Here is a 57,671-nt window from a genome sequence, read left to right as displayed (position 1 = left end):
CGGGTGCCCAGCCGGCGCTCGCCGTCGGCCGGATCGGCAGCGCGCCGTGCACGTCGAGCAGCGTGACCCGCTCGAGCGTCGCGCGCAGCAGGTCGCGCACGACGGCGTCGGGCCGTGGCACCAGCACGACGACCGCGCCCGCCGCGGGTGAGCCGACGTCGGACTCGGCGGGGAAGGCAGCCCGCACCTCGTCTTCGAGCCGCTCCGACAGGGTCGCGAAGGCGGCCGCGCCCGCGGTCTGCCGGATGTCGGCCGCGTCGTCGAGCCCGAGGTAGATGACCGACCACGGCTCGGAGGTCCGCTGCGCCCGCAGCAGCCGGTCGCCGGCGGTCCGCTCGAACTGCTGCCAGGCCGTCGAGACGCCCGCGGTGCGCCCCAGCCCGCTGTCCCGCGCGGTGGTGCCGACCACGGCGATCAGCGCGCAGGCCACGTACACCAGCATCCCGACCGATGAGATCAGCCGGACGAGCTCGAAGTCGTCGCCGCCCGACGGCGGGAAGACGAAGCCCGCGATCAACGTGCCCAGGCCCGTGACGAAGAACGCGATCGACACGATCACGAGCGGCAGCAGCAGGCGGTCGCTCCGGCGCGCCGCGGCTCGCGCCCAGTCGAGCACGAACAGACCCGCGAACACGGATGCCGCGAAGAAGACCGTGCGGTACGCCACCGTGAACCACACCATGTCGTCGACGATCGCCAGCGACAGCGCCGATCCGGCGGCCAGGAGCGCACCCGCCCAGACGTGCGGTCGCAGCCCCCACGCGGCGCGGAATCCCGACCACAGGAACGCGGGGGCGCCCATCAGCGCGCCGAGCGAGGCGCGGCGGAGCGGCTCGATGCCGGCGATGTCGGCCGCGACGACGCCGTACGTCGCCAGCATCGCGAGGGTGAAGGCGATGCTCCAGGAGAGCGTGTGGAGCCCGGGCCGCACGAGGAACGCGATGCCGATGGTGAGCATCGTCGCGAGCGTGGTGATCACCGCCTGCGCGATGCCGAGGTCGACGCCGGATCCGGCGATGAGGTCGGTCATGCTCGCCCTTCTGTGTCGCGCCGGTTCCCCGGCTGCGGTCCCGAGCGTGCCTCCGGCCGCGCAGCCGGGTCCCCGCCCAGGTCGCCGGCCAGCGGGAGGCGGATCGTGACGGTCGTGCCCTCGCCGGCCGCACTGTCGATCGAGAGCGTGCCGCCGTGGGCGAGCACGATGTCGTTGCTGATGCCGAGCCCGAGGCCGGTGCCGCCTGACTTCTGCTTGGCCTCCTCGGTGCGGAAGTACGGCGTGAGGATGTGGGGCAGGTCGTCCGCCGCGATGCCGATGCCGGTGTCGGCGACGGACAGCACGACGCCGCCGTGCTCCACGACGCCGGTGATGCGTACCCGCCCGTCGCGCGGCGTGTACTTGATGGCGTTGCTCACGACGTTGTCGACGACCTGCCGCAGCCGGAACCCGTCGGCGGTGATCGGCAGCGACTCGTCCGCCCGGACGTCGACCGAGATGTCGGCCGCCGCAGCCGTCGAGCGGAACGAGGCGACCGACTCGAGCAGGATCTGGCGCAGGTCGATGTCGTCGACCTCGTCGCGACCGGAGAATCCGCGCCGGGAGGTCGTGACCAGGCTCTCGGTCATCGTGAGCATGCGGTCGCTCGCCGCCACGATCGACTCGAACCGCTCGCGCGTGCGCGGAGTGAGCTCGTCGAGCTCGAGGGCGAGCTCGGCGTTTCCGATCATCACCGTGAGCGGGTGCTTGAGCTCGTGCGACGCCATCGCGGTGAACCGCTCCCGCTCGCGCTGCGCGTACGTGAGCGCGGTCACGTCATGGACGAGGAGAAGGATGCTGCCTCCTTCGTCTCCGCCGGCCGCGAGGCGCTTGGCGGTCACCGAGAGGGCGCGCCACTCGCCCTCCGACGTGAACAGCCACACCGAGGCATCCGTGAAGGTCTCGCCGCGTGCGGCACGCGCGAAGGGGCGTTCGGAGTACGGCACCGGCATGCCGCGCAGCCCGGTGTACTCGACGGAGCGGGCGGGCAGTGTCGGGTCGAGCGGGTCGAGACCGTACAGCCGCGAGTACGCGTCGTTGACGGCCAGGACGCTGCCGTCGTCCGAGATGCGGGCGATGCCGGTGTCGACGCCGTTGAGGATCTCGCTGGTGCGGCGCTCCTGGTCGGCGCGGCGCGTGTACGTCGCGGTGAGGCGATCCGCCTGCCGCTTGAGCAGGCGGCGCAGCGACCGGGTACGGCGAAGCGCCAGGTGCGCGGTGATCCCGATGAAGGTCAGCGACAGCAGCACGACGAAGGCGCGCAGCGCGGCGATGGTGCCCGTCGAGATCGCCGATTCGAACAGGAGGATCAGCCCGATGGTCGCGAGCAGGGCAGCGAGCGCGGTCGCCCGGAAGTGCATCGCGACCCACATCACGGGGAAGCCCCACAGGTAGCCGAGGCGCAGCTCCATGCCGCTCGACATCAGGCCGATGGCGAGCGCGTCGGCGAAGGGGATCACGAGGACCGCCGCCGCGGGCAGGCGTGCCCACGGCAGGGCCAGGGTCGCGAGCGTGAGCACGACCACCGCGAGCGTGCCGAGCAGGAAGTTCCCGCGGCCGAAGATTTCGGGTTGCAGCGTCATCACGAGGATCGCGGTGATCAGCACGCTCGCCGCCAGCACGAGCTGCGTCAGCCAGATCGAACGGGTGCGGCCGTCGGGGGCGCCCACGACGAACGTGGATCGTGCAGCCCCGGTAGCCATACGCCGATTCTATTGACCAGGCCATCCGGCATTTCGGCGCCGAGCCGACGGCCGGCGAACGCCCTCTTGCGGATGCCTTGCGCAAACCTTGCGGTTGCGCTCTGAATCTCTCGGAGGGGCCTTGCGGTCGGTGGGAGAAGCTCTTCCTGTGCCGGAGACGCCGGCCGCGAGAATCCGAAAGGCGACGAACGTGACCGACATCGTCCCCCTCACCCGCAGCCGTCGGGCGCACCACAGCGACGCGACCGCTGCGCTGGAGGACGTCGCGACCGTCGCCTCTCACGGCCTCGCCGACGACTTCGAGGCGGTCCTCGACGACACGTCGGTCCATCGCTCGACGATCGGCTGCGTCATCCCGGCGTACAACGAGGAGGAGTCGATCGCCCAGGTGATCGAAGGGCTGCTCGCGCAGACCCGCGTGCCGGACGTCATCCACGTCGTCGTCAACAACACCTCCGATGCCACGGTCAAGCTCGCGTCGCAGTACGCCGGCCCGCACGAGATCGTCACGGAGCTCGGCGAGCAGTTCACCGAGGTGTTCGTCCACGACATCGGCAGGAACCCCGACAAGAAGGTCGGTGCGCTGAACTACGGCTACACGCTCGTCGAGGGCTACGACTTCCTGCTCGGCGTCGACGGCGACACGGTCGCCGACACCAAGGCCGTGGAGTACCTGGAATCCGAGGCGACCTCCGACTCCCGCATCGGCGGCATCTCGGCGATCTACTCGATCGACGAGAAGCCGATCAAGGGCGCGATCGCGAAGTTCCTCATCACGGGGCAGCGCGCCCAGTTCGCGGCGTTCAACATGCACAACCTGCTCCGAGGCCGCAACATGGCCGTGCTGGGCGGGCAGTTCTCCATCTTCTCGACGCAGGCTCTGCGCGATGTTATGAAGGAGAACCACCAGTCGACGCCGTGGGTCAAGGACTCCGAGGTCGAGGACTCGCTTCTGTCTCTCCAGATCAAGAGCGCCGGCTACCTGACGAAGATCAGCCCGTTCGCCCGGGCCGATGTCGGCGGCATGACGACCCTCCGGGCGCTGGACGCGCAGCAGGTGAAGTGGACGTACGGCGCCATCGAGCTGATGTGGCCGGGTCAGCGCGGCGACACCAAGGGGCAGCCGTTCCACCCGAACCTGCGGGTGCGCTGGCTCGAGAACTTCGGCATGCTGACGAACCTGTTCGTGCGTGTGGCGTTCGTCGCCCTGCTCGCCGGCTCGCTGTCGCTGGGCGCGTTCGTGTTCTCGCCGTGGTGGCTGCTGCCGCCGGTCGTCGCGATCGCGCTGAACACGCGCATGGCGCTGACGATGCAGGACCGCACGGCACGCGACCTCCTCTTCGCGGTGACGCTCGTTCCCGCCGAGGTCTACATGTGGCTGCGCCTCAGCTACTTCGCCCGTTCGTGGACGCGCTTCCTGTCGCGCAAGAAGGTCGACAACTGGGCGATGCAGGCCAAAGCCGAGCGCGGCGGCGGCTTCGGCCACTGGACGCCGCTGATCGTCGTGATCGCCGTGGTGGTCACGATGGCGGTGATCTGGTCGATGCTCGGCCCGATGGTGCAGTCCACGATCCTCTGGATCGGCTGGCCGATCGTCGGCGTCGTGACGGTGCTGCAGACGCTGTCCATGTTCTTCAAGCTCATCCGTCGACAGCACGGATACAAGGTCTGACCCGTCACCCGAAGTCGAGTCAGAACTGGGGAAAGCGCCGGACGCTGGGGAGCACGGCGCGGGGGAGGAGGTGAGAGGGCCCGCCAGGGGAGAGGCGGGCTCCCTCACCGAGTGCCGCGGAGGCATCCGCTCTGCCTGGGGCAGAGGGATGCCTCCGCCGCCGTCATGAGGCGAGCCGGAGCTCAGCCCTCGGAGGTCAGGCGATACCCGACGCCCCGCACGGTCTCGATGTAGCGCGGGTTGGCCGCGCTGTCGCCCAGTTTGCGCCTGAGGTTCGTCATGTGCGCCTCGACCGCGCGCTTGTCGGCATCGCCGACGAAGTAGCTCGTGACGTACGACTCGCCGCGCAGCACGAGCGTGAGGTCGGCCTTGCTGCGCACGCGACGCTTGGACTCGAGCAGCGTCGCGAGCAGATCGAACTCGGTGCGGGTGAGGTCGAGCTCGTCGCCCCCGATGAGCACGATGCGGTTCTCGGGGTGCAGTCGCAGGTCGCGATGTGCGAGCCACTCGCCGTCGCCGCCGCCGTCGGCGTCGCCGTACGCGGAGACGGATGCTGCGCCCGCGGGCAGGATGACGGTCGCGGGCGTGGCGAGGTCGCGGTCTTCGATCGCCGGCGCGGTCGGCACGGCGGTGGTCGTCGGCCGCACGCCGGGGAACGACGGCCCCACGCTGCCCTGCGACGGCGCGGCGACCGGCGGTGCGACCCGTTCGGCGTCGGCGCTGCGACGGCGAAGGAGCGCCTCGACGCGGGCGCGCAGCTCGCGGGGGCGGAAGGGCTTGACGAGGTAGTCGTCGGCGCCGGCCCCGAGGCCCGCGATCACGTCGGCCTCGTCGGTGAGGCCGGTGAGCATGATGATGAAGGTGTCGGACTGGGCGCGGATGCGCTTGGCCGCCTCGATGCCGTCGATGCCGGGCATGTGGACGTCGATCGTCGTGAGGACCGGCTTGTAGGTGAGCACCGCCCGCACGCCGTCGATCCCGTTGCCCACCGACACGGTCGAGAATCCCGACGACTCGAGCACCTCGGCCAGGACGTGGCGGATCTCCGCATCGTCTTCGATGATGACCGCTGTCTTCAGCTCGTCGGCAGGGGTGCTCATGCGTGCGTTCTCTCTCGGACGGTGGAACCGGTCGGTCATGCGCGGAACACCGACCCCAGCCGCGGCCCCCGACGCATGCGCAAAGTACTCCCGATGCTACACAACCGCGGGAATGCCTGGTCGGGTGTCAATCCGGGACGACATCCCGTGTCAGTTCCACCGCGGCCTCCGGCCACCAGCGTCCGGCGGCCGGCCCGCCGTTGCATTCGCCGTCGCTCTCGCCGGGAGGCTTGATCCACAGGTTCGTGTCGACGACCTCGTCGCCGATCGTGCCGCCCGCCTCGCCGATGAGTCGGTTCCGCGGGTTGCACCACTCGCCGTTCGCGCCCGCGCCGTTGCGGCCGGTGTCGATGATCGCGTGGAGCCCCTCGAGCCGCGCGGCGACGTCGTGGGCGTAGGCGACCTCGTCGTCGGTGGCCTGGAAGTTCGACACGTTGGTGACGAATCCACGGATGCTGCCGCCGCCGTCCTGCCTCGCCGCACGGTCGACCTGGTCGATGAGGTCGGCCATCTCGTCGGCCGGCAGCCAGCGCGAGTGCCCGCCGTCGACGTAGATCCACGTGCCGTCGGCGGAGAGCGCGGTGACCGCGGCGCTCAGCTGCTCGACGCGCTCGGCGACGTTCCCGCACTCGGGGGCGAGGGCGAGGCTGTCGGGTTCGAGGATCACGATGGGCGCGGTGTCGGCGGCATCCCGCAGCGCGGCGCCGAGCGCGTTCGTCCACTCGACGTACGCGTCGGCGTCGAGTCCGCCCGCGGAGTGGCCGCCGCAGTCGCGTCCGGGCAGGCCGTAGACGACCACCGCGATCCGTGCGGACTGTTCGCGCGCCTCCGCGGCCAGATGCGCGATGCGCTCGCCGACGACGTCGAGCGGATCGCCCTCCGGCGTGAGCCAGACGGCGGTCGGCTGTGCGCTCAGATACCTCGCCGCGGCCTGCTCGGGGCTCCCGTCGGGCGCGCGGGCGGCAGCATCCGTCGCCTTCGAGAGATCGGAGGCGACCACCTTCGTGCCGCGGCCGGGAGGCTCGGGAGCCTGCCCGCGCAGGAGCACGACGGCCGCGACCACCGCGATGACGGCGACGGCACCCGTGACGGCCATGATCGAGATGGTCCGTCGCGAGAGGGGCACGAAGGCGACTCTACGAGACCGGCGCCGGGATGCGGGCACCCCGGCGTGTCGCGTCAGGCCGTGCGGGGGCGCGGGCTGCGCACGCGCGGGGCGGGCGCGGTGCGGCCCGACGTGAGGGCGCCGCGGCGGGCGGTGGTGCCGCGCTTCGAGCCGACGAGCTGCAGCAGGGCGGCTGCGAGCGGGCTCGCCGAGGTCGCCTCGGCCTCGAAGGCGCCGGCGACGACGGATGCTGCGCGCTCGAACTCCTGCGCCTTCTCGACGGCGGTGCGGCGCTCGGCGACGACGCGGTCGGCGGCGGCGTACTCGGCGCGCAGGCGGGCGCGCTCGGACTCGTCGAGTCCGGGCCGCCGCGCGGTGCGCTCCAGGGCCTCGGCCGCACGGGAGCGGAGGGCGACGCTGCGGTGCAGCTCGCGCTCGGCCTCCTCGCGGGCGGCACGGCTCGCGTCGAGGGCGCCGGCGAGTTCGGCGCGGACGGCGGCGGCGGTGGTGGTGGATGCAGCGGGCATGGGGTCCTCCAGGATCGGGGTGCGGGTTCACGCTCGGATGCCGTGAACCGGCACACCACTCCAGAGGCGCGGCATCCCGTTTTCGTACATTCGGACTTCCTGTCAAGGCCATCCGCTCGCCATGTCGGCGGCATAGGCTGTGGACGTCATGAAGGTCATCTCGTACAACCTGCGCAAGCATCGGGCAGCGGGGGAGCTCGCCCACCTGGTGGAGCGCCATGGCGCCGACGTGCTGTGCCTGCAGGAGGCAGACACATCCGACATCCCCGACGAGATCTCGGGGCTGCGGCTCGCCGACTCGACGCAGCGCAACCGGCTCGGCCTCGCCGTCTACTACCGCGAGAACACGTACCGCGCCGTGGAGGTGCGGGCGCTCGCGCTCAAGAAGTCGCTGCACGACCGCGTGCTCAAGCCGGCCGAGGAGCGTCTGCTCGGCGTCCGGCTGCACGACATCGACGAGAACACCGACCTCATCGTGGCCTCGTTCCACGCCGCGCCGCTCACGGCGCTCAACTCGCTGCGGCGGCACCAGATCCGCACTGCGCTCGGCGAGCTGCAGCAGCTGGGCGAAGGGGTGCCGGCGCTCATGGTGGGCGACTACAACTATCCGGTGTTCAAGGAGCGGCTCGGGCAGCACATCCGCGAGCAGGGGTACGAGCTGAACCTGTCGGACTCCCGCACGTACACGCGGTATCGCTTCTTCCGGGGGCACTACGACTTCGCGACGTCGATCGGGTTCGAGATCGACCGCGTGCGCACGCTGCCGCAGGGCCTGAGCGACCACCTGCCGATCCTCGTGACCGCCCACCCCGCACCGGGCGTTCGGCGCGTGGTCGAGATCGCCGATCCCGAGGCCGTCGCCGCCGGGAAGACCGGCGCCGCCTGAGCTCGTCCCTCTCGCTTCACCCCTGACATCCGGGGGTGCGAAGAGTACGATGGGCCCCGTGGCGAGGGGGATCGTCACGCGCTCCGAACCCGAGGGTGCGCAAACCGGGGCCGTTCTCGATGTCGAGGCGACGCCTGTTCCGACGCGCCGCCGGCGCGTGTGGCCGTGGATCGTGGTCGCGCTGCTCACCGTGCTGCTGGTGGGCGGTGTCGTCGTCGGCGCCTTCGCCCTGCAGTTCTGGTCCGAGGCGCAACGCGCCCGCGCGGCGGTCGAGCGCGCGGCCGCCGGCATCGAGGAGCTCAAAGGCGGCCTGGCCTCCGCCGACACGGCGGAGGTGCGCGCCACGACCGACGAGATCCAGGCGAACGTCACGCTCGCGGTGCGGACGGTCGAAGGACCCCTCTGGGAGATCGCGTCCAACGTGCCGTTCATCGGGCAGAACGTCGACGCGGTCCGGCGCGTGACGCGTGCGGTCGACGTGCTCGTCGAGCGCGCGCTGCCGGCAGGACTGCAGTTCATGGCCGGCACCGACTTCGACCGGCTCGCCGTCGAGGGTGGCGGGATCGACCTCGAGCCGTTCCGGCAGGTGCAGAGCTCGATCCCCGAGATCGCAGCGGCCTTCGCGGACGCGCAGGCGATCGTGGCGCCGATCGACACGTCGACGCTGCTCCCCGAGGTCAGTTCGTCGATCTCCGACATCCTCGACTTCCTCGACGTCGCGACCCCGGCCTTCGCCGTGGCGGAGAAGTACCTGCCGACCCTGCTCGACATGGCGGGGTCGAGCGGTCCCCGGACGTACCTGCTGATCTTCCAGAACAACGCCGAGATCCGTGCCACGGGCGGCAATCCGGCCGCCAGCATGATCGTCACGCTCACCGACGGCAAGCTCGGCTACGTCGATCAGGGCAGCTCGCAGACGTTCTACGAGGCGGGGACCCAGGGCGACGAATATGTTCCGCTCCCCGGCGAGACCGCTCGCCTGTACCTGCCCACGTTGACCAGGCATTCGCAGGACTTCACCTTCACCCCCGACTTCCCGACGACCGCGCAGCTGTTCCAGGCGCTGTGGAGCCACACGACCGGCGCGACATTCGACGGCGTCGTCTCGATCGATCCGGTGGTGCTCTCGTACATGCTCGCGGTGTCGGGCCCGGTGACGCTCGGCACCGGAGAGCAGCTCACCGCCGACAACGCGGTGAAGGTCCTGCTCAGCGACGCGTACGAGCGCTATCCCGACGGCGACGACTCCGACGCGTTCTTCGCGGATGCTGCACGGCAGGTCTTCGACCATCTCACGACCTCGTCGTGGGATCCGCTCCAGATGCTCGCGGCCCTCGAGCGCTCCGCCGACGAGCAGCGCGTCCACCTCGCGTTCGTCGATCCCGCCGCGCAGGCGCTCGCGGTGGAGTTCGGACTCGACGGCGCGCTCGCCGGCGACACCGCGATGCAGACACAGGTGGGGATCTACCTCAACGACTCCTCCGTCGGCAAGCTCGAATACCACCTGGCCGCGTCGGTCGCCGCGACGTGCGACGCGGCGATGCGGACGATCACGACCACGATGACCCTGCACAACGGCATCGGCGACGACATCCGGAGCCCGTTCACGCTGGGCTTCCGCAACAAGCGGTTCGGGTTGCCGCGCACGACGATGATCCTCGACGTGCTGTTCTTCGCGCCTCCCGGCGCGCAGATCACGCAGGTCCTCCCGGTACGCGGCGACGTGCCGCGCTGGGAGCGCACCGGCGTCGAGAAGGGCAACACGGCGGTGAGCAAGACGGTGTTCGTCGGCAAGGGCGACACCGAGACCGTCTCGTTCACGGTCGCGCTGCCCGCCGGCGACCTCGGCCCGCTGCGGCTGCGTCACACGCCGACGGCGACCACGACCCCCGTCACGATCGACCAGAGCTGCACCGCCCTCTTCCCTCCGGCTCCGGCCGGTGAAGGGAGCGGGTGAGAGACCAGGCGAAACGCCCTCGTGCCCTCCCGAACCTCGGGGGCGTTTCGTCTTCCGACGCCGACGCGCCATTGCCGCCGGTCGCTGAGCGAGCGGGGCCCGAGCGAGACGTGACGCCTGCACCCGGCGCACACCTCAGCCCGCGATGATCGAGGGGTCGGGATCGCTCCACTTCTCGATGCCCTGCACGACCCAGAACGCGAGGAAGAGCGCGAGCGCGATCGCCTCGACGATGAGCACGATGGGAACCCCCGAGGTGCTCGACTGCGGCAGCAGCACGATGTAGGCGACCAGGGCCAGCGCGAGCCCCACCGCGATCGCCGTGTACAGCACGCGGAACACCGGCGCTGGGGGTGGCCCCTGCCGTGGGAACGCGTTGCGCACGGCCACCGCGGCGAAGAGCGCGAAGAAGGCCGTCGTCGCGATGAAGTGCGCCTGCTGCAGGAACGCGTCGCGTGCGAAAGCCCACGTCAGCGCGGTGATCGCGAGCACCACCACGGCGATGAGCAGCGACGGCCACACGGCGCGGAGCGACACCTGACCGAGAGCGCCGAGCAGCAGCGCGACCAGGAACACGAGAGCGCCCAGCACGAGGTACACGATGACGCCGTTGGCGACATCCGCCTCATACGCGGGCGGGAAGCACCGGCCCGTGCACGGCACCTCGACGCCTGGCACCGCCCCGGGGGCGAGCGTGGTCGGCACGAGCGCGATGAGCGGCGCGAACAGCGCAGCCGCGTCCAGCAGCGCGCGCTCGGCGCCGCGCCCGGAGAGGGCGAAGAGGGCGAGGGAGACGGCGATCAGAGCCCCGACGAACACATCACGCGCCGGCGTGTAGAAGTAGTCGCTGACTGACGTGAGCCAGCCGTACGTCGTCGCCGCCTGAGCGATCGCCACGAAGATCGCGACCACCGTGCCGGCGATCCCGATCCGCAGGTAGCGGTAGGTGCGCTCGAGCGACGTGGAGGGCGCGGCGGTGGCCATGTCGCTCACGATAGCGCGTGCTGCGGCGCGAGGATTTGTCCCCCAAAAGGTGGACATACACAGGAGATACGCTTGAGGCATACTGGAGAAACCCTGAACATCCCAAGTGCTCGGGACAACGGCGCGGCCCCCGGTCCTCTCCCCGAATGCCCCGGGGGCCCGCTCCTGTCCAGGGTCAGCGCGAGTCGCGCGAGCGCCGAACCGCGGCGACGACCGCGAGTGCGGCACCGGCGAGCAGCAGTGCGCCTCCGCCGATCCAGAGGCCGATCGTCTGACCCTGGTCGAGGCCGGTCGCCGGCAGGCCGTCGGCGCCGGTGATGGTGACGGCCGCCGTGCCGCCGGCGGAGGTCGACGACACCGCGGCGATGTTGTACGTGCCCGTGGCGTTGGACGGCAGCGTGATGTCGATCGCCGCGAGCGAGCCGTCGGCGCTCGACGGGGCGGTGGTGCTCGCCGTCGTGATCGCGAACTTCACCATGCCGATCCGGGCGGCGGTGCCGTTCTCACCGGTGACCGTGATGGTGACGGTCTCGTCGGGCGAGAAGGTCTCCGCGGCGCACTCGAACGAGACGGTGCCGCCGGCTTGGGTCGTCGCGGGGGTCGTGGTGCACGAGCCGGAGGGCGGGTAGATGGTCGACGCGCTCGCGGCCTGGGGGACGGCGAGTATCGCCGCGACGGCGAGGGTGGCGGCGAAAGCGGCTCGGGGGAGGAACCGGGGCGTAGTCGTTCTGGCGATGTGGGGCATCGGGAGCAGTCTACGAATCGCCGCACACCGCGGCAACCGCGGTCGGCGGGGTGAGCGTGGGGGTGGACACGGCCTCGAGCGTCGATGCGACCGGCGAACTCGCCCGTGCGGTGAGCGTCGCCGTCGCCGATCCGCCTGGCGGCAGGTCGATCGCGAAGCTGACGACGCGGCGCCCGTCGTGCGTTCCGCCGCCGAAACCCGAGCCGTCGGACATGGTCGCGTCGACCAGCTCGAAGCCCTTCGGAAGGTAGAGGTAGCCGATGGTGCGGGTGATGCCCGCCGGCACCCCGAATGCGCTGTCGCCGGTGATGTAGGCGGGGAGGGACGCAGCATCCGCCGGTGCCGTGTTGCCGATCGTGACCGTCAGCACCGCATCGCCCGTCGCGGTCCCCGCCGCGTCGAGGGTGCAGCTCGACCACTCGAGGGCCGTGGTCGCGCTCTGGTAGAAGTCCATCTTCGAGCCGGTGCCGTCGTTGACGTAGACGCCGAAGCGCGAGGCGTCGTCGTCCGACACGGGCAGTCCGCCCGAGAGGGTCGTGTCGGCGAGCAGGCTCTGCTCCTCCTCGTGACTGCTCCACAGCAGCAGGCGGTCCTCGTCGCCGGCGCGCGTGAGCGCGGCGACGAGCGCGGCCGGGTCGACCTCGCCGCTCGAGAGCTTCGCGAACACGGCGGCCGCCGCCAGCGCGAAGAAGGCGTCCTGGTCGGGCGGGCGGGTGTAGCGCGCGTACACGTCGTTGAGCAGCAGCGGCACGGCGCTCTCGGGCGTGAGCACGTCGCCGGTGGGCAGCGTGATGGGCCCTGTCGCCTCGAGCAGGTACGACAGTGCGACCGGGTCGAGCGAGATCACGCCGTCGACCTGCTGTCCGCCGTGCTCCCGTGCCCACATCTCGCGGGCGAGCGCGCCGCTGACCGCGAAGTCGGGCACCTGCGTGACGTTCTGGATCCATCGCCCCGGTCGGTCGCCGTAGATCGCGGTGACCTCGTCGCCGAGCGGCAGCACCGACTCGTCGTACCGCGGATAGTCGCCCGAGGACTCCTGCGCCGCGAGGCTGAGCGCGCCGCCCTCGGTGTGGATGAGCGCCATCGCGCCGGGGATCCCGCCCAGCGAACGCCACTCCGCGTTGTTCTGGAACAGCACGAGGTAGTCGCGGGGCGCGTCCGCACCGAGCATCGAGGGCAGCAGCTGCGTGGCACGGGCGAGGGCGTCGGTGGCGATGCCGGCCTCGGTGAGCAGACCGTCGACCTGGTCGACGGCCTCGCCGACGGGCGCGACGAGCGCGGTGCGATCGATGGACGAGACGGATGCTGCGGCCGCCGCCACCCCGTCGGTCGCGGTCTGCGCCGCGCCACTGATCTGCTGCAGCGGGGCGAGGTCGAGGCGTCCGCCCTGGGGGCGCAGCGCGTCGACGCTGAACGAGCCGGCGACTTCTGAGAGCGGACCGAGGGCGGTGCTCGCGACGCCGTCGAGCGATGCCGCCACCGTCCCGACGGCCGCGAGCTGCGGGCCGATCCAGGGCAGGCCCTCGGCGAGCGTCCAGACGGGGTCGGAGGTCAGCGAGTGGGCCGCGCCCGTGTCGGCGGCAAGGTCGGCGATCGCGGTGCTCGCGGAGGCCGGGTCGGCGAGGTTCTCCCGCAGGGCGGCCGCGGTCTGCTGTGCGTCGCGGAGGTGGCCGTAGGCGAGGGCGCCGCGCACACCGATCCACACGGTGCCGACGACGGCGAGCACGAGCAGCCCGCCGAGCACGGAGGCGAAGACGACGCCCCCGAGGCGCGCGGCGCGGGGCAGGGGCGAGTCGGTCACCGGTCCACCCTACGGGGCTGTCCCGGGCATCCGCTCCTCGTCAGCGGTTGTCGGCGCCGGCGTACTCGCCCTGGTACTGGTAGCCGTAGTACGCGCCGTTCTTGCGGGGCACGCGGTTCAGCACCACGCCGAGCACGCGCGCGTTGGCCTTGCCCAGGTTCTCGAGGGCCTTGTGCAGCACGTCGTACGTCGTCTTCCCGGCGCTGACCACGACGAGGGCCCCGTCGGCGGCGGTGGTGAGGACCGCAGCATCCGTCACCGGAAGGAGGGGCGGGGAGTCGATGATGACGAGGGCGTGCTCGGTGAGGCTGTGCACCAGCGCCTGCATGCGGTTGGAGCCGAGCACCTCGCTGGGGTTCGGGGGGACGCGGCCGGCCGTGATGACGGCGAGGTTGCGGCTCGTGCCGACGTTGTGCACGACGTCGTTGAGCTCGGCGCGTCCGGCAAGGACGTCGGTGAGGCCGGCGCCGTCGGGGAGTCCGAACACGGACGCGACCATCGGGCGGCGGAGGTCGGCGTCGAGCAGCACGACGTGGCGGCCCGCGGCGGCGAGGCTCACGGCGAGGTTGGCGGCCATCGTGGACTTGCCGTCGCCGGGCAGCGGGCTCGTGACGACGATCGCGCGGGGCGGGTTGTCGACGTCCATGAACTGCAGGTTCGTGCGCAGCTCGCGCATGGCCTCGGCGAGCGGCGCCGAGGCGGAGTGCTGGCTGTCGAAGTCGGCGATGCCGCGCTCGACGCTCAGCTCCTTGTCGATGGGGAGCGTGCCGACGACAGGGACTCCGGTCTCGCGCTCGATGTCGCGCGGGTCGCGCAGGCGCCGGTCGAGCACGTGGCGCACGACCGCGTACCCGATGCCGAGGGCGAGGCCGACGAGCGCGCCGAGCGCGAGTGACAGGCGCACGTTCGGCGACGACGGCGCCGTCGGCAGGCGGGCCGAGTCCCCCGTGACGAGGGTGACGGCGGCGGTGCCGGTCTCGTCGGTGCCCTCGACGGCGTTGATCTGCTGCACCATGCAGCCGAGCCACGACTCGGCCAGGTCGCGGGCCTCTTCGGGACTCGACGCGGTCGCGGTGACCCGCACGATGACCGTGTCGAGCGGGTTCGAGACGTCGACGCGGGTGACGAGCGCCTCGGGAGTCGTGCTCAGGCCGAGCTCGTCGATCGCGCACTCGGCGACCGCGCGCCACGACCCGATCTCGACGTACGAGGTGACCTTGCTGCGCGCGAGCTGGTCGCCGACGAGCGACGACCCGGTGTCGGATCCGGCGTTCGTCGCGGTGACGATGCCGCTGGCCTCGGCCGTGTAGACCTTGGGCTGCAGGGCGGTCCAGCCCCACGCCACGGCGACGCCCAGGAGGGTGAGGAGCACGATGGCGAGCCAATGCGCGCGCAGGATGCGCAGATAGTCCCGCAGCTCCATGGGCCCCCTCCCAGTCCCCCGTACACTACCGCGTGTGACCGGCAACCTCGTGATCGCTGCCCTCGGGGTGCGGGTGCGCATCGTGTGCGACGGGCTCGGCGATTCCGTGGCGGCTGCGGCCCACGAGGCCTGGCAGGATGCGCGGACGGATGCTGCGGCCCTCGGCCCTGCCGACGTCGAGGTGGTCGCGGGCGGGGGTGGCAGCATCCGTTCTCTGCTGTCGTCGCTGTCGCAGCGCGTGACGCTCGCGGCGATCGAGGCGCAGCGCGGACACGCGTGGATGCTGCACGCCGCCGGTGTGGCGCTCCCCGACGGCCGGGTCGTGGCGCTCGTCGGTCCGAGCGGTCGCGGCAAGACGACGGCCGCGCGCGTGCTCGGGCGGGCGTACGCCTACGTCTCGGACGAGACGGTGGCGATCGACTCCTCGGGTGGCGTGCACGCGTTCCGCAAGCCGCTGTCGATCATCGAGCCCGGCGAGCCCGACAAGGCGCAGCGCTCGCCGTCGGCACTGGGACTGGGTGAGCTGCCCGAGCCCGAGCTGCGGCTCGCGGGGGTCGTGCTGCTCGATCGGCGTGACGGGGTCTCGGGTGCGGCGGTCTCGGGTGCCGTGGTCTCGGAGGTCGACCTGGGCGACGCGCTCGAGGATCTGGTCGCGCAGTCGAGCTACCTCGCGGATCTGCCGGCGCCGCTGCGCACGATCGCCGCGCACGTCGCGTCGGTCGGCGGCGTGCGCCGGGTGACGTACACGGATGCTGCGGACCTGGTGCGGGTGATTCCCGAGGTCGCGGCGGGGTCGCCGTCGGCGCCGCGCGTGCCGGCTCCTTCGGTGCACGCCGCCGTGTCTGCGGATGCGGCGGGAGAGCAGGCGTTCCGACGTGTCGCGGCCCTCGATGAGCTGGCGCTCGACGATCCGGACCGGGTGGCCCTCCTCCACGTCGACGACGAGGGCGTCGGCACGGTGCGTGTGCTGGCCGGCATCGCTCCGGCGCTGTGGCGTGCGGCCGACGGTGTCGGGCTCGAGGCGCTGGCCGCGGCGGCGGTGTCGGAGTACGGCGCTCCGGAGGGGACGGATGCCGCCACCGCCGTCGCGGCTGCCGTCGAGGATCTCGTGGCGTCCGGTGTGCTGAGGGAGTCGTCGGGTTCGTCGGGCGTGGTGGATGCTCCGATCTGGCGCATCAACGACGACATCGCGTGGACGGGTGAGGTCCCGCGGATCGTGGTGCTGGCGCTCGCCGATCCCGCCGCATCGCCGCTTGCGCTTGAAGGCTCGGCTGCGCTGATCTGGTCGGCGCTCGCCGAAGGCCCCGGCCGCGCTCACGACATCGTTCGCCGCGTCGCCGAGGCGGCGGAGGTCGACGGCGACGTGATCCGCGACGACGTCGAGTCGTTCCTCGGAACGCTCCGCGATCAGGACCTCGTCTTCACCGGGTGAGTGGGGCGTTCAGAGTCCCGACCAGCGGCTGATCGGCCACAGGATCACGGCGGCCTTTCCGACGATCCCGTCGCGCGTCGCCCACCGCCAGCACGCGGCAGCCGGGTTCTCCGTGCGGCATTGCGCCGCGGAGTCCGAGGAGCTCCCACGGTTGTCGCCGAGCACGAGATACGAGTCCGCCGGAACGAGGATCGGATCGAAGCAGCGCGGCGAGCGGGGTGTCGTGTCGCAGTCGATCCTGCCCGGTTCGTAGGCGAGGTCGTTCGTCACGTACGGCTCGTCGAGCGGTTCGCCGTCGACGACCACGCGCCCGTCTGCGCTGCAGCATTCCACGGTCTGCCCGGCAGCGCCGATGACGCGCTTGACGAGCGTGTGCGGGCCGGACGGACCGAAGCCCGTCACCTCGCCTGCCCAGCGCAGAGGATTCGCGGAGGCGGCGGAGGGCACGCCCCATGCGGCGCCGGCATCGAAGACGACCACGTCCCCGGTGCCGGGCTGTGCTCCCAGATACGCGAGTCGGTTCACGAGGATGCGGTCACCGGGCTCGAGTGTCGCCTGCATCGAGCCTGACGGCACCCAGAAGGGCTTCACGACGAACGACAGGATCAGTCCTGCGACAACGAACGCCGCCACGAGGTGGAACCACGGACTGCCCACCACGCGGCGCCACGGCGCTGGGCGCGTGCTGGAGATGTCCGTCACGCTGCGAACCTATCTCGCGGCGAGGGGGTGGGAGTTCAGGCCGTGAACTGCGGGCTGAAACCGATGACGGTCTTGGAGGGGGTGACGCTCGTAACGGAGACTTCGACCCTCACACGGCACACCGTGCCGGAGGCGAGCCCGCTCTGCGACAGCTTCAGCTTGCCGAATCCCGCGAAGGTCGCTGTGGAAGTCGCTGCCACCCCACCCGAACTCGTGTGGCCCGTCTGGCCATTCGTCCACTCACCCGGCGCAACGTCGGTCCAGCTGCCATCCGGGTTCCGCTTCTGCGGAACGAGCTTGATCGACACCGTGATGCTGGAGTTGCTGTTGTTCTTGATCGGCACGGAGAAGGTTGCCTGGCCGCCCGAGATCGTTGGGGGTGCCATTGTCTGCAGGGTGGCGGTGTCCACGGAGGCGCTGGCCGCGGGAACCGCGGCGGCGAGCACCACGACGGGGGCGGCCCAGGCGCCGACCTTCAGCAGCTTCCGGCGATCGATCGTGTGGTCGGTGGTCGGTTCGAGAGCGCGCGCGAGCGTGTCGGTCACTGTGTTCCCCCAGAGAACAGTCGTGGCTGACGGGCGTTCGGGCTCCCACAGCCGTGAACAGAACGGGCGACCCCTCGCCCGCCGTGCGGTCGCCCCAGGCAACCGACGTGATCCTCACCCTAGCGGAACCGCCGAGGCGTCTCGTTAACGCGAAGTAACGACCCCGGCTTCCTTACGCGATCCTGAGGCGCGCCTCGACCCGGCCTGCTCAGGGACCGACGACGGGGCCGCCTTCGAATCCGCTCGCCCTCGTGCCCGCGATCAGACCGTTGATCGAGATCGAGGCGGCGGAGGGCGCGCTGGTGAACGGGAACCAGGCGAGAAACGGCGACGTCCAGTAGTTCCCCGTCGGTGCCGCAGGGTATTGCAGCGTCGCCGAGGTGGGCGATCGCGTGATCACTTGCCAGCCGTTCAGATTCTGCGCGGTCGGCTCGCCCAGGACGCCCGCTGTCGATGTGATGGTGATCTGGGCGAGATTGCTCGAAGTCCAGCTTCCGGATTCGTATCGAGCCGAGACGTTGCCGTCGAGACCCCCGTCGAAGATCGAGAACGCGCCGCCCATCACCGGATTGACCACGGATGCGCTCGCGGTGGGCACAGCTGCCGCGACCACCAGCGCTGGGGCCGCCCATGCGCCTGTCCTGAGCAGTGTCCGGCGGTCGAGGGCCGGTCGTGTGGAGCCTGTCGTGTCGTCGAGCATCGCGATCCCCCCGGATCTGTGCGGCGGCAGCGACGAGTGGTCGGTGCTGCCGGCGCCGTCGTCGTGTTGTCCGCCGACCGGCGCAACGCCCCGGGCGACATGCTGTCCGGTTCGACGCTAGCGAGGATCCGGTCGCCATGGAACGGTTCAATCCTGAGAGTTCGCGCAAGCTGCCTCCGCGGCGTGCGGCAATTCGTTACATGCTCGTCCTCGTCCGGCAACCGCGCGAGCGTACCGTCAGGCCCAGACGATGGCGTCGTGCACCAAGGGATATCCATCCTCGACGAGTGGGGGCTCGGCATGGCGAGATCACGACGCAGGCGGCGGCGCTACGAGATCGGACAGGAGCCGTGGCTCCTCCGCGAGTACGGCGGGGCGCCGATGTGGCTCATCTGCGTTGCGGCTGCATTCCTCGCGGCTGTCTGCGTGCTCTGGCTCGTCATGGGGTGAGTCGGCGGCGGTGGGTCCAGACGGCCCGCACTCCCGCCGGAGCGGAACGGATGCCGCGTCCCCAGCGTGCGAGCCGTGCCCGTGTCCGCCCGTGCACCGTGTCGGCCGTCTCGGGTCGGCCGACCAGCAGGTCGCGTCGGGTGGGCCAGAACGCGCGCCACAGCAGGCGAGGACGCTCATGCCACCGAGATCGCCGGAGCGCCAGCATCCAGAAATAGGATCCATGCGATCCCGCGGTCACCCGCTCGCGCCAGTCGCGCAGGTGCGGCGAGGCCAGCTCGTCCGCCGACGGCTCGACGAACACACCCAGGCGCGGAAGCACGGAGTCGAGGGTGGCGACGCAGCCGGTCTCTCGCGCGAGCGCCGCGATGTCGGCACGCTCGTCGTCGGTGAACGGGGTGCTCACCAGCTGTTCGAGCTCCTGGACGTGGCGCGGCTGGATCGTCGCGCCGCGAAGCGAATGCAGCGCGAGCACGAGCGCCCCGGCGGTCTTGTCGAGCGCGAGGCAGTCGCGATGCGCGAGCGACAAGGGGAAGCGATGGCGCCACAGCGCCTCGAACACGAGGGTCGGGCCGGCAAGGAAGCCCGGATAGAAGCTGTGCACATCGAGATCGCACGGCCACCCGTCGCGCAGGAACGTCGTCGAGTGCACGGTGGTCAGTTCGCTGATCAGCAGGCCCGGGCGCTTCGTCCAGCCGCATTCGGCGATCGCTGCGCACAGCTCGTCGAACCGCGCCGGCTCGACGAGCACGTCGACGTCGGCCGACACCCTCTCCTCGCGCAGGCCGTGCAGATGCAGCGCCGGCCCCTTGATCAGAAGAGCACGGATGCCGCGCCGCTCCGCCAGCGCGCACACCCAGGCGGCGGCGAGCTCGTCGGCCTCGTCGAGGCGCAGCAGCACCGTCGCGTCGGTCGGGGCTTGGGTGGGCACGGCCCCACGATAACCGGCGCGCACGACCAGTCCATCCCGCCCGGTCAGGCGGCGGCGAAGTCGTAGCGGGCGCGGCCGGCGGGGCGCGGTGTGCGCGCCGGGTCGACGTGGGCGGGCGGGATAAGCCACACCCTGCCCTTTCGGCCGGTGCCTTCGACCTGTATGTCCCACCCGTTGTCATGTACCCGGTGATGACAGGATTCGCAGAGCAGCACCCCGTTGTCGAGGTCGGTGGGACCCGCATCTCGCATCCACCAGCGGATGTGGTGGACCTTGGTGAAGTGCGGGGGCAGTCCGCACCCGGCGCACCCTCCGTCGCGCTCGCCGAGGGCGAGTTTCTGGGACTTGGAGTAGAGCCGCCGCTCGCGGCCCCAGTCGAGGATCTCGCTGTCGCCGCCGAGCACGCAGGGGATCACCGAGGCGCTCGAGGCGAGCTTGCGGGCAGCGGAAGCGGAGATCGGGGCGTCGATGCCGTCGATCTCTGCTGTGCCGGTGCCTTCGCGGAGGGTCTCGAGCGACATGCGCACGACCACGGTCACCCCGTTGAGAGGGAGATCGCTCTCGTCACAGCCGAGGGCGTGCTCGCAGATGCTCACGAACGCGTCGGCCTGCATCTGCGGGATCGTGCGGCGCTCAGCATCCGTCGTCTCATCAAGGAGGGGCGTCGCGGGTGCGTCGGGTGACGGGGTGACGCGTGCCGTCTCGGCGTCGCGCTCGGCGCGGAGTCTCGCCGTGACCATGCCTTCGATCGCGGCCTTGACGGGCGCGCCACTCACCGGGTCGAACTTGCCGGTGAGGATGATCATGCCCGTGCGATCCTGCCGGATCGTCAGCGCCGTCTCGGCCGCGAGGTCGGCCTCACGGGGCTCGACGCCATCGGGGTCGAGCCAGGCCTCGGCGCGGAGGATGAGCTTCGAGAGCGCGTCGAGGGGGAGTCCGGCGGCCTGCTCGACGAGGAGCTTCTCAGCCTGATCGACCTTCTCGGCGCCGGCGCGGATCGCGACGCGGTCGAGCATCGCGATGATCGCTGACGCGGCCTGCGCCCCGATACGGCCGTCGCTGAGACCCTGTCCGACGTGAGGGTGCCGGGCCGGTGCCTTGTCACCCGACAGCAGCATGCGCGGAGTCGTGGCCTCGCCGACCTTCACGAGCCGCGCCGCGTCGCCGGTGGTCGTGCCCATCGTCGCCGCGATGAACTGCGTGGGATTGCGGAACCCCTGGATCTTCGCGAGGCTGTCGGGCCCGAGCTCGGGGCGTGACTGCCGCTGGATCTCGGACGCCACCAGAGCCTGAACGCTCTCGGCGAGGCGCTTGCCGCGCCCGATCTGCTCGTTGAGAGCGATCAACTCCGCCGGTGTGAGCGACGCGATGTCGCGCCCCTCGGGCAGGATTCCCCGCGCAACGTCGATCGCCTCTGCGAGGGACGACAGTGCGCTGGTCATGCACTCAGCCTAGCCACTGCGGACGCTACTGTCAAACCTTTGTTCGATTAGTTTGCGACCGCGCCCCTGCTGCACGCGCGCATTTCCTGCTAGAGCCAATACCCCGCGACCCGACAGCTTCGAACGGACATTCGGCGCCAGTATAGAACAAATGTTCACCAAACCCCAGGCCGTCTCCTGCGCCGCCCCCGCGAGTAGACTCGCCGCACGGCGCGGCACCCTCGCGGCGCCCGGCAGAGGGGAGCCCGCCATCACCGACGCGCCCGCCCTCGCCCCCGCGCCGCCGACCACCGCGGCCGTCGCGACCGTGCACCGGCGTCGCGCGCAGGGGCGCAGCATCCGTCTGCTCGTCATCTACGCGGTGCTGCTCGCGCTCATCGCGTTCTGGCCGACGCCCGTGGACCGCGGAGCGTCCGGTCTGCTCGAGGCGATCACGCACGCCGTCCCCTGGCTCACCTACGACGTCATCGAGACGTCCGCGAACGTCGTGCTGTTCGTGCCGTTCGGCCTGCTGCTGGCGCTCGCGCTTCCGCTGCATCGCGGAGTCGTCATACCGATCGCTCTCGCCACCACACTCGTCATCGAGTCGGGCCAGGCGCTGCTGCTCGCCGAGCGCACGCCGAGCCTGCGCGACATCGTCGCGAACGTGCTCGGCGCCGCCATCGGCCTCGCGATCGTGCACCTGCGCGAGCGGCGCACGTCATCTGATTGACGGATGCTGCGGCCCGGCGCCCGCGATGCCGTCCGCGACCGTTCGATCAGGCGTGGCGGGTAGAGCCGGACACCGAGACTTCTGCCGCCTCGGGTCTCTGTTTCGGGTCGACCGAAGACCGGCGCACGGGCCCATCCGACCGGATCAGCTGCCGAAGTAGCTGCGCGCGTCGCGGGTGCTGAGCAGGATCAGGCCGATGAGCGACAGCAGCGAGCCGCCGAGGACCGACCAGAGGCTCTCTCCCGTGAAGAGGCCGAGCACCTCCACCACGATCGTCACGGCGAACACGATCATCGCGATCGTGCGGGCGGTGGGGTTGCCGCGCCAGAGTCCGACGCCCACGGCGAGGGTGATGGCGCCGATGATCAGGCTGATCCATCCGACGATCGCGGGCCACGTGATGAAGAGACCGGCGATGATCACGAAGATCGAGCCGAGGATCTGCAGGAAGCCCGAGATCCAGGCGATGATGGCGACGAGCGTGACACCGAGCGGGCGCTGAGTCATGGTGGAGCCCTCCGTGGCGAGACAGATCCGACTGCGTGGCTCCAACGTAGCGGGAGAGGACGGGCGAACGCCTCAGGCACCGCGGGAGTATATGCTCGCGCCATGTCGACGCCGAGCCCATCGCCGACCCCCACCTCCACTCCGCTCGGCGTCGTCGAGCAGGCAGCTGTCTGGGGCAACTGGGCCGAGTGGGGCACGGTCTTCGCTGCGATTCTGGCGCTGGGAGTGAGCATCGCCGCGTTCGCCGTCGCTCGCCGTTCCGAACGACGTCAGCAGTTCATGCGGGTGCACGAACTGCTCACGAACCCGGACTCGCAGAAGGGCCGCCGGCTGCTGCACGAGAAGATCACGCCGGGCCGCGACATCGACAGGCTGCGCAAGCGCCACTCCGATCAGTACGACCTGATCAACCGGGCACTGAGTCTCTACAACACGCTGGGGATCTACGCCTACCGTCACTACGTGTCACGCGAAGAGGCCCGGACCTACTGGGCACCGACCATCCGCGGATCGTGGGACGCGATCGAGATCTACCTGCGGTGGCGAAGAGACACACACGGCGACCAAGGCCTCTGGCCTTACCTCGTCTGGTTCTCCCAGGAGTGCGGCGCCGCCGTCCCCGCCGACCTGAGACTCCCCGACGACTGGACGCCGCGGAGCGAATGACACCACCGGCGCCCGGTCGACGGATGCCGCGACCCCGCGCAGCCGCACCGCCACATCGCCTGCGGGCGACCGTCGGGAAGTTCACACCATCCGATGATCTAGGCTGATGACGGTTTTACTGGGGATCTCGCTGGGGAGCAACACCACCATGCATCATCGCGCTCGTTTCGCGGCGGCTTCGGCGGCCGCCGTCTCGGTTGTCGCATCAGCTCTGACCTTCGTTCCGGCGGCGTACGCAGACCAGATCACCGCAGGCGAGCTGCCTGCCCTGCTGACGGTGGCTGCGGAGACAACGACCCCGGCGTATGACCGGGACCTGTTCGAGCACTGGATCGATGCCGACGCTGATGGGTGCAACACGCGCTACGAGGTCCTCATCGAAGAGTCGACCACTCCGGTGACAGTGGGGGCCGGCTGCTCGCTGACGGGCGGGTCCTGGGTCTCGCCGTACGACGGGTTCGTGGCTTCTTCTCCTGCCGAGATCGAGATCGATCATGTCGTGGCGCTCGCCGAGGCGTGGCGATCGGGCGCGTCGGGGTGGTCGGATGCCGACCGCCGGCTGTTCGCGAACGACATCGATGTGCCGTTCGCGCTGACGGCCGCCTCGTCGGTCTCGAACCAGTCGAAGTCCGACAAGGACCCCGCCGAGTGGCTTCCCACGAACACGGCGTACGCCTGCGAGTACGTGATCGGCTGGACGCTGACGAAGTACCGCTGGTCGCTCAGTGTGGATGCCGCCGAACTCGCCGCACTCCAGGCCCAGTTGTCCGGGGACTGCGGGGCGACTGCGGTCGAGCTTCCCGTGGTGATGCCCACCGGAACCGGAACGTCTCCGGGCGAGACCGTGATCACGCCGTTCCCGAGCGGCGTGGTCCGTCTGGCAGGGGCTGACCGGTATCAGACCTCCGCTGCCACGTCCGCGTGGTACGCGCCCGGGGTTCCGGTCCTGTTCGTGTCGTTGGGTACGAACTTCCCCGATGCCCTGTCTGCAGCATCCGCCGCCGCCCTGCTGGGCGGGCCCCTGCTCATCACGCCCGGTCATGCGCTGCCTGACCAGACGCTGGCCGAGGTGCAGCGCCTTGCGCCGAAGCAGATCTACGTGACCGGGGACGCGAACTCGATCAGCGAAGCCGTCGTGCAATCGCTCGCCACCGTCGCGCCGACCGCCCGACTCGGCGGAGCCGACCGGTTCGACACCGGACGGATCATCGTGGGCACGGCCTTCACGTCCGCTTCGCACGCGATCCTCGCGTCCGGGCGGAAGTTCCCGGATGCGCTCGCCGCGACGGGCGCCGCCGGATCCCGGCAGGCGCCGGTCATCCTCGTCGAGGGTGGCCTCAACTCGGTCCCCGCGGAGACCCTGGCGCTGCTGGGCAGGCTCGGCGTCACCTCGCTGTCCATCGTGGGCGACGCGAACTCCGTCTCGGACGGCATCCAGTCGCAGCTGGCGAACATGGGCTACTCCGTCTCACGGTACGGAGGCGCGGGGCGCTACGACACCGCGGCGATGATCAACGACGCGTACTTCCCCGGCACGTCCGCCACGGCGTTCCTCGCCGCGGGCACGAAGTTCCCCGATGCGCTCTCCGCGGCCGCGCTCGCGGGCCGGCTCGGCGCACCGCTCTACATCACCCCTCAGGAGTGTCTGCCGGTCAGCATCCAGGAGTCGATGAACCGCGTCGCGCCGACGACCAGAGTGATGATGGGCGATCAGAACTCGGTGGGCGCCGCGCCCGCCGCGAACCTCGCCTGCATGACCGTCGGTCAGCCCTCGATCGGCGGCACACTGAAGGTGAACGGGACTCTCACCGCGATCCCTGGCGTGTGGACGCCCGGTACATCGTTCAGCTACCAGTGGTACTCGAGCTCCGGACCGATCCCCGGAGCAACGGGCTCGTCGCTCTCGGTCACCTCGGCGCTCGCCGGCAAGTCGATCGCAGTGCACGTGTGGGGCACCCGCACGGGATTCGTGGGCGGAGAGGCCGCGTCGGGGTGGACGGGAGCGGTGTCGTACCCCGATCGCACCTCGCCGATCGACACGTGGACGTGCCCGTCCTGGGCGCCGATCAAGGGCAACGCGGACTCCGGGATCTACCACGTCCCCGGCGGGCAGTACTACGACGCGACCAACCCCGAGGAGTGCTTCACGACGGAAACCGCCGCGCAAGCGGCCGGATACCGCCGATCGCAGCGCTGATCGGCTCGGCTCGGGTCGGGTGAGACCTCGCCTTACGGCCGTCCCATCCCGTAGTAGCTCCACCCGGCGGCGCGCCAGGCTGCAGCATCCCATCCGTTGCGTCCGTCGACGACGACGCGACCGCCGGTGAGCGTCGAGGCGTGCTCGGGGGTGAGTTCGCGGCGGTACTCGTCCCATTCGGTGACGAGCACGATGGCGTCGGCGTCGCGCAGCGCTTCGTCGCGGTCTTCGATGTAGTGCAGCTGCGGGTGCACGCGGCGCGCGTTGGCGATCGCGGCCGGGTCGGTGACGGTGACGGATGCCCCGAGCCCGAGCAGTCGCACCGCGACATCGAGTGCGGGGGAGTCGCGGATGTCGTCGCTGTACGGCTTGAATGCCGCGCCCAGCAGCGTGACCTTCTTCTCGTGGACCTGTCCGCCGAGCGCGTCGACGACGAGCTGCACCGCGCGCTCGCGGCGGCGGAGGTTGATCGCGTCGACTTCGCGGAGGAAGGCCACGGCCTCGCCGCGGCCGAGCTCTTCGGCGCGGGCGGAGAACGCGCGGATGTCTTTCGGGAGGCAGCCGCCGCCGAATCCGATGCCGGCGCCGAGGAAGCGGCGGCCGATGCGGACGTCGTGGCCGATGGCGTCGGCGAGCTGCGTCACGTCAGCGCCGGTGACTTCTGCGATCTCGGCCATCGCGTTGATGAACGAGATCTTGGTGGCGAGGAAGGCGTTGGCGGCGACCTTGACCAGCTCGGCGGTGGCCCAGTCGGTGACGATGAAGGGGGTGCCCGCCGCGGCAGCCGGGTGGTAGACCTCGCGGAGGAGTTCCGCGGCGGCCTCGCCGGCGGCATCCGCCGGCACGCCGACGACGAGCCGGTCGGGTTCGATGGTGTCCTTGACCGCCCAGCCTTCGCGCAAGAACTCGGGGTTCCACACGAGCGTGGCGCCCGTGGCCTCGATGCGCGGCGCGAGCTCGGCCGCCGTGCCGACCGGAACCGTCGACTTGCCCGCGACGATGTCGCCGGGCCGCAGGTAGGGGAGCAGCGCATCGACTGCCGCGTTGACGTACGTGAGGTCGGCGGCGTAGCCGTCTTTCTGCTGCGGGGTTCCGACGCCGATGAAATGCACGGATGCCCCGGATGCTGCGGCCATCTCGGTCGTGAACTTCAGGCGTCCCGATGACACGCCGGCGGCGAGCAGCTCTTCGAGATCGGGTTCGTAGAACGGCGCCTCACCGCGCGAGAGCGACTCGACCTTGGCCGGGTCGACGTCGATGCCGACGACCTCATGCCCGATGGACGCCATCGCCGCCGCGTGAACGGCTCCGAGGTATCCGCAGCCGATGACAGACAGGCGCATGGTCCTCCGTTCGAGTGGCGAGGTTAACGCCATCTTGTCTAGCAGAGTCCCGTTGCGGGGAAGAGGTCGGCGCGTCATGCGCGGGTCTGGCGTCGCTGCCTTCACGATATGTGCCGCGTTGGGCAAGCAGACGCAGGACCTGCTCGATTGCCCACCTCCGCGCTCGTAGGACCTCTTCACGGGTCGCTTCGCGGAAGCGGAATCAGATCGAGTTCCACAACGCCTCGGACAACTCGCCGAGCATGGCGGGCGGCAGCCGGGCTCTGTGGCTGGGACCGTGCGCGAGCCCGCCGCCGACTATCCGCGGATGGTGTCGACGTGGTCGCGGTACCAGGCGACGGTGCGGTCGAGGCCGTCCTCCAGCGTGATCTTCGCCGTCCAGCCGGCGTCGGCGAGCTTGGAGACGTCGAGCAGTTTCTGCGGGGTGCCGTCAGGCTTGGATGTGTCCCACTCGGTCTCACCCTCGAACCCGACGACGCCGGCGATCGTCTCCGCGATCTCGCGGATGGTGACATCGGAGCCGGCGCCGACGTTTACCTGGTCGGGACCGTCGTAGTGCTCGAGCAGGTGGAGCACTGCATCGGCCATGTCGTCGGAGTGCAGAAACTCGCGTCGCGGGGTTCCGGTGCCCCAGTTCGTCACCGACTCCGCCCCTGACTTGGCTGCTTCGTCGTACCGGCGGATCAGCGCAGGAAGGACATGCGAACCCTTCGGGGAGAAGTTGTCGTTCGGGCCGTAGAGGTTGGTCGGCATGGCCGAGATCCACGGCAGGCCGTACTGGCGACGCACGGCCTGCACGTTGAGGATGCCGGCGATCTTCGCGATCGCGTAGGCGTCGTTCGTGGGCTCCAGGTGCCCGGTGAGCAGCGAGTCCTCCCGGATCGGCTGCTGGGCGAACTTCGGGTAGATGCAGGACGAGCCGAGGAACGCCACCCGCTCCACCTCGTACTTCACCGCCGCGTCGAGGACGTTGGACTGGATCCGAAGGTTGTCGCTGAGGAAGTCGACGGGGTAGGTGCTGTTGGCGAGGATGCCGCCGACCTTGGCCGCGGCGAGCACGAGGTATCGCGGCCTGATCCGCGCCAGGTAGTTGAAGACGTCACCGCGGTTCTTGAGGTCCAGTTCCGCGGACGTTTTGCCAACGACATTCGTGAAACCTTCGCGTTCCAGCTTCCGCACGATTGCGGAGCCAACGAGTCCGCGGTGACCTGCCACGTAGAACGTCGCGTCGCGGTCGAGCGTCTCGGGCGCGAAATCGAGGCCGTCGTCCGTACTGGTCACGGGCCCACCAAGGAGGGCTCAGGTGTCCACGAGGCGAGCTTGACTGAGTCGATCCACTCCGGACGCTTATCGAGCGCCTCGATATCGGCGTCGACCATGAGCTTTGCGAGGTCCTTGCCGTCCAGGGTCGCTCGCCACCCCAGCTTCGCAGCTGCTTTCGACGGGTCGCCGATGAGCGAGTCCACCTCGGTCGGGCGCAGGTACCGCTCATCGAACTTCACGTAGTCGTGCCAGTCCAGGCCGACATGGCCGAACGACGCGTCCAGGAAGTCTCGAATCGTGTAGCCGATGCCCGTGGCGAGCACGAGGTCCTCCGGCTCATCGACCTGCAGCATCCGCCACATTCCTTCGACATACTCCGCCGCGTAACCCCAATCCCGGATCGAGTCCAGGTTGCCGAGGTAGAGCTCCTTCTGTTCGCCCGCTTGGATCCGAGCGACGGCCCGCGTGATCTTGCGCGTGACGAAGGTCTCGCCGCGGCGCGGCGACTCGTGGTTGAACAGAATGCCGTTCACCGCGAACATGTCATAGGCCTCGCGATAGTTCTTCGTGATCCAGAAGCTGTAGAGCTTCGCGGCAGCGTACGGGGAGCGCGGGTAGAAGCGCGACTCCTCGTTCTGCGGAGGGGGAGTCGCACCGTAGAGCTCCGAGGTGGAGGCTTGGTAGAACTTCGTGTCGATGCCGGAGGAGCGCACCGCCTCGAGCAGGCGGACAGTGCCGATCCCCGTCGTGTCAGCGGTGTGCACCGGCTCGTCGAACGACACCCGCACGTGAGACTGCGCAGCGAGGTTGTATACCTCGTGCGGATGGATCTTCACGAGAAGGCTTACGAGCCCCGCGCCGTCGCTGAGGTCTCCGTAATGAAGGAACAGTCGTGCGCTCGGGTCATGCGGATCCACATAGAGATGATCGATGCGCTGCGTGTTGAAGGTGGAAGCGCGGCGTATGAGGCCGTGGACCTCGTAGCCCTTTCCGAGCAGAAGCTCGGCGAGGTAAGAACCGTCCTGACCGGTGATCCCGGTGATGAGTGCACGCTTCACGTCGTACTCCGTCCCCCAGCGACGCGCGAGGACGTTCGGGCGTCTCCGCACAAGTCACGGATTCCGCGATGTGAGCAGCCAGGCTCTCGGTGAACCTGTCGGGAGCTGTCTCACCGTCGAGAATAGGGCGACGATACCGCAGGCCGCCCGCGGAAAACAGGCCGCCTTCCGATCGGCTGGCGGACCGCGCTCATCGGATCGATCCACGCTCATCGGCCGCATCCGCTCTGTCAATCTGCGTGCGATAGGCGGAGAGCGGGCGGGTAGCATCGACGGCATGCAGGAGACGCCTATCGCGAAGCTCGCGCGATGGTTGGCACCCGCAACGACCGACCTGCGGGAGACCTCCCCTGCGGGTCCCGCCTCTGCAACGAGGTCGTCCCGGAGCACGCGGGGGTCTGGCTACCCGACGCGCGCGCCGTCGCGTGCAGCGTTGCCTGCGGAGACGACATAGAGGCTGACCGCCGCGCGTGGTGACCTGACGCCGGCCTATAGCCTGGTCGGATGCAGACGACGGAACGGCAAGCCACCGCTGAGCGTCGGCCGCGGTGGTTCGGATCGATCCGCATCAACCCGTGGCTGCCGCCGCTCGCGCTCGTCGCGATCGCCGTCATCCTGATCCTCGTCGAGGACGTGCCGAATCCGGTGTCACTCGCTCTCGCGGCAGCGTCCTCGCTCGTGGCGCTCGTTGGCGCCATTCAGTCGGTCGCGCAGGGGCTTCGACCGGTGGCCGCGTCGTTCTACATCTTCTGGTTCTCGTGGCTCGGGATCGGGCCTATCGCTCAGATGACAGTCGGGAAGGTCGCGTGGGGCGACTCGACGGTTCTCGCTGAGCAGGGCCAGGTGCAGAGCGCACTGGCGCTCACACTCCTCGCGATCGCCGCGTTCTGGGCCGGTGACCACATCGCGCGTTCCCGGCCCCCGCGAGGCGGCAAGCCTGCGCCGCCCGCGACCATCCGCCCCGGCGTGCAAGTGGTGCTGTCCGTCGCGCTGATCGGGGTGGGCTTGAACGCGATCCGCGTGCTCGGGCTATCGAGCTTCTTCATCCCCAGGCAGGACCGCAGCGAAATGCTCATCGACACGGTGGGCACGCAGGCAGAGGTCGGCGGCGCAGCGACCGCGCTGTACACGGTCCTGCCGTCCGCTCTCGCCGTCACTGTCACTCTGCTCGCCGTCTACCGCATGCAGCTCGACTGGCGCGGCGTCGGGGGGATCAAGGCAGGCCAACTCGTGCACCTGGCGATCGGCGCGCTCGGTATCGCCGTGTTCGCGAACCCGCTATCGCAGACGCGGTTCGTCGCACTCCTCGCCATCGGGTCGCTGCTCATCGTCCTGCTGCGGCCACGGTCCCCGCGGGCAGGGTTCGTCTACCTTGCGATCGGCCTCGTCGGCACGCTGCTGATCTACCCGCTCGCGAACGCGTTCCGCACCGCCAACGCCACCGTCAACGACATCACATCGCGGACGTTCACAGGCGCGGACTTCGACGGGTTCCAGCAGGTCGTGAACGCGATGAACTACGTCGAGTCGGTCGGCTGGGCGTGGGGTCACCACATCGTGTCGGCCGTCCTGTTCTTCGTGCCCCGCTCGTTGTGGCAAGACAAGGCTGACCCGGCGTCGCTCGAGGTCGCGTCCTTCGCCGGCTACCGGTTCACGAACCTGTCGCTCCCGATTCACGCTGAGCTGTACATGCAGCTCGGTCTGCTCGGTGTCGCCGTGGGGATGCTCGGGCTCGGGTTCACAGCGGGGCGACTTGATGCCGCATGGCTGGGCGCGCCGCTGTCGAAGATGGCAATGATCGCACCTGTCGCCGCGCTGGCGACCTTCGGTGTCCTGCGCGGGCCGCTCGGGGCGCAGGTGCCGGTCTGGTTCCCGATCGTCCTACTCCTGCTGCTCGCGGTGCGTTCCGGCGACCGGAAGTCCGCAGACGCCGTGCCCAGGATGTGACCGTGGATTCCGAGGAGCCGACCGATGACACGCCCCCGGTGGTGCTGTTCATCCTCGGCGGCGCGATGGTCGTTGCTGGCGTCTCGCGGATTCTCTCCGACATGGCCGTGATGATGCGCGGTGTGGACCCGCTCGCGCTGGTCGCGCTGGCAGGCGACGTCGCGCTCTTGTGGATCGCGGAGAAAAGCCGGCGCAAATGGGTCCGGCGGCCGGAGGCCTGTACCTGCGACCACCCGTTCCACTCTCGCTGGGCGACCATCCCGCGACGGCGCAGCGTGTCTCGGTCAGGCGCGGTCGAGCTCCTTCGCGAAAAACGCTCGCAGCTTTGAGGATCTCGTTGGCCTTGCGAAGCTCGGCGTTCTCCTTCTGCAGCCGCTTGATCTCCGCCGCCGCGTCCGTCGTGAACCCGGCTTCACGCCGGCGTCGACCTCGTAGCGACGCTGCCACAAACGCAGAGTCTCCGGGCTCATCCCGGCAGGCCGGCGACGTGACGCGCCGCTCATCATGTTCGTGTGCGACGGGCGCGCCTCCGCGAGCATCCGAAGCGCAGGCTCACGCATCTCCGGCGAGTACCTCCTGTTCATCGAGTTCCATCTTTGCGTGAAGAACGGAACGAAAGTCAGGCCGGTTCACGTACGCACTGCAAGCCGCGTGCGTCGGTACTCGAATCATGATTGAGCGAGCACGTCATCGATCGTCTCCGCGAGCGTACGCGCCGAGGACAGCCACGTGTAGTTTTCGGCGTTGCGCCGGCCTGCGGAGGACAGCGCAGACTGGCGGTCCTTGCTCCCGGCGACTTCGCACATGGCGCGCGCGAGGTCTTCGACGCTGAGCGGGTCAACCCACTCCGCCCCGTCGGAGCCCAATACCTGTGTCATCGGCGCTCGCGCCGACGAGATCACTGGTGCCCCGAGGGCTTGCGCTTCCAGCGGCGGAATACCGAATCCTTCGTAAAGGGACGGAAAAACGTAGGCGGTGCAGTGCCGATAAAGCCACGCGAGCTCCGAGTCCGTCACACGACCGAGCCATTTCACGCTGCTGCCGGACGCATGCGCGTGATCGCTGAAAGCTCGGGCCGACTGTCCCACAATCGCGTAGCGGAACGACGGGCCATGGTTACGACGGAAAAGGTTGAACGCGGCGAGCGCTCGCGAGACGTTCTTGTGTGCGCTGAGGGACCCAACCGAGAGGAAAAAAGGACTTTCGAGGAGATCAGCGACCGGCGTGCCCTCCGTCGCCATGAGGATCGGATCGACGGCATTTGGAACAACACAAACGGTCGGCTCCAACTTTGGGTACTCAAGCTGCAACTCGCGGCGGGAGAACTCGCTCACGGTGACGACAACCTTGGACGACCTGATAGTGAGTGGAGTAAGAACTCGGTACGCCTGCCTGTACCTCCACGAATAGGAATCGGGGTTGCGTAGGAACCCGAGGTCGTGAATCGTCGAGATCTGCGGTTGGTACACGATGGGCGCGGTGTTCATTAGATTCACTAGTAAGGGCGAGCCAAGAGACCGGAGTGCGCGGGGAAGCGCTATTTGCTCCCAATAGTGCCCACCGCCGGAACCGATTTGCAGGACCAGGCCGTCTAGCTCGCTGGGACGCAGGTCACCCGGTGGCGCGACGAGTTGAACGTCCGCCCGTGCATCGACTAGCTCGCGGGCGATCCGCTGTGCAAACCTCTGTACGCCGGTGAGTGGCTGCGTGAGGAACCGGCAGTTGACAACTACGCGTGGACCGGCAACCAAGTCTGCAGTCCCTTCTCGAATCTCTCGCGAGAGAACTTTTGAGCATGCGCGGCCGGTGTCAGAGAGGATGAGTCGAGCACGGAGGTCAACGCTCGCGCGACTCCCGCCACCGTGTCCTCCTCAGCGATCGCGCCGCTTACGCCGTCGGAGACAGTCTCCGTAGCACCTCCAAAGCTCGTTGTCACGGTGGGCGTACCCAACGCCTGCGCTTCCACCGGCATGATTCCGAAGTCTTCGATGGCGGGGAACACGAAGGCCCGCGCGCGCTGGTACAGGGCGTATAGCAGCGCGTCGGAAGGGCGCTCTACGAGGAAGCCCGGCACACTCGCCTTCTCAAGCAATCGTCGGAGGCTGCCAACCTCGGGGCCGCCTCCAGCTAGGACGACAGGAACGTCTGCTGCCTCGGCTGCCTTGACAACCCAGTCCAGACGCTTGTAGGGCACAAACCTCGACGCTCCCAGCACAAACCCTTCTGGTAAGGAGTGGAGAATGCTCGACTCGATGTCGCTCAGATCACGCGACCAATCTGGTACGGCTTGAAGAGCAGCGACCTCCACCGGCGGGTAGAGCACGCCGGCGTCTTGTCGCCACGCCTCGGAGATGCGCGCTCGAATGAACTCACTGTTAGCCATGAGAGACGCGGCTTCCCCTGACCTCGCGCGATCAAGTGGCTTCAACGTCCTGGAAATTGCTCGCGGAATAAATCCGGTTCCTCGACCATCGAGTTCAGGCGCCCAAATGTAGCGTGCAGGGGTGTGCACGTAGACGTACTTGGGTGTCCTTGCCGAGATTCCCCGAAGTCTTACATGGTGTGCAAAGAGATGCGAGCTGACGAACAGCCAGTCGTGATGAGCGTTCGCGCGAATGCTCCTCCACGCTGCTGGCATGATCGGGAGCGCCGCGGCCTTGCGCCCGCGTAATGGAGTTCGCGCAAGGTGACTCTCTGTGATGCGAACGCCCTCTCCAAACCTTCCGCCGGAGTTGTCCCACAGGCAATAAAGGTCGGTGGCACCAGTTGCGCCCAATACCGCGTCGACGACGCGCTCGGACCCACCCGCCAGTTCGACCCATTCGTGAACGACCGCACCGCTCATCGTCATCCTTTACACTCGAAAGTCAGTATTGTTCCGGCGAGCCAGTCTGAGCTACTCAATGTCGAGTATCCGCTCAGGCAAGGCGTGGCCTCGATTGCGGAGCCAGTCGATGCCCGCAGCCCAATTACCGCGTAGGCGAAGTCGGCGGTATGAATATCGCGCTTCCGGGCGAAGCGACAGAGCAACATTCTTGAGAACTGGACGCAGTATCTGCTCCAATGCGAGCCAGAGCGGGAAAGATCCCTTCTCGTGAAGCCAAAGGGCGTTGGCGACCTGCGAGTAACCAAGCCGCACATGGGAAGCACGGCCCCCTGAAGCAGAGCCTCGATGAACTGCTAGCGCGTCGATTCGATGGATTCGACCGTGGCGCAAAAGCCTTCTAGCAAGATCGTGGTCCTCAAGCCAGGAGTAGAGAGGCAGCCGTTCGTCGAACTCGTAGTCGCGCGCGACGGACCACCGTACGGCAGCGTTGCAGCCGTACAACTCGCGTGTCTCCTGATACGAGAGTTCGGTCGTTTGTGGCCGTGCCCAACTCTCCTCGATGAGCGCGATGGCTTCCTCGAACGACACTTCTCGATGCTCTCGTGCGCCATCGGCCAGGAGGCTTCCGGTGACGGCCACCACTTCGGGGTGAGACTGAAAATGCCCAACCGCCCTCTGCAAGTAGTCGTGCCGAATGACGGTGTCATCATCGAAGTAGAAGACGTAATCAGTATCGGGGGGAAGCTTTGCGCACGCAGCGTTTCGCTGAGCTGACGCGCCCCTCACACCCGTCACCTTGAGCCACCCATCCGGCACCGGCGGGAGATCCTCATCGGTTGGAGAACTCACGACTCCGAGAGCTGAACCCTGAACGTACGCGAAGGCATTTTGTACCGCATCGATCGCCTGCGCGCATGCGGCGCGCCGCCCCGCGGTCGCGATCACTACGGCAATGCGCATCAGCAGTTCTCCAGAAGGTAATCGTTGGAGCGAACTCGTTCACGAGCGATGATGGTCCGGACGCTTGCCCAGTCGATCTGTGACGTCGCGAGCTTGGAGAGTTGAGCCACCATCTCGGAATCAAGATCGAGTATCCGATCCTCCAGTCCGAACATGCCGAGGAGTGAGTCGAAGCGACTGCGGCCTCGGCTGCTGTTGGGCACCACAGCAAATGGAACCTCGAACATCACCGCGAAGACGCAACCGTGGAAGGAATCAGTGATGAGAAACTCAGCGTCACGGATTCCGCGCAGCCAGGTCTCTATCGAGATCTTCGAATAGTTCTCCGGGGCTTGGATGTATTGCGCAACGCTCGGCGGCTTTGGCCGGTTCAGCGGAATTGCAGGCAACTGCGTGACCGAGGAGGCGTTACTGATCGCACGTTCGAGTTTGGGGTCCGCATCCAACACATACGTCGCGAGATATGGCGGTGGCGCCACTGGCGGCGCGGCGTCAGCCAGCTGAGAGTAGTCGTCTCGCGAGATCAGCAAGGTAGGGTCGACGTGCTGTGCCGCGCGAACGCCCCATAGCTCCTCCGCAACTCGCACTCCATCCGCCTCGCGCACGGAGATCGCTGCGAACCGGGCGGCCAATTCCGCCGTAGACGTACGCATGGCCGGGTCAAACTCGGATGATTCATTCACCCCGAATGACGCGGCGTAGGAGATTCTAGGGCGCGACAGGCGGCCCGATCCGAGAAAATCGAACATGTACGAGGCAACCGACCCGTAGTTGGGGCGCCAAACTTGATCGCTTCCGGTTACGAAGAGATCAAAGTCTCGAATCACACTTGCGCGCGCCCTGGCCGTTGCTCCGAACAGCCGGACTGTTTGGATGTGATCGCTCACGAAGCGCAATAGGCGGTCATTGATTAGATCGTCCAACTCGCGGGCCAATAGCGGTCGCTTGAGTGCGGCTCTCTTGACGGGAATGGCGGCGCGATAGACGCTCCCCAGCGCTGTGGGTTTGCTTGAGACATCGGTGCTCACGGAGTGACCCATGTCGCGTAAAGTTCGCTGCAATGCGTACGCCTGAAGTATTCCTCCATAGTTTCCATTAGCGAGTGGAAGGGTTCGAATCAGAATTCGCTTGGGGGAAGAGGAAGTGGTCACTCGCCCTGCTTTCTCCGTGAATTAGTCAACTGCGTAGTCAGATGATGTTTTGGACGAGAGGCGTCTGGAGACGGAGCTGAGTGCCCGGCTGCGGCCGACTCCATACTTGAGACGGTCGCGGACCGACCATCCTTCGGTCGACGCAGGTGGTGCAGTCGGTCGCGAGATGCGAACCAGCCGGTCCAAGCGGCCCTGGGTCCGGGCAGCCAGCATCCCGACCTCACGCTGAGAAAGGCGGCCCACCGCGTCGGAAATCCCCTCATGCGGCGGTAGCGAGAAAGTGAAGTCAGGGACTGCAGTCATGAACGCGGATACGTCGAAGGCACGACCGCGAGAGCGATCGGCGGCCCGGCCGCCAAGCTCCGAAAACTCGCTGACCAGCTCATCGGTCGACATCTGCACAACATCGAGCCGAGCGCCCAACGCGAAGGCGCTTCGGTCGAACACTTCTTGCCACGTCAGTGACAAAGGATGCGAGATATGCATGGTGCGATTGTGTGCTGCTGGGTTGTTGAGCAACGCAGCGATAGCGCGTCCCATGTCGGTGGCGTGAGTGAGCGACGTTGAAGCAGACGCAATGGAATCGCCTATGGGCGTGGGGACGCCATTCGCCAGGCGTTGCAATACGTGCGCGGCCTCCCACATACCGAAAGAGAACCGGCGGGACGAGTAGGTGATGTATGGCCGAACGATGGTGTACGGCATATCAAGGTCAGTTGCAGCGCCGACCAGCCAACCTTCCGACGCGATCTTTCTTTCGGGATAGAGCCATGACCCAGACGGGACGCGCGCGTGCTGTTCATGGATGAGGCCGCCTGCGGAGACTCCATCGTAGATCGTCGCTGAGGAGACGAAGATGTAGTGGCGCGATTTCGTGGCGTGCAGCGTAGCCTCCACTTGAGCCGGCGTGAACGAGACTAGATCCACGACGGTGTCAAAGTCTCCGCCACCGATCGGCGATGATCCCTCCGCCTCCGACCGAGCGTCAAATGAGACATATGTCACCCCGGGGATGGGGTTGCGGGGGTGGCGCCGAGCAACTGCCGTAACCTTTAAGCCCCTTGCGGCCGCCGCGACACAGAGTTCGGTCCCGATTATGCCCGTACCCCCGAGAACGAGCACCGACCCGCTAGTTTCGTCACGCATCCGCCGACCTATCGTCCCAGAATCGCCTTCGCTGCACGTTTGACTTCAGGTGGCAGCTTTCGGGCGATGCGTCGCTCGAGGGACTCGATTGTGTTGGCTTCGCGGATCACGCGCACACCGGTGGAGTCATCGTTCATCGACGTGAAGACCTCCATGAGCATTGGGCGATCGCTCGGGAGTGCCAGGGAGTCCTGCGCTGCGTCGAACTCTTCTTTGCTGCGAATGGCGATGTACTCCCACCCAACTGACCGCGCCCAATCGCCCGCCTCCCCATTGTGTCCGGCAGCGGCAATGTGGACGTTCGCGTCTTCCCCGAACTGGTCAGCGGCGTGAGAGTAGAGGCGAAATTCTCCTCCACCGCGGTTGTTGATCAGGATGATTCGCGCGTTGTTGCCAATGTGGCGGATCCCCAGCGCGTTCATGTCGTAGAAGAAGCTCAGATCCCCGATCACCAGGTAGCACAATTCATTGGATGCGACCGAATGGCCGATGAATGTTGACATGCAGCCATCGATTCCGAAAGCTGCCACGTTTGAATAGCACTCAACGGATGGGTCTAATTCGAAGAAGTTCCAATTCCGAAGGCTGCTGAGGATCGCAAAATGCATGACTGATCCGCGAGGGATTCGCGGAGCAAGATGGGCGGCGACGTATGCGTGTGAGAGGGGCAGCTCCTGCGGAATCACTCGCCGAGCATTAGCTTTCTCCCAACGTTCGAAGAATCTTGATTCGCGAGGCGCCCCACTATGAGCGTAGCGCTCAAAGAACTGCGAGCTGCTACATTCGAAAACTTTCGTCAGCTTGCCATACGTGTCTTGAATTTGTCCGTCGAGGTGTACCCGCCAGTGCTCAAAAGTCCCATGCTTGAGCCGGTCGTCGATGCCGTAGTCGCCGATTTGGCCGCCTATGGTGATGAGAACATCGGGCTGATAGGAAGCGAAGTTCCTTTGATCCATATTCTCGACCAAGAGCGCCGCATGAACGGCATTTGCCCCATGATAGTTCGATAGGTGGTTCGCATAGACAGGCGCATCGTACGTCCGTGCGAATTTCGCCAGCGCGTTCTCTTCCGCCGGAGTGAACGGATCATGTTGGCCAACCGCGATCAGGACCTTTCGGTCACCGATTTCGGGGAAGCGGTCTTCCAGAGTGTATCTATCGATTTTCTTGAAATTGGGCAGGGTCGCGACGGCCCCCGCCCAATGTTCCTCGGTAGGCAGGTCGATGTGTACCGGCCCGGAACCATGGTGGTGCAGTGCCAAGAGCGCTTCGTTCACGAGTCTTGCACAGTACTTCTCGTCATCGCCGTCCTTTACCACCGGCAACCGGACAGAGTGTTTTGCGGAGTCGGCAGGGATGGACATCTGGTCGATTGCCTGCATCACCCCTTGACCGATGATGCTTGGCTTGTAATCGGCTGTGACCACGACAAGTGGCGTTCCCCGGTAGAACGCCTCCGTCATGCCAGGAATATAGTTTCTGGTTGCCTGGGCGCTTGTCGAACTTAGAAGGACGGGTCCGCCCACCGACTTCGACACACCGATTGCGAAATACGCAGCGCTGCGCTCGTCGACCACTGAATAGCAGGTGAAATCAGGATCGTTCTCCAGGCTGATCACGAGTGGCATATTGCGTGATCCCGGAGAGATTACGGCCGTGACCACACCGTGCTGCTTCAGCAATGAGACCAGTACCTGAACGTTCTTCTGATTTGAGTATTTGGTCATGAATAAATCCCTTCGGCGAGCGGATATCCCTATTCGGCGCCTGCGCGCCTAAGCAATGAAGTAGCGACGGCGAGCGAGGCGCGGATGCGTTCCCAGCCGCCGGGTATTGCGGCCAATGCCAGGAGGAACGCTAGAGTGCTGGCCAAGCCGCACAGCAACGCGGTCTGCCAACTGTCCGGCGTTCCAACAACGCCCGACAACCCAGCGGCCGCCGCGAGTCCTACAGCCACGGCAAGCAGGACGCGGCCACCATCGCGGAAGAATGCCCACGAGTGCTGTCCAGTGGTGCGCGACAGCCAGATCAGGTTGATCGGCCAGCTCAGCGCCACTGCCAGTACATAGCCGACGGCTATCGCTGTAACGCCAAAGGGCAGCGCGAGAAGTACCAAGGCAATGGCGAGAGGCTTGGTTACCAGATGCAGCACCAGCAACTGTTTGCTCTGCCCCGCGAGTACGAACGCCCAAAAGTTGACCGAGCCGAGTGCGGCGAAAGTACCCCCAGCAGCCAGGATCATGAAGATCGGAACCGCGTCCACCCACTGCGGCCCTAACGCGAACGGGATCGCCCAGGAGGCGACTGCGGCTCCCAACATGTAGACGTAGCCCACGAGCGCGCTGAGACCGAACTGCAAACGGAGTAGAAGGACTTCGTGGGTAGCACCCGCTTCGCGGGCAGAGTTGGCCGTCGGAACGACGACCTGTGTCATCGGGTCAAGGAGCGCGGACCTAGGCAACACGAAGATCTGGAACGCGCGATTGTAAAGTCCGAGCTGCGTTGGGCCCCAGTATGCACCGATTGCAAGCGAGTCGACATTGTTCGCTCCGAAGGTGAGTAGTTGGGCGAGCCCGAACTGACCGCCAGCGCGCACGAGCACGCCAGTCTCGCCCCCGTTGCGGCGCGGTCTGCTCGGCCACCATCGTGCGACGATCATTCGGCCGGCGAGTAGGGTCAGCGCGGCCGTCAAGACCTGCAACACGAGCGCCCAGTACCCGAGTCCGCTCGCAGCGGCAGCTATAGCGACGACCAAAGCTGCCGTTTGTGCAACCACGTCCGTCGACGCCAACGCGATGAACTTGCTTCCGCGGGCCAGCTGGACCTGAAGTTGGGCCTGGATTCCGTTGAGAAGCAGAGTCACGGCCATGATGGGCGCGATCTGTGCGACACGTGGCTCCGAGTAGAACACCACCAGCGCCGGTGTCGCAACGACGAGCGCCAGCGCCGCTGCGGCGCCCAACGCGACGTTGATCCAGAAAACGTTGGACGCCTGCTGTTGAGAGAGAGTACGTGCCTGCAGCGCAGCCGTCGGCATCCCGAAGTCTCGCAAGAGCTCGCCAAATGCGAGAAAGACCGTCACCATCGCTATAAGACCGAAATCGGCCGGGGACAAGATCCGCGATAGTGCAACCATGCCTATTAGCTGGATCGCAATTTTGCAAAGCTGTCCAAGGGCAACGGCGGCACCCCCGTGCAGGCCACGCCTCACTGCATGCGTTGTCATTGCAGCTTCGCGACCATCTCGAAGTTCCAGCCAGCTCGGACTTGGGTAGGCTGAGTCAATGTGCCGACTTTCCCGGCGCGACCACCGCTTTAGCCGTCTTCGCGAGAATGGCGATGTCTCCCACAAGCGACCAGTTTTCTACGTAGTAGAGGTCGAGCCGGATGGCGTCCTCCCACTCCAGGTTTGAGCGACCGCTCACCTGCCACAGTCCAGTCAGACCCGGCCGCGCCAGCAGACGACGATGTGCCGCGTCCGAATAGAGTGCAACTTCCGCAGCAATCTGGGGACGCGGCCCGACGATACTCATGGACCCGGTCAGCACGTTGAAGAGCTGGGGCAACTCGTCAAGGGAGTACTTGCGAATGAAGCGCCCAATCGGCGTAATGCGAGGGTCGTTCTTGATCTTGAAGAGAGGAGTCTCCGTCGTTCCTTGCTCGATGAGGAGCCCCTTGAGTTCGTTGTCCGCTCCAGCGCGCATCGAACGGAATTTCAGCATGGAGAACGGCTGACCGAACTGGCCAATTCGCTGTTGACGATAGAACACTGGTCCTGCACTCGTGCTTGCTACAGCGATGGCGACGGTTGCCATGATCGGGGCGAGGACCACGAGGAATACCGTCGCCGCGCAGACATCAAAGATTCTCTTCGCATACCGCTGACCCCGTGTGAATTTGGGAGTCTCCACGTGGATGAGCGGTAGGCCAGCGACGGGGCGGGTGTGGATGCGCGGGCCAGCGATGTCAACAATGCTGGGCGCCAACACGAGGTGCTGGCGTCCAGACTCGAGTGCCCACGAAATCTGCTTCACCTTCTGCGCCGGAAGGTCGTCGGTGCTGGTCACCGCCACCGTATCCGCCCCCGTGGCTGCGATCGCGCGCTCGATGTTGTCGACGTTGCCCATCACGGACACCGACGTACCCGATATCACATCGGCGACTTTGCCGGACGGGACGCAAGCGCCAACGACGTGGTAACCAGCAGTCGGAGAACGGTGGAGCTCGCGCGCGATCGCGGCGACCGAATCTTCGGAGCCCACCAGCAGAACCTTTGCGGAGTACCGCCCGACCCAGCGCTGCGCGATGAGCCACTGTCGCCACAGCCAGCGCTCGAGCAGTAGTACGAAGATGCCGAGGGGCAACGCGATCAGCAGATAGCCTCGGGCGACGTCGACGCGGAGGAGGAACGCGAGGATTGCGATCGCACCGAAGAGGGTGAAGCTGGCGCGGGCGACGCGTACATACTCGGTGTTGCCGGCGCCGATGACGCGATGGTCTCGCGAGTCGATGAGCGCGAGCGCCCACATCCATGCGATCACGAGGACCGCGGAGAAGACCCAGTAGGAAAACTCGTTGAATCGCGCATCCTCGCGGATCGCGACCTGGGCGTTGCCCCAACCGAACCACAGGAGCTGGGTGCCGTAGACCGCCCAGATGAGGACAAAGAGGTCGCTGAGCCAAAGGCGCGTCGCGTAGTTGCGGCGCCAGGAGGAGCGTGGTGCGGGCTGCTCGGAAGCTCGTGGCGTTTCGTCTCGCTCGTTCCTCGCTCGCTCAACGACCGAGCTCGAGGCCGGAGCGGGGGTGGCGGAAGGGCTCGCCGAGGATGCGGCTGCCCGAGCCTGGGGATGGGCTGGCGACTCCGTTGGCGCGTCGATCTGGGGATTCGACGTCACGATGCCTTCTCGCTTTGTGGTGGTTTTCCCGGCCACCAGGGGCAGAGTACCAGTAGGTCGTTGCGGGGGAATATACGAGGTCGGCATCCGATTCCTGGGGTGAAGGGGAAACGCCATCCCATTATGAGAGACCTCTCATCCTCCCCATGACCATGTTTCGCAGCGTGGCATGCAGGCTCAGGATTCGCTCAGGGCGCGACGGAGATCAGTGCGTCGCCCGCCCACACCACGATCTCGTCGCCGGCCGAGTCGATCGCGACGGCGGTGGCAGCATCCGTGCCTTCGGCGCAGCCGACAATTGCGGCGGAGTCAGGACTTTCGGCCGGAACGCGCGACACGGCGACGCCCGCGCAGTCGGCGGAGCGGTGGGCCACCAGCGCATCCGCGTCGTCGATCGACACGGCGAGAACGCCCTCGGGCGCCAGCTCGAGCCACTCGTCGCCCGACCAGGACCAGGCGCGCCCGGCGCAGACGAGGGCGATCATGTCGCCGGCGGCATGCAATCCGTGCGCGGCCGGACAGGGAGCCGGCACCGGGCCTGACGGCAGGTGCACCGAGCCCGGATCACGCGGGTCGACGTAGCGCGAGGCGGCGAGCACCTCGGGGTACGAGTCCCAGAACTCGCCGCGCGTGTACGTCCGCAGCGCGTGGGGCTCGCAGCCGGCCATGCCGGCGACCAGCTCGGCGTCGCGACCGGAGAAGGCCTCGAGCGTCTGCACCTGCGCGATGCCGAGGTAGGCCGGCGTCACGTCGGTCCATGTCGCGCCCTCGTCGTATGAGCGTTCGACGAGCGGAGCGGGGCCGGCGCACGAGCCGGCCGTCGCCCGCCACCAGACCTCGGAGCCGATCGCGAGGAATCTCGTCTGCTCGAGGGCCACGTCGACCTCGGTCGGTGTGGGCGTCGGGGTCTGCGCCTGCGCGCCGAGCGTGAACGTCGGCACGGGCTGGGCCTCGCCGTCCGCGGCCTGCGGATTCCCGTGCTGCAGCGCGGCCCCGACGAGCACCGCGACGGCGACGACGAGCACGGCGGTGCCCGCGATCGCGAGCCATCTCGCGGTGCCCAGACGTTGCATCAGGTGCCCGGGTCAGGCAAGGGGATCGTTGCGGCCGGGCGTCGTCGGCGCGCCGCCCGCCTGCCGGATGATCTCGTCGATCGTCAGCCCGGCGTCGGACGCGACCTCGTCGGCGGGCGCGACCGGGATCGACCGCGCCGTGTCGGGCGCGGCAGCCGGACGCGCGGCGGCCGGTGCTGTGGGCTTCGCCGCGCGGGCCGTTGCCGCTGCCTGGGCTGCCGGCCGGGTCGGAGCTGCCGGCGTCGCGGGCGCAGGCCGCGCCGGGGCAGGAGCGGCCTTCGCCTTCTTGGCCTTCTTCGCGGGCTTCTCGTCGATGTACCCGTACGACCCGTACCCGTAGCCGTAGGCGTACGAGTCGGGGCCGCGCGTCGGAACCATCGTCATCGCGATGCCGGCGATGTGCGCGCCGGCGGTGTTGAGCGCGTCGACCGCGCCCGACAGCTGGTGGCGGTTGGTGTGGCCGGCGCTGACCACGAGGATCGCCCCGCTCGTCGCGTTCGCGAGGATCGCAGCATCCGTCACCGGAAGCAGCGGAGGAGCGTCGCACAGCACGATGTCGACATCGCGCTCGAGGGCCTCGAGCAGCTGGTGCATGCTCTTCGACCCCAGCAGCTCGCTCGGGTTCGGCGGGATCTTGCCCGCGGGCAGCACGTAGAGGCTGCGGTTGCCCCACGGGAGCATCACATCGCTCAGGCGCGCGCGGCCGATCAGCACGTCGGTGAGACCCGCACCGCCCTCGATGCCGAGGTACTCCGCGACCTTCGGCTTGCGCAGGTCGGTGTCGAGCAGCGCCACGCGCTTGCCGGCGTCGGCGAGTGCGATCGCGAGGTTGATGGTCGTGGTCGACTTGCCCTCGCTCGGCACGCTCGAGGTGATCACGTACGACGCGCGACCCTCGGTCTCGAGGAACTGCAGGTTCGTGCGCATCGCGCGGAACGACTCGGCCCGCGGGCTCAGCGGATCGGCGTGCACGATGAGCGGCCGCTCCTTCGCCTTCGGGTCGAAGGCGATCGCGCCGATCAGCGGGCGGTCGGTGACCTGCTCCACATCGCGCGGCGTGCGGATGCGCGTGTCGAGCACCGCGCGCAGCACCGCCACGCCGATGCCGATCGCGAGACCCACCAGCGCACCCAGCGCCAGGTTGAGCGGAACGTTCGGGCTCGACGGGGTGAGCGGCGGCAGCGCGTCCTTCACGCGCTCGATGCGCACGGGGCTCGTCTCGGTGCCGTTCGGCGTCTCGAGCCGCTCGACCACCGACTTGAGGGACGCACCGAGGGCGTTGGCGACATCGGCCGCCTGCACCGGATCAGGACCCGTCACCGTGATCGTGATGAGCGTCGTGTTCAGGGCGGCGGATGCCTCGACCGTCGCCGCGAGCTCGTTCGCGGTCGTGCCGAGCCCGAGCTCGGCGATCACCGGGTTCATCACGATCGGCGTGGACACGAGGTTCGTGTAGGTCTGCACGCGGGACTGCGTGAAGTTGGATCCCTGCTGGATCTCCTGGATGTTCGCGCCCGTCTGCGTCGACACGAAGACCGTGCTCTGCGCCTCGTACTGGGGCGTGCGGGTGAGCGACCATGCTGCCGCCACCCCGATTCCCACCAGGGTGGCGACCACGATGATCACCCAGTTCTTGCGCAGGATCCGGATGTAGTCGGTGAGCTCCATGTCGCCTCTCGCTGGCTGGCAGGTGTGCTCCGTGCATTCTTCCACAGGGCCTGGTCGGCGCCCGGAAAGCGTTACGCCACGGCCAGCCGCACCGTCGCCGCCACTGCCGTGACAGCCGGTTCGAGCTGCCGCGCCGACAGCAGGTACCTCTCCCACGGCTGCCGGTAAGGGTCGATGACATCGTCGTCGGCCGGATCCTCCGGCGGCGGCACGAGACCCCGATGAGAAGCGATCACGGATGCTGCCGCCCTGAGCTTCTCGGAGGGGGAGGCGGCAGCATCCGTCGCCGCTCTGATCTCGTCCTGCGGCACTGCGGCGGCGAGGCGCGCGAACTCGCGGATGGTGAACGTGGACCGCAGGCGCGACGGCGCCAGTTCGGCGATCGCGCGGCGGTGCTCGCGGCTCATCGCCAGGATGAGGTCGGGCTTCACGAGATGCTGCTCGGTGAGGAACCGCGACCGGTGCGCGGCCGTCTCGGACGCGGGAACACCGAGCGCCTCGGCGATGTGCGCGGACTCGGGCGTCATGGGGGCGGCGGCGAGGCCGCGGGTGCCGGCGCTCGCGACGTGCGGCGCGAGATCGGCCAGGCGCGCGCGCAGCAGCTGCTCGGCGAGGGGCGAACGGCAGATGTTGCCCGTGCACACCGTGAGGATGTCGAACAAGAAGGCGCCTCCGCACGGCGGGGTAACGTAGGCGCGTGCCCGACCAGCCTAGCGACGCCGCGCCCGTCGTCGACCTGTGGTCGCTGCAGCCGCCTTCGGGCTCGGGGTCCGCGGTTTCCGGGGCTTCGGGGTCTTCGGGGTCTTCGGGATCCGAGTCCGGCGAGGACGAGGCGTCGACGGAGGACGCGCCGCCGCGGCGGTCGCGCCGCAGGGCGCACGAGGCCCGCACGGACTGGCGTCTCGGCGGGCGCACCGTCTTCCGGTGGCGCGAAGGCCTGCTGGCGATCGCGCTCATCTCGCTCGGGGCGTCGGTGCTCCTCGGGTCGCTCGTGGCCGCCGTGTGGGATTCGCCGTGGGCCGCAGCATCCGCCACCGTCATCGTCTGGATCGGGATGCTGCTGCCCGTCGCGTGGGCCTTCACCCGGTCGCGCCCCATCGGCCTGTTGCGCGTGCGTGCACTGGACGTGCTCTACGGGCTCGTGCTCGGCGCGCTGCTGCGGACGACGCAGGGATGGATCGAGGGTCTCGACGGGACGCCGGCTGTACTGCCGTCGGTGGTGCGGGTGGACGGGTCGGTGCCGTTGTCGGGCGTGATGTTCGATGTCGTCGCGCCCGTCGTGGTGGCGCCCGTGGTGGAGGAGTTCTTCTTCCGCGCCGTCGTGCTGGTGTCGCTGTACACCGTCCTGCGGCGGCCGTTCGGCAAGCTCACCGCCGGACTCGCGGCCGCGCTCGGATCGACGGCGCTGTTCGTGGTCGTGCACGGGATCTCGTCGGTGGGGGACGTCAGCGGAGTGGTGTCGCTGTCGCTGCTCGGACTCGTGTGCGCCGTGCTGGTGCTGCTGACCGGGCGCATCTGGGGCGCTGTCTTGGTGCACCTCGTCTACAACGCGTCGTACGTCGCGCTCGCGGTCCTCGCGAGCGCAATGACCTAGGTCCCTGCGCATTTCGCTCTGATTTGTCCCCCAAAGGGGGGACAAACGCTACAACTTGTTACCTTCTGGAAACTCTTGGCCTCTCATCCAACTCTCAGAATGCGATAGCGTGTCACGGGTCGGCCCCTCGGGTGAACGCTTGCCGACACCACAAATCCGCCGATGACGCGCACATAACTCGGGAGATCTACGCCATGTTCAAGAAGGCATTCGCCGCAATTGCTGTCGCAGGCCTGCTCGTCCTCGGAGGCGCTGGGGCAGCCTCCGCTGATTACCCCTCGGACGTCACCGTGACCGCCGGCTCGGCGACCATCACGGTCGGCGGCTCGACCGCCGTGACCGCTTCCGGTCTCGGCGACCTGCAGACCGTTTTCTTCGCCGTCAGCGGCGGCACGGGCGGCTCGCTGTCGTCGATCGTGCTCGCCAGCGGCGGCGGTTCGACGGTGGAGAAGTCGGTCACCGACGGCTCCGCCACCGCCACCTTCACCGCGAGCGCTGTAGGCACCTACAACGTCAGCGTCTCGGACGGTGAGACCACGATCGGCCAGACCACCATCACGGTGACTGCGGCCGGCACCTCGACGGGCGGCTCCGGCGGCTCGGGTGAACTGCCCGCGACCGGTGGCACCGTGCCCGCCGCCTTCGTCTGGCTCGGCGTGGGCGCCATCGGCCTCGGCGGCATCGCCGTCGCGGCAGCCGTCGCCCGCCGCCGTGCGGCAGGCAACCGCTGATCGACGACTCCACGAAGACCCCGGGCACTCGCCCGGGGTCTTCGTCGTATACCGGTCACGTCGGGGGTGTCATGGTGCAGGAATCGGGGGTGCGTGCCTGGCGGCATCCGTGGGCGGCCGTCGCGGTCGCGTCGGTCGGGGCACTCCTCGTCGCGGTCGTGATCCTGTGGGTGCCTTCGATGCACGCGGCTCTGGTGCGCTGGCCTCCCGTGCTGGTCGCGCTCGTCGATCTGCTGCTGCTGTCGGCGCCCTTGATCGGGGCGGTCGTCGTCGCCGTGCGGGTGTCGGGGGACCGGTTCGCGGCGGCGGTGGGACTGCGCGGGTTCTCGTGGACCGACGTCGTCGCCGGGCTCGGCGTCGGCCTGGTCGCACGGGGGCTGGTCGAGCTCGTCGCGCCGACCCTCGGTGGTGTGGGCTGGGACGAGTCGGGCGCGATGGCGGCGGCGATCGTCGCTCTCGCGGGGGCGGTGCTCGTGACGCCATTGATAGAGGAGTGCTTCTTCCGCGGACTGCTGCAGCGCGCACTGGGGGACGCCCTCGGCGGCGCCGGGGCTGCCGTCGCGGGAACCGTCGCCGTGCTCGTCTCCACCGCTGTCTTCACCGGGCTCCACGCGCTCGCCGCGGGTGAGTTCGTGCCCGTCGGCCTCCTGCTCGGCACAGCGGTCGTGGGGCTGGGGTGCGGCGTGCTGACGCTGCTGACCGGAAGACTCGCTGGAGCGCTGATCGCGCACGTCGTCTTCAACGCCATCGGGGCGGCGCTGCTGGTCTGGTGAGGCAGCGGGGCGCAGCATCCGATCTACTCCTTATAGAGGGAGGAGCCGGCGTTCGCTCGAGGCGAAGAAGTATTCGAATGTCGGAGGCTGGTGAGACGCTGAATTCATGAACATCCTCACCGATCTGCGGGGCCGGCTCGACCGGCTCGCAGCATGGTCGGAGCTGGATGTCGAGGCTCAAGCGCTCCCGTCGAGCGCGGCGCGGTTGAGTGACGCGTCGGTGCTCGAGATCCTCGCCGAGGTGGGGGCGATCGCGAACGACGCGGACCGCTTGCAGGCGGTGCTGGCCGGCGTGGCCGCCGCGCGTTCCACCCGCGAACGCGGGCGGGGCGGCCTGGCGGCGGTGCAGGGCTTCCCGACTCCTGAGAAGCTGATCCAGTCCATCACCGGAGGCACGAGGGCCGACGCCCTGCGGCAGGTGCGGGTCGGCAAGGCGTTGGTGGAGGGGGCGGATGCTGCGTCCCCTGCGGTCGTCCCGAGTCCCGGGGCTGCCGACCAGGGGCTGCCGGGGTTCGGTGCGGACGACGACGCCGGCGGTGGAGCGGCTGCGCAGGTCGAGACGCCGGCGCCCGCGGTGGCGTGGGATGAGCCGTTGCGTCGAGGCCTTCTCGAGGGGTGGCTGACGACAGCGCAGCATGACGCGATCCGGCGTGGACTCGGCGAGCCGGATGTGAGTACCGCGCCCCGCATCGCCGGCGAGGGCGGCGACGGCGGCCGCGGTGGTGACGCGGACCGCGGTGGGATGGACGGCTCCGGCTCGGACGGCTCCGGCTCGGACGGAGACGGCGTGACGGGGCCCGACGGCGGGCGGGAAGCGGGTGCGGTCCTGCTCGAGCCGGTGGACGAAGCCGACATCGCGGCGCGCGACGCGATGGTGCGCGAGGCGTGGATGCTGGCGGCGGAGGCACTCGCCGCGGAGGCGTCGGGGGTGCCGGTCGAAGAGCTGGCGAAGCGGGCGCGGACCATGCGCGACATGCTCGACCCGGTCGGCGCCGAGGAACGTCACGGTCGACGGTTCGAGAACCGAGGGTTCCGGATGTGGACCGATGCAGACGGGCAGGACCGCAGCACGATCACCTTCGACGATGAGATGGGGGCGTTCGTCCGGTCCATGCTGGCTGCGGGACTGCGTCCGCGCCGCGGCGGCCCGCGCTTCATGACGGACGAAGAGCGAGCTGCGGCGGAGAACCTGATCGACGACCCGCGCACGAACGACCAGCTCGCCTATGACCTCCTGATGGACATCATCCGGGCCGGCGCGCTCGCCGAGGCGAAGAGTGTGTTCGGGTCGCGGCAGCCGGGCGTGCGGATGGTCGTCGTCAAAGACGCCGGCCCGCGCGATGCTTTCGGGCGACTGCTCGCGGTCGGTCATGACATGGACGGCGGATGCGCCTTCCCGGGCTCGGTGATCGACCGCAATGCGTGCGCGAACGGATTCATCGAGGTGATCGTCGATCCCGAGGGCAACCCGTTCGATCTGGGTCGTGAAGCCCGCATGTACTCGGCCGCGCAGCGACTCGTCCTGTCCGTCCGCGACGGCGGCTGCGTGTGGCCAGACTGCGACCGGCCGCCGTCGTACTGCGAGGCGCATCACTGCGACCACTTCGCGGAGGGCGGCACCACGGACGTTGATCGCGGCGTGCTGCTCTGTCGGTTTCACCACATGAAGCTGCACAACCACGGTTGGCGCATCACCAGGGACGGGAAGGGGCCGTTCGTGCTGCGCCCGCCAGCCGGGGAAGGCGCCGCGATCGTGCTGGTCTCCAAGGCGGCGTGGAGTTGGGCGTGGGATCTGCCCCGACCCCCCGACCGAGCCGGCTGGCGGCAACCGCCGGATCTCCCACCGAGACCGGGCAGTCCGGGCGACGGCGGCTACGAGGAGTCAGGGCCACCAGGCGGGGTCCGCGAAGACGGACGGAGAACCGGCACCTGACCGGACTCGACGGCGTGAGCCGCGCCGACACTCAATCCGGCGACACCGTCGGCGAGGGACGACCGGCGGACTCCTGCCGGTTTGGCCGCGACACCCCGATGGCGTAGACTCGACGTTTGGTGTCCGGCTCAGCTGACCCGGCACCGCGAACGTGAGCCCTCCACTGGCGTGTTCGGTCCCTCGTCGAGGGGCAGAACCACCCCGGAGTGGGATTCACGAACCTCTCCGTTCGAATCAAGAAAGCAGCACTACTGTGACGCGCACTTACACCCCCAAGGCTGGCGAAGCCCAGCGCGAGTGGCTGGTCATCGACGCGACTGACGTCGTCCTCGGCCGCCTCGCCTCGCACGCTGCCGCGCTCCTGCGTGGCAAGCACAAGCCCACCTTCGCGCCCCACGTCGACATGGGCGACTTCGTCATCATCATCAACGCCGACAAGGTCGCGCTGACGGGCCAGAAGCTCGAGCAGAAGAAGGCCTACCGCCACTCGGGCTACCCGGGCGGCCTCAAGTCGGTCACCTACTCGGAGCTCCTCGAGAAGAACCCGGTGCGGGCCGTCGAGAAGGCCGTCCGCGGCATGCTCCCGAAGAACACGCTCGGCGCCAACCAGCTGTCGAAGCTCAAGGTGTACCGCGGTGCCGAGCACCCGCACGCCGCGCAGAAGCCCACCGCGTACGTTTTCGACCAGGTCGCCCAGTAAGCGCCGCACAGAACAGGACACACTGATGGCGAACATCGAAGAAACCCCCACGAGCTACTCGACCGAGACCACGATCGACGAGACCGTCGTCGCCGCCGAGCGCCCGGTGCTCTCGGTCTCGGGTGCCGCAGTCGGTCGTCGCAAGCAGGCCATCGCCCGCGTGCGCGTCATCCCCGGCTCGGGCACCATCACGGTCAACGGCCGTGCGTTCGAGGACTACTTCCCGAACAAGCTCCACCAGCAGCTCATCACCGACCCGTTCACGGTGCTCAACCTCACCGGTGCGTACGACGTGATCGTCCGCATCTCGGGTGGCGGCCCCTCGGGCCAGGCCGGCGCGCTCCGCCTCGGCATCGCCCGTGCGCTGAACGAGATCGACGTCGAGAACAACCGCCCGACCCTCAAGAAGGCCGGCTTCCTCTCGCGCGACGCCCGCGTCATCGAGCGCAAGAAGGCCGGTCTCAAGAAGGCCCGCAAGGCGCCTCAGTACTCGAAGCGCTGATCGGCTTCCACTCCGTATGCCGATCTTTGGCACGGACGGGGTGAGGGGGCTGGCCAACGGCCCCCTCACCGCCGATCTCGCACTGTCCCTGGCCCAGGCGACCGCCGTCGTCCTGGGCCAGGGTCGTTCTGCCGAGGCGCGCCGCGCAGCAGGCAAGCGGCTCACCGCCGTCGTCGCGCGCGATCCGCGCGTTTCCGGCGAATTCCTCTCCGCCGCGGTCGAGGCGGGACTCGCCTCGTCGGGCGTCGACGTCTTCGACGCCGGCGTGCTGCCGACACCCGCAGCGGCGTTCCTGATCGCCGACATGGACGCCGACTTCGGCGTCATGGTCTCGGCATCCCACAATCCCGCACCCGACAACGGCATCAAGATCTTCGCCCGCGGCGGCGTGAAGCTGCCCGACATCGTCGAAGAGCGCATCGAGGCCGCCATGGCCGGCCCCAAGCTGCTGCCGACGGGCGCCGACGTGGGCCGTATCCGCCGGTTCTCCGATGCCGAGGACCGGTATGTCGTGCACCTGCTCGGTTCGCTGCCGTACCGGCTCGATGGCATCCACGTCGTGCTCGACTGCGCGCACGGCGCGGCCGCCGGCGTCTCGCCGCAGACGTTCGCGGACGCCGGCGCCAAGGTCACCGTCATCGGCGCCGACCCCGACGGCTGGAACATCAACGACGGTGTCGGCTCGACGCACCTCGACCAGCTCGCCGCGCACGTGGTGCGCGTGGGCGCCGACGTGGGGATCGCTCACGACGGCGATGCCGACCGCTGCCTCGCGGTCGACGCGACCGGCAAGGTCGTCGACGGCGACCAGATCATGGCGATCCTCGCGGTGTCGATGAAGAACCGCGGCGAGCTCAGGGAAGACACGCTCGTGGCCACCGTCATGAGCAACCTCGGACTGCACCGCGCGATGTCGGCCCACGGCATCCACGTCGAGACCACCGCGGTCGGCGACCGCTACGTGCTCGAGCGCATGAACGAGAACGGCTTCTCGCTCGGCGGGGAGCAGTCCGGCCACGTCATCATGAGCGACTACGCGACCACCGGCGACGGCCTCCTCACCGGCCTGCACCTGGTCGCCGAGATGGCCCGCACCGGCAAGACGCTCGAAGAGCTCGCGTCGATCATGACCGTGTACCCGCAGGTGCTCGTGAACGTGAAGGACGTCGACCGGACCCGCGCCGCGACCGACGAGGGCGTGCAAGACGCCGTCGCCCGTGCCTCGGCCGAACTCGGCCTCGCGGGCCGCGTGCTGCTGCGCCCGTCGGGCACCGAGCAGCTCGTGCGCGTGATGGTCGAGGCGTCGTCCGAAGACGAAGCCCGCCGTCACGCCGACCACCTGGCCGGCGTCGTCCGCGAGCGCCTCTCGCTGTAAACCGCCGCCTCAGGCTGGGGGTTCGCCCCGGGTTCTGGAAGCGCGAAGGGGTGGATTTCGGCACGGTTTCGTGCGGGAATCCACCCCTTTCGCGCTTCGGGGTTCGCCGCGGCAAGCGAGCCCGGCGGCTCCACGCATTCGTGGGCGAAAGCCCTATGCCCACCGCACAGGGGAGGGGGATTTCCCCCATGACCTCTGTGGTTCGCGCGCGTTAGCCTGGCGCCCTGCGGTCGGGCGGGTGACGCGATCGGATGGGCGACATGGGTGCTCGGGGGAAGACCAGCGCGCGGCGCAAGGGCGTGCCGAATCACGGCGACGCCTACGAGACGGAGCGCGAGGCCGAGCTCGCGCGCGAAGCGGCGCTCGCCCGCCTCTTCGGCGCTCCGCTCGAGGATGAGCGTCAGCGGCCCACGGCGCTTGCGGCCTCCAGCGCCCTCTTCATGGCCCACCACGGATCAGGCGTCGCACCGCCGCCCAGATCCGCACCGACCGTCGCTGACCTGGGGACAGCGACGGTCGGGCGCGGCCCCCAGCGGCCGAAGATGCAGACGCCCGCCGCGTCGGCGGCGGCTGCGCCGGTGGCGGCCACCGTCGCCGCGTCGGTTCCGGCGGAGGCCCCGGTCGCCACGTCGGTTCTGGCTGTGGTTCCGGCGGTGCCGGTCGTGGCGACGATGGCCGAACCGGCGGCTCTGAGCGTCGTCGCCGTTCCCGCGGCGCCGGAACACGCACCGGCGATCGATGACGACGCGTCTCCCGCAACGATGGGCGACCCGCTGTCGGTGCCGACGGCGACGGACGCTCCGCTGCTCGCGGCACGAGCCGCGATCGCGGAGACCGGGCTGGGGGCCTCGGCGCCGGCGGGCTCGTCGCCGATGCCGGGAGCTTCCCGCACCGCCCGACGCAGCCGTCGCGGTCGATGGTGGGCGGTGGCAGCATCCGTCATCGTCGTCGCCGCCGTCGCGACCGCAGGGACGCTGACGGTGCAGGCGGCGGTGGCGCGCGATCGACTGGCCGCCGCGGTCGCGGGACTCGAGCGTGCCGAAGCGCAGCTGGCGACACCGCGCGGCGATCTCGATGCGGCGGTGAGCGCGTACCTGGCGCTCGACGCCGCGGCTGCCTCGACCGTCGACGCGAGTGCGCCGGTGCTGGCCGAGCTCGCGGGGATGAGTGACGAGACATCCCGACTGGCCGCGGTGGCCGCGCTCGACGCACTGGCCTCGCAGCGCGGCGACGAACCCGACGCGACGCCGGCCCTCTACGAGCGCCCGACGCTCGACACCACCGACGTGGGCGCGCTCGCGACCGCGACCGCGCGAGCGGGAGAGCACGGCGCACAGCTCGCCGCCCGCACGACCGAGGTGCGTGCCGCCGTCGACGAGCTGCGAGAACGGCATGACGCATTGCGCGCGGCAGTGCTCGCCCTGGCGGCGACGCTGCCCGCGGCCGCCGAGCGGCTCGTCGCAGAGAACCCGCTTGCGAACGCTGCGTCGCGCGACGCGACGGTGCTCGCCGCGCAGGCCGCGGCCGCAGCGCCGGACGACACGACCGCGCGCTCGGCGATGCACGCCTACGCGGCCGCGGTGGGCGCACTCCGCGGCGAGCAGTCCCGGATCGCCCAGGAGCAGGCGCAGCTGGCGCAGGAATCGGCGCAGCGGGAATCCGCGAGACGGTCGCAGTCGGAGCCCGATCCGGCCCCGGCACCCGCTCCGGCTCCACCACCCGCCGCCGCACCCGACCCGGGGGCGGCACCCGCGCCCCAGCCCCAGCCTCAGCAGCCCGAACCGCAGCCCGAACCCGAGCCGGAACCCGAGCCGGAGCCCGAACCGGAGCCCGAACCGGAACCCGAGCCTGAACCAGAGCCGGGGCCGGGGGGAGGGTGGCCGTGGCCCTGGCCGCCCCGGTGATCCCGCAGGCGTCAGCACGAGCGGGGTCGGTTTGTCACGGCCCTCGCGCCCGCACGCGCGCGGGTCGTCGAGCTAGCCTGGGGGCATCCGAGAGGAGTCATCGTGGGTGAAGCGATCGTCGTCGGAATCACGGATGCTGCGGTCACGCGTCGAGCGGTCGACTGGGCGGCACAGCGCGCGGTCGAGAGGCGGCAGCCGCTCGAGCTGCTCGCCGTCGTCGGCGGCGCGGTCGGCGCGGTGGGGGAGGACTCCCTCGTCGACGCGGCACTCGCCCAGGCGCAGGAGCTGGCCGAGGCCGAGGCATCCCGAATCGCCACCGCAGGTCTCGACGTGCGCACACGGGTCGAGCGCGGCAACCCGGTCGCGAAGCTGCTGGACGCGTCGACGGATGCTGCGCTCCTCGTGATCGGCAGCGACTACCAGGGACCCGGCTCGAGGGCGCACCGCGGGGCGCACGGTCTGCGCATCGCCGCGGGCGCGCACTCGCCCGTCGTGGTCGTGCCCGACTTCGACCTCGCGGGCCGGACCGGGGTCGTGGTCGGCGTGGACGGATCGTCGGTGTCGGAGAAGGCCGTCGCGTTCGCCGCCGCGGAGGCCGACCGGCTCGGCGAGCCGCTCATCGCGGTGTCGGTGTGGACTCCGCTCGAGGTGCCGCGCAACATGGGCGCCTACCCGGTGCAGTACCTCGAGAACATGGAGAAGCTCACGGGCGAGGCGCTGGGACTCTCGCTCGCGGGACTCGCCTCGCGCTACCCCGACCTCGAGATCGTGCGCCGCGTCGAGCGCGGCTACCCGTCGCACATCATCAACGAGCTCGCGAGCGGGGCGCGGCTCGCTGTCGTCGGATCCCACGGCCGCGGGGCCCTGGCGCGGTTCCTGCTCGGCTCCATCAGCCAGGAGGTGCTCGCGCGGCTCGCGACCGCGACCGCCGTCGTGCGCTGAGCGCCCGCTCGACGAGCAGGGCACAGCATCCGTCTGCCCTGCCCCGCTGGCGAGAACGCGCGACAGCACCACGCGCGTGTCGATGTGGGTGCTGCGGCGCGGTCTCGCGCGCGCGATCGGCGGTTTCGACTGCGACGAGGAGTGCCCGCCGGGGTCCGGAACGCCGCAACGGGTGGCAAATAAGCTGGGGGGTATGTCTCGGAAGACCGGCGGGCGCCCGCGCGTGAGCGACGTGGCCGCAGTCGCGGGCGTCTCCGCGACCACGGTGTCGCACGCGCTGAGCGGCGCGCGCGCGGTGAACGCCGAGACCCGGGAGCGCATCCTCGCCGTCGCGCGCGAACTCGGATACGTTCCCGACCGCGTGGCCAGCGGGTTGCGCCGGCGCCGCACCGGCGTCGTCGGGCTGATCGGCGACGATCTCGCGGCAACCCCGTTCGCGGGCCGCATCATCGAGGGCGCCCGTCGAGCCGGTCTCGAGCGCGACGTGCTGCTGATGGTCGCCGAGAGCGGCGGCGATGCCGACGCCGAGCGCGACCTCGTCGCGCGCTTCCTCGCGCAGCGGGTCGACGGCCTCATCATCGCGCGCATGTACCACCAGCGCGTCGACCGGCCGGACGTGCCGGATGACGTGCCGGTCGTGCTCGTCGACGCCGCGCCCGAACCGGACTGGGAGGTCGACGCCGTCGTCCCCGATGAGGCGCAGATCGCCGCGCTCGCGTGCGAACGGCTCACCCGCGAGGGGCACCGCGACATCGCGTACGTCGGCACCACCGACGAGTCCCGCGCCGCCCGAGGTCGCCTGATCGGCGTGCGCTCGGCGCTCGGAGACGCGGGGATCCCGCTCGGGGAGAGCCGGCTGGAGTTCTGCGCATCGGATGCCCTCGGCGGCCGGGACGCCGGCGGGCGGCTCCTCGATCAGCCGGTTCCCCCCACCGCCGTGATCTGCTTCAACGATCAGATCGCCATGGGGGTGATGCAGGCCGCGGCGCGACGCGGCATCGGCGTCCCCGCGGGGCTCTCCGTCGTGGGGATCGACGACCTGCACCCCGTGGCCGACGCGCTCGACCCCGGGCTCACGACGGTCGCGCTGCCCCACGACGAGATGGGGCGGTGGGGGATGACGCGCCTGCTCGACAGGATCGACGGCACGGGGCCCCCGTATGGCGACGGCCTCCACCTCCTGCGCGGATGGCTCGTCGAGCGGGAGTCGGTGGCCGCACCGGCCGCCCGATAGCCGGCCGCTACCGGGACGGCTGCTCCCGCTCGATCGGGGCCACCCGCAGCGGGGTGAGGCCGGCGTCGCCGACCGCGACCTCTTCTCGCACGCCCTCGAGCTGCAGGCCCCGCTCGCCGGCGGTGCCGAACGTCGCCATGGCGAGCGCGGCGCGGCCGCCGCCCGCGAAGACCTCGATCGAGGCGGCGTCCACCACGATGTCGAGATCGATCCGCCCGTCGACGACGTCCACGGGTGCGGTGCGCACCTCGCGGTACGCCTCGGGCATCGTGCCGGCGACCGCGTCGGCGTCGCGCGCGACGAACACCGTCCGGGCCGCGAAGTCGTAGCCGACCGTCGCGAAGCTGCCGTCACCCGTCAGGATCTTGACCCGGAGCTCTCCGCCCCGGCTCGCAGCATCCAATCTCAGTCGATACGCCCCCGACGCCGGCACCGCGACGTCCACCGTCTCGCCGTCGCCCAGTCGCGCATCGTCGAGTCGCTCCGGATCACCTTCCAGCGAATCGAGCTCGGGTGCCGGTGTCGAGTGCAGCGTCGCCCGCCCCTCGTCGTCGCGCAGCGTGATCGTCCGCACGAGCGAATCCGATCCGCCGTGCCAGTCCTCGGTCGGGAAGCCGCCGGCGTACGCCCAGTTGTTCATCCAGCCGATGCCATAGCGCGACGCGAGGCGGTCGGTCTCACCGAGACGCGGGTCGTCCCATGTGACGGCCGCATAGTAGTCCGGTCCGTGGTCGAGCCACTGGTGACCGGTGCCGTCGGCGGCGAAGCGCTCGCCGTCCCATTCGCCCACCCAGTACGCGGTTCCCGTCGTCCTGCCCTCCGCGGCGCCGTTCGCACCCGCGACGAGCACCCACCGGACGTCGTCGGGGTCGCCGTCGACCGCCAGGGGGAACAGATCCGGACACTCGAGGACGCCGAGATCCGTCGTGGCGAAGTCGGAGGCGTACGCCCACTCCCGGAGGTTCGGCGATGTGTAGAACCCGATGCGATCGTGCTCGGCGAGAGCCATCACCCAGCGTCCGGCCGCGTCGTCCCAGAAGACCCGGGGGTCGCGCCAGTCGGCGACACCGGGATTGTCCATCACCGGGTTGCCGTCGAACGACTCGAAGCGGTAGCCGCCGTCGCGCGAGACGAACAGAGACTGCCGCTGCACGCCGTCCACCTGCTGCGTCACGAGCGCGATGACCGCGCCTTCGCCGAACCCGGCGGTGTTCTTCTCGTCGACGACCGCGGTGCCGGTCCAGATGTCGCCGAGTCCGTTGGCGTACTTGTCGATCGCGACGCCCTCGTCCTTCCAGTGCACGAGGTCGGTCGAGGTCGCGTGGTACCAGGCGGTGCCGTTCCCCTCCGGGTAGTCGGCGTTGTAGAGGTAGTAGTAGTGCCACACGCCATCGAGGAGGAACGGCTTCTGGGGGTCGTTCATCCAGTTCTCGCC

At 68.8% G+C, this 57,671-nt stretch carries 50 protein-coding genes (2 of these 50 cut by a window edge); 20 read left to right on the top strand and 30 right to left on the bottom strand.

Annotation, left to right across the window (positions count from 1 at the left end; translation table 11 throughout):
* On the bottom strand, positions 1-1,030 hold the 5' portion of the coding sequence (locus ACFQ7C_RS00460; protein WP_378896492.1) for a hypothetical protein. The gene continues 146 nt to the left of window position 1, outside the view; the window shows 1,030 of its 1,176 coding nt (coding positions 1-1,030); the start codon lies at positions 1,028-1,030; its stop codon lies off the left edge, out of view.
* Positions 1,027-2,733 carry a sensor histidine kinase gene (locus ACFQ7C_RS00455; RefSeq protein WP_378896490.1) on the bottom strand — a complete coding sequence of 569 codons (1,707 nt, stop codon included), beginning with the start codon at positions 2,731-2,733 and terminating at the stop codon, positions 1,027-1,029. Before ACFQ7C_RS00455 ends, ACFQ7C_RS00460 begins: the two co-directional genes overlap by 4 nt.
* 190 nt (positions 2,734-2,923) lie before the next feature.
* Between ACFQ7C_RS00455 and ACFQ7C_RS00450 the strand changes: the two genes are divergently transcribed.
* Complete coding sequence (locus ACFQ7C_RS00450; RefSeq protein ID WP_378896487.1) at positions 2,924-4,405, top strand: glycosyltransferase family 2 protein; 1,482 nt, start codon at positions 2,924-2,926, stop codon at positions 4,403-4,405.
* A gap of 182 nt (positions 4,406-4,587) precedes the next feature.
* Here the strand turns inward: ACFQ7C_RS00450 and ACFQ7C_RS00445 are convergent, their stop codons facing one another.
* The 3 genes from ACFQ7C_RS00445 to ACFQ7C_RS00435 all read right to left on the bottom strand — a co-directional run bounded on the left by ACFQ7C_RS00445 (position 4,588) and on the right by ACFQ7C_RS00435 (position 7,137).
* Positions 4,588-5,505, bottom strand: a complete 918-nt coding sequence (locus ACFQ7C_RS00445) for a response regulator transcription factor (RefSeq protein WP_378896484.1) — start codon at positions 5,503-5,505, stop codon at positions 4,588-4,590.
* A 127-nt stretch (positions 5,506-5,632) separates the two neighbouring features.
* On the bottom strand, positions 5,633-6,631 hold the full coding sequence (locus ACFQ7C_RS00440) for a glycoside hydrolase family 6 protein (RefSeq protein WP_378896481.1): 999 nt from the start codon (positions 6,629-6,631) through the stop codon (positions 5,633-5,635).
* 53 nt (positions 6,632-6,684) lie between these two features.
* On the bottom strand, positions 6,685-7,137 hold the full coding sequence (locus tag ACFQ7C_RS00435) for a hypothetical protein (protein ID WP_378896479.1): 453 nt from the start codon (positions 7,135-7,137) through the stop codon (positions 6,685-6,687).
* Between the two features lie 148 nt (positions 7,138-7,285).
* On the opposite strand from ACFQ7C_RS00435, the gene ACFQ7C_RS00430 reads away from it, so the two are divergent.
* Positions 7,286-8,023 carry an endonuclease/exonuclease/phosphatase family protein gene (locus ACFQ7C_RS00430; protein WP_378896476.1) on the top strand — a complete coding sequence of 246 codons (738 nt, stop codon included), beginning with the start codon at positions 7,286-7,288 and terminating at the stop codon, positions 8,021-8,023.
* 58 nt (positions 8,024-8,081) lie between these two features.
* Positions 8,082-9,980: a DUF4012 domain-containing protein gene (locus ACFQ7C_RS00425; RefSeq protein WP_378896473.1), complete on the top strand. Its 1,899-nt coding sequence runs from the start codon at positions 8,082-8,084 to the stop codon at positions 9,978-9,980.
* A 135-nt stretch (positions 9,981-10,115) separates the two neighbouring features.
* Here ACFQ7C_RS00425 and ACFQ7C_RS00420 read toward each other — a convergent pair whose 3' ends face one another.
* The 4 genes from ACFQ7C_RS00420 to ACFQ7C_RS00405 all read right to left on the bottom strand — a co-directional run bounded on the left by ACFQ7C_RS00420 (position 10,116) and on the right by ACFQ7C_RS00405 (position 14,933).
* A complete protein-coding gene (locus tag ACFQ7C_RS00420; RefSeq protein WP_378896470.1) occupies positions 10,116-10,964 on the bottom strand; it encodes a hypothetical protein in 849 nt (282 codons plus the stop codon).
* 175 nt (positions 10,965-11,139) lie between these two features.
* Positions 11,140-11,709 carry an LPXTG cell wall anchor domain-containing protein gene (locus ACFQ7C_RS00415; RefSeq protein WP_378896467.1) on the bottom strand — a complete coding sequence of 190 codons (570 nt, stop codon included), beginning with the start codon at positions 11,707-11,709 and terminating at the stop codon, positions 11,140-11,142.
* A 10-nt stretch (positions 11,710-11,719) separates the two neighbouring features.
* Positions 11,720-13,510, bottom strand: coding sequence for a DUF4012 domain-containing protein (locus ACFQ7C_RS00410; protein WP_378896464.1), 1,791 nt, complete (start codon positions 13,508-13,510; stop codon positions 11,720-11,722).
* A gap of 40 nt (positions 13,511-13,550) precedes the next feature.
* Positions 13,551-14,933: a polysaccharide biosynthesis tyrosine autokinase gene (locus ACFQ7C_RS00405; protein ID WP_378896462.1), complete on the bottom strand. Its 1,383-nt coding sequence runs from the start codon at positions 14,931-14,933 to the stop codon at positions 13,551-13,553.
* Positions 14,934-14,967: 34 nt separating this feature from the next.
* Between ACFQ7C_RS00405 and ACFQ7C_RS00400 the strand changes: the two genes are divergently transcribed.
* A complete protein-coding gene (locus ACFQ7C_RS00400; protein ID WP_378896459.1) occupies positions 14,968-16,365 on the top strand; it encodes a PqqD family peptide modification chaperone in 1,398 nt (465 codons plus the stop codon).
* Between the two features lie 9 nt (positions 16,366-16,374).
* On the opposite strand, the gene lepB is transcribed toward ACFQ7C_RS00400, so the two are convergent.
* From lepB to ACFQ7C_RS00385, 3 genes are all read right to left on the bottom strand, one after another.
* Entirely contained in the window at positions 16,375-17,067 is a 693-nt protein-coding gene (gene lepB / locus ACFQ7C_RS00395; protein WP_378896456.1) for a signal peptidase I, read from the bottom strand.
* A 35-nt stretch (positions 17,068-17,102) separates the two neighbouring features.
* Positions 17,103-17,612, bottom strand: a complete 510-nt coding sequence (locus tag ACFQ7C_RS00390) for a hypothetical protein (RefSeq protein WP_378896453.1) — start codon at positions 17,610-17,612, stop codon at positions 17,103-17,105.
* 208 nt (positions 17,613-17,820) lie between these two features.
* A complete protein-coding gene (locus ACFQ7C_RS00385) occupies positions 17,821-18,312 on the bottom strand; it encodes a hypothetical protein (protein ID WP_378896451.1) in 492 nt (163 codons plus the stop codon).
* Between the two features lie 258 nt (positions 18,313-18,570).
* Here ACFQ7C_RS00385 and ACFQ7C_RS00380 point away from each other — a divergent pair, with 258 nt between their 5' ends.
* Positions 18,571-18,762: a hypothetical protein gene (locus ACFQ7C_RS00380; RefSeq protein ID WP_378896449.1), complete on the top strand. Its 192-nt coding sequence runs from the start codon at positions 18,571-18,573 to the stop codon at positions 18,760-18,762.
* On the opposite strand, the gene ACFQ7C_RS00375 is transcribed toward ACFQ7C_RS00380, so the two are convergent.
* Both ACFQ7C_RS00375 and ACFQ7C_RS00370 read right to left on the bottom strand, forming a co-directional pair.
* On the bottom strand, positions 18,752-19,693 hold the full coding sequence (locus tag ACFQ7C_RS00375; RefSeq protein WP_378896447.1) for a nucleotidyltransferase family protein: 942 nt from the start codon (positions 19,691-19,693) through the stop codon (positions 18,752-18,754). The genes ACFQ7C_RS00380 and ACFQ7C_RS00375 overlap by 11 nt on opposite strands.
* Positions 19,694-19,737: 44 nt before the next feature.
* Positions 19,738-21,135, bottom strand: coding sequence for a DUF222 domain-containing protein (locus tag ACFQ7C_RS00370; RefSeq protein WP_378896445.1), 1,398 nt, complete (start codon positions 21,133-21,135; stop codon positions 19,738-19,740).
* Positions 21,136-21,286: 151 nt separating this feature from the next.
* On the opposite strand from ACFQ7C_RS00370, the gene ACFQ7C_RS00365 reads away from it, so the two are divergent.
* Positions 21,287-21,847 carry a VanZ family protein gene (locus tag ACFQ7C_RS00365; protein WP_378896443.1) on the top strand — a complete coding sequence of 187 codons (561 nt, stop codon included), beginning with the start codon at positions 21,287-21,289 and terminating at the stop codon, positions 21,845-21,847.
* A 144-nt stretch (positions 21,848-21,991) separates the two neighbouring features.
* On the opposite strand, the gene ACFQ7C_RS00360 is transcribed toward ACFQ7C_RS00365, so the two are convergent.
* Positions 21,992-22,354 carry a hypothetical protein gene (locus ACFQ7C_RS00360; protein ID WP_378896441.1) on the bottom strand — a complete coding sequence of 121 codons (363 nt, stop codon included), beginning with the start codon at positions 22,352-22,354 and terminating at the stop codon, positions 21,992-21,994.
* 102 nt (positions 22,355-22,456) lie between these two features.
* On the opposite strand from ACFQ7C_RS00360, the gene ACFQ7C_RS00355 reads away from it, so the two are divergent.
* Both ACFQ7C_RS00355 and ACFQ7C_RS00350 read left to right on the top strand, forming a co-directional pair.
* Positions 22,457-23,020: a hypothetical protein gene (locus ACFQ7C_RS00355; RefSeq protein WP_378896439.1), complete on the top strand. Its 564-nt coding sequence runs from the start codon at positions 22,457-22,459 to the stop codon at positions 23,018-23,020.
* A gap of 106 nt (positions 23,021-23,126) precedes the next feature.
* Positions 23,127-25,217 (top strand): cell wall-binding repeat-containing protein, encoded by a 2,091-nt coding sequence (locus ACFQ7C_RS00350; RefSeq protein WP_378896437.1) that lies wholly within the window; start codon positions 23,127-23,129, stop codon positions 25,215-25,217.
* A gap of 32 nt (positions 25,218-25,249) precedes the next feature.
* Here the strand turns inward: ACFQ7C_RS00350 and ACFQ7C_RS00345 are convergent, their stop codons facing one another.
* From ACFQ7C_RS00345 to gmd, 3 genes are all read right to left on the bottom strand, one after another.
* A complete protein-coding gene (locus ACFQ7C_RS00345; RefSeq protein WP_378896434.1) occupies positions 25,250-26,560 on the bottom strand; it encodes a UDP-glucose dehydrogenase family protein in 1,311 nt (436 codons plus the stop codon).
* Positions 26,561-26,857: 297 nt separating this feature from the next.
* Positions 26,858-27,841: a GDP-L-fucose synthase family protein gene (locus ACFQ7C_RS00340; RefSeq protein ID WP_378896431.1), complete on the bottom strand. Its 984-nt coding sequence runs from the start codon at positions 27,839-27,841 to the stop codon at positions 26,858-26,860.
* Entirely contained in the window at positions 27,838-28,881 is a 1,044-nt protein-coding gene (gene gmd, locus ACFQ7C_RS00335) for a GDP-mannose 4,6-dehydratase (protein ID WP_378896428.1), read from the bottom strand. The genes ACFQ7C_RS00340 and gmd overlap by 4 nt, the downstream gene beginning before the upstream one ends.
* A gap of 504 nt (positions 28,882-29,385) precedes the next feature.
* On the opposite strand from gmd, the gene ACFQ7C_RS00330 reads away from it, so the two are divergent.
* Together ACFQ7C_RS00330 and ACFQ7C_RS00325 are read left to right on the top strand one after the other, a co-directional pair.
* The gene (locus tag ACFQ7C_RS00330; RefSeq protein WP_378896425.1) at positions 29,386-30,828 is read left to right on the top strand and encodes an O-antigen polymerase; all 1,443 of its coding nucleotides are present in this window, start codon (positions 29,386-29,388) and stop codon (positions 30,826-30,828) included.
* 2 nt (positions 30,829-30,830) lie between these two features.
* Positions 30,831-31,157 (top strand): hypothetical protein, encoded by a 327-nt coding sequence (locus ACFQ7C_RS00325; protein ID WP_378896423.1) that lies wholly within the window; start codon positions 30,831-30,833, stop codon positions 31,155-31,157.
* Positions 31,158-31,496: 339 nt separating this feature from the next.
* Here ACFQ7C_RS00325 and ACFQ7C_RS00320 read toward each other — a convergent pair whose 3' ends face one another.
* The 11 genes from ACFQ7C_RS00320 to ACFQ7C_RS00270 form a co-directional block, all read right to left on the bottom strand.
* Positions 31,497-32,579, bottom strand: a complete 1,083-nt coding sequence (locus ACFQ7C_RS00320) for a glycosyltransferase family 4 protein (RefSeq protein WP_378896420.1) — start codon at positions 32,577-32,579, stop codon at positions 31,497-31,499.
* On the bottom strand, positions 32,558-33,673 hold the full coding sequence (locus ACFQ7C_RS00315; protein WP_378896417.1) for a glycosyltransferase: 1,116 nt from the start codon (positions 33,671-33,673) through the stop codon (positions 32,558-32,560). The genes ACFQ7C_RS00320 and ACFQ7C_RS00315 overlap by 22 nt, the downstream gene beginning before the upstream one ends.
* A gap of 51 nt (positions 33,674-33,724) precedes the next feature.
* Positions 33,725-34,615, bottom strand: a complete 891-nt coding sequence (locus ACFQ7C_RS00310) for a glycosyltransferase family 2 protein (protein ID WP_378896414.1) — start codon at positions 34,613-34,615, stop codon at positions 33,725-33,727.
* On the bottom strand, positions 34,615-35,766 hold the full coding sequence (locus ACFQ7C_RS00305; RefSeq protein ID WP_378896411.1) for a polysaccharide pyruvyl transferase family protein: 1,152 nt from the start codon (positions 35,764-35,766) through the stop codon (positions 34,615-34,617). The genes ACFQ7C_RS00310 and ACFQ7C_RS00305 overlap by 1 nt, the downstream gene beginning before the upstream one ends.
* A 21-nt stretch (positions 35,767-35,787) precedes the next feature.
* Entirely contained in the window at positions 35,788-36,912 is a 1,125-nt protein-coding gene (locus tag ACFQ7C_RS00300) for an NAD-dependent epimerase/dehydratase family protein (RefSeq protein WP_378896408.1), read from the bottom strand.
* A gap of 8 nt (positions 36,913-36,920) precedes the next feature.
* Positions 36,921-38,639 carry a 2-succinyl-5-enolpyruvyl-6-hydroxy-3-cyclohexene-1-carboxylate synthase gene (gene menD / locus ACFQ7C_RS00295; protein WP_378896405.1) on the bottom strand — a complete coding sequence of 573 codons (1,719 nt, stop codon included), beginning with the start codon at positions 38,637-38,639 and terminating at the stop codon, positions 36,921-36,923.
* Positions 38,640-38,668: 29 nt separating this feature from the next.
* Positions 38,669-40,138: a lipopolysaccharide biosynthesis protein gene (locus ACFQ7C_RS00290; protein WP_378896401.1), complete on the bottom strand. Its 1,470-nt coding sequence runs from the start codon at positions 40,136-40,138 to the stop codon at positions 38,669-38,671.
* Positions 40,139-40,193: 55 nt separating this feature from the next.
* Positions 40,194-41,843: a sugar transferase gene (locus ACFQ7C_RS00285; RefSeq protein ID WP_378896398.1), complete on the bottom strand. Its 1,650-nt coding sequence runs from the start codon at positions 41,841-41,843 to the stop codon at positions 40,194-40,196.
* 152 nt (positions 41,844-41,995) lie between these two features.
* A complete protein-coding gene (locus ACFQ7C_RS00280; protein WP_378896395.1) occupies positions 41,996-42,880 on the bottom strand; it encodes a hypothetical protein in 885 nt (294 codons plus the stop codon).
* A 12-nt stretch (positions 42,881-42,892) separates the two neighbouring features.
* Positions 42,893-44,548, bottom strand: coding sequence for a polysaccharide biosynthesis tyrosine autokinase (locus ACFQ7C_RS00275; protein WP_378896392.1), 1,656 nt, complete (start codon positions 44,546-44,548; stop codon positions 42,893-42,895).
* Positions 44,549-44,619: 71 nt separating this feature from the next.
* Complete coding sequence (locus tag ACFQ7C_RS00270) at positions 44,620-45,210, bottom strand: low molecular weight phosphatase family protein (RefSeq protein WP_378896389.1); 591 nt, start codon at positions 45,208-45,210, stop codon at positions 44,620-44,622.
* A gap of 35 nt (positions 45,211-45,245) precedes the next feature.
* Here ACFQ7C_RS00270 and ACFQ7C_RS00265 point away from each other — a divergent pair, with 35 nt between their 5' ends.
* The 10 genes from ACFQ7C_RS00265 to ACFQ7C_RS00220 all read left to right on the top strand — a co-directional run bounded on the left by ACFQ7C_RS00265 (position 45,246) and on the right by ACFQ7C_RS00220 (position 56,236).
* A complete protein-coding gene (locus ACFQ7C_RS00265) occupies positions 45,246-46,142 on the top strand; it encodes a CPBP family intramembrane glutamic endopeptidase (RefSeq protein ID WP_378896386.1) in 897 nt (298 codons plus the stop codon).
* A gap of 194 nt (positions 46,143-46,336) precedes the next feature.
* On the top strand, positions 46,337-46,873 hold the full coding sequence (locus tag ACFQ7C_RS00260) for an LPXTG cell wall anchor domain-containing protein (protein ID WP_378896383.1): 537 nt from the start codon (positions 46,337-46,339) through the stop codon (positions 46,871-46,873).
* Between the two features lie 71 nt (positions 46,874-46,944).
* Entirely contained in the window at positions 46,945-47,646 is a 702-nt protein-coding gene (locus tag ACFQ7C_RS00255; protein ID WP_378896380.1) for a type II CAAX prenyl endopeptidase Rce1 family protein, read from the top strand.
* A 106-nt stretch (positions 47,647-47,752) separates the two neighbouring features.
* Positions 47,753-49,579 (top strand): DUF222 domain-containing protein, encoded by a 1,827-nt coding sequence (locus ACFQ7C_RS00250; RefSeq protein WP_378896377.1) that lies wholly within the window; start codon positions 47,753-47,755, stop codon positions 49,577-49,579.
* Between the two features lie 253 nt (positions 49,580-49,832).
* On the top strand, positions 49,833-50,279 hold the full coding sequence (gene rplM, locus ACFQ7C_RS00245) for a 50S ribosomal protein L13 (RefSeq protein ID WP_378896374.1): 447 nt from the start codon (positions 49,833-49,835) through the stop codon (positions 50,277-50,279).
* Positions 50,280-50,304: 25 nt separating this feature from the next.
* Positions 50,305-50,781 carry a 30S ribosomal protein S9 gene (gene rpsI / locus ACFQ7C_RS00240; protein ID WP_378896371.1) on the top strand — a complete coding sequence of 159 codons (477 nt, stop codon included), beginning with the start codon at positions 50,305-50,307 and terminating at the stop codon, positions 50,779-50,781.
* A gap of 16 nt (positions 50,782-50,797) precedes the next feature.
* Complete coding sequence (glmM, locus tag ACFQ7C_RS00235) at positions 50,798-52,156, top strand: phosphoglucosamine mutase (protein WP_378896369.1); 1,359 nt, start codon at positions 50,798-50,800, stop codon at positions 52,154-52,156.
* Between the two features lie 260 nt (positions 52,157-52,416).
* Entirely contained in the window at positions 52,417-54,060 is a 1,644-nt protein-coding gene (locus ACFQ7C_RS00230) for a hypothetical protein (protein WP_378896366.1), read from the top strand.
* 102 nt (positions 54,061-54,162) lie between these two features.
* Positions 54,163-55,002: a universal stress protein gene (locus ACFQ7C_RS00225; protein ID WP_378896364.1), complete on the top strand. Its 840-nt coding sequence runs from the start codon at positions 54,163-54,165 to the stop codon at positions 55,000-55,002.
* A gap of 193 nt (positions 55,003-55,195) precedes the next feature.
* Complete coding sequence (locus tag ACFQ7C_RS00220; protein WP_378896361.1) at positions 55,196-56,236, top strand: LacI family DNA-binding transcriptional regulator; 1,041 nt, start codon at positions 55,196-55,198, stop codon at positions 56,234-56,236.
* Between the two features lie 7 nt (positions 56,237-56,243).
* On the opposite strand, the gene ACFQ7C_RS00215 is transcribed toward ACFQ7C_RS00220, so the two are convergent.
* A protein-coding gene (locus ACFQ7C_RS00215; protein WP_378896358.1) for a glycoside hydrolase family 32 protein crosses the window boundary here: on the bottom strand, positions 56,244-57,671 show its 3' portion. 219 nt of this gene lie beyond the right edge of the window; only the last 1,428 of its 1,647 coding nucleotides appear in the window; its start codon lies off the right edge, out of view — the gene reads right to left on this strand; it ends in the stop codon at positions 56,244-56,246.

The organism is Microbacterium sp. NPDC056569, from assembly GCF_042793475.1.
Taxonomy (GTDB): domain Bacteria; phylum Actinomycetota; class Actinomycetes; order Actinomycetales; family Microbacteriaceae; genus Microbacterium.
Note: the sequence above shows the minus strand (reverse complement) of the source record. Positions and strands in the feature narration are given on the sequence as shown.

What these genes read in the sequence shown, in the direction of transcription:
- ACFQ7C_RS00455 (WP_378896490.1), bottom strand. Translation starts at nt 2,733, where the DNA reads ATGGCTACCGGGGCTGCACGATCCACGTTCGTCGTGGGCGCCCCCGAC.
- ACFQ7C_RS00445 (WP_378896484.1), bottom strand. Translation starts at nt 5,505, where the DNA reads ATGAGCACCCCTGCCGACGAGCTGAAGACAGCGGTCATCATCGAAGAC.
- ACFQ7C_RS00435 (WP_378896479.1), bottom strand. Translation starts at nt 7,137, where the DNA reads ATGCCCGCTGCATCCACCACCACCGCCGCCGCCGTCCGCGCCGAACTC.
- ACFQ7C_RS00430 (WP_378896476.1), top strand. Translation starts at nt 7,286, where the DNA reads ATGAAGGTCATCTCGTACAACCTGCGCAAGCATCGGGCAGCGGGGGAG.
- ACFQ7C_RS00420 (WP_378896470.1), bottom strand. Translation starts at nt 10,964, where the DNA reads ATGGCCACCGCCGCGCCCTCCACGTCGCTCGAGCGCACCTACCGCTAC.
- ACFQ7C_RS00415 (WP_378896467.1), bottom strand. Translation starts at nt 11,709, where the DNA reads ATGCCCCACATCGCCAGAACGACTACGCCCCGGTTCCTCCCCCGAGCC.
- ACFQ7C_RS00405 (WP_378896462.1), bottom strand. Translation starts at nt 14,933, where the DNA reads ATGGAGCTGCGGGACTATCTGCGCATCCTGCGCGCGCATTGGCTCGCC.
- ACFQ7C_RS00385 (WP_378896451.1), bottom strand. Translation starts at nt 18,312, where the DNA reads ATGCTCGACGACACGACAGGCTCCACACGACCGGCCCTCGACCGCCGG.
- ACFQ7C_RS00370 (WP_378896445.1), bottom strand. Translation starts at nt 21,135, where the DNA reads ATGACCAGCGCACTGTCGTCCCTCGCAGAGGCGATCGACGTTGCGCGG.
- ACFQ7C_RS00365 (WP_378896443.1), top strand. Translation starts at nt 21,287, where the DNA reads ATGTTCACCAAACCCCAGGCCGTCTCCTGCGCCGCCCCCGCGAGTAGA.
- ACFQ7C_RS00360 (WP_378896441.1), bottom strand. Translation starts at nt 22,354, where the DNA reads ATGACTCAGCGCCCGCTCGGTGTCACGCTCGTCGCCATCATCGCCTGG.
- ACFQ7C_RS00355 (WP_378896439.1), top strand. Translation starts at nt 22,457, where the DNA reads ATGTCGACGCCGAGCCCATCGCCGACCCCCACCTCCACTCCGCTCGGC.
- ACFQ7C_RS00350 (WP_378896437.1), top strand. Translation starts at nt 23,127, where the DNA reads ATGACGGTTTTACTGGGGATCTCGCTGGGGAGCAACACCACCATGCAT.
- ACFQ7C_RS00345 (WP_378896434.1), bottom strand. Translation starts at nt 26,560, where the DNA reads ATGCGCCTGTCTGTCATCGGCTGCGGATACCTCGGAGCCGTTCACGCG.
- ACFQ7C_RS00330 (WP_378896425.1), top strand. Translation starts at nt 29,386, where the DNA reads ATGCAGACGACGGAACGGCAAGCCACCGCTGAGCGTCGGCCGCGGTGG.
- ACFQ7C_RS00315 (WP_378896417.1), bottom strand. Translation starts at nt 33,673, where the DNA reads ATGAGCGGTGCGGTCGTTCACGAATGGGTCGAACTGGCGGGTGGGTCC.
- ACFQ7C_RS00310 (WP_378896414.1), bottom strand. Translation starts at nt 34,615, where the DNA reads ATGCGCATTGCCGTAGTGATCGCGACCGCGGGGCGGCGCGCCGCATGC.
- ACFQ7C_RS00300 (WP_378896408.1), bottom strand. Translation starts at nt 36,912, where the DNA reads ATGCGTGACGAAACTAGCGGGTCGGTGCTCGTTCTCGGGGGTACGGGC.
- menD (WP_378896405.1), bottom strand. Translation starts at nt 38,639, where the DNA reads ATGACCAAATACTCAAATCAGAAGAACGTTCAGGTACTGGTCTCATTG.
- ACFQ7C_RS00290 (WP_378896401.1), bottom strand. Translation starts at nt 40,138, where the DNA reads ATGACAACGCATGCAGTGAGGCGTGGCCTGCACGGGGGTGCCGCCGTT.
- ACFQ7C_RS00280 (WP_378896395.1), bottom strand. Translation starts at nt 42,880, where the DNA reads ATGCAACGTCTGGGCACCGCGAGATGGCTCGCGATCGCGGGCACCGCC.
- ACFQ7C_RS00275 (WP_378896392.1), bottom strand. Translation starts at nt 44,548, where the DNA reads ATGGAGCTCACCGACTACATCCGGATCCTGCGCAAGAACTGGGTGATC.
- ACFQ7C_RS00260 (WP_378896383.1), top strand. Translation starts at nt 46,337, where the DNA reads ATGTTCAAGAAGGCATTCGCCGCAATTGCTGTCGCAGGCCTGCTCGTC.
- ACFQ7C_RS00255 (WP_378896380.1), top strand. Translation starts at nt 46,945, where the DNA reads ATGGTGCAGGAATCGGGGGTGCGTGCCTGGCGGCATCCGTGGGCGGCC.
- ACFQ7C_RS00250 (WP_378896377.1), top strand. Translation starts at nt 47,753, where the DNA reads ATGAACATCCTCACCGATCTGCGGGGCCGGCTCGACCGGCTCGCAGCA.
- rpsI (WP_378896371.1), top strand. Translation starts at nt 50,305, where the DNA reads ATGGCGAACATCGAAGAAACCCCCACGAGCTACTCGACCGAGACCACG.
- glmM (WP_378896369.1), top strand. Translation starts at nt 50,798, where the DNA reads ATGCCGATCTTTGGCACGGACGGGGTGAGGGGGCTGGCCAACGGCCCC.
- ACFQ7C_RS00230 (WP_378896366.1), top strand. Translation starts at nt 52,417, where the DNA reads ATGGGTGCTCGGGGGAAGACCAGCGCGCGGCGCAAGGGCGTGCCGAAT.
- ACFQ7C_RS00220 (WP_378896361.1), top strand. Translation starts at nt 55,196, where the DNA reads ATGTCTCGGAAGACCGGCGGGCGCCCGCGCGTGAGCGACGTGGCCGCA.